The 57,671-nt window shown below is 50.0% G+C and carries 44 protein-coding genes and 1 pseudogene (1 of these 45 only partly in view); 22 read left to right on the top strand and 23 right to left on the bottom strand.

Going from position 1 to position 57,671, the window contains the following annotated elements:
* The 8 genes from gldF to ACFSUS_RS13460 form a co-directional block, all read right to left on the bottom strand.
* A protein-coding gene (gene gldF, locus ACFSUS_RS13495) for a gliding motility-associated ABC transporter permease subunit GldF (protein ID WP_381523368.1) crosses the window boundary here: on the bottom strand, positions 1–661 show its 5' portion. It extends 65 nt beyond the left edge of the window; only the first 661 of its 726 coding nucleotides appear in the window; it begins with the start codon at positions 659–661; its stop codon lies beyond the left edge, outside the window.
* A gap of 91 nt (positions 662–752) precedes the next feature.
* Positions 753–1,271: a DUF4199 domain-containing protein gene (locus tag ACFSUS_RS13490; RefSeq protein WP_381523366.1), complete on the bottom strand. Its 519-nt coding sequence runs from the start codon at positions 1,269–1,271 to the stop codon at positions 753–755.
* Positions 1,272–1,288: 17 nt separating this feature from the next.
* The gene (locus tag ACFSUS_RS13485; RefSeq protein ID WP_381523364.1) at positions 1,289–1,843 is read right to left on the bottom strand and encodes a DUF4199 domain-containing protein; all 555 of its coding nucleotides are present in this window, start codon (positions 1,841–1,843) and stop codon (positions 1,289–1,291) included.
* Positions 1,840–3,189, bottom strand: a complete 1,350-nt coding sequence (locus ACFSUS_RS13480; protein WP_381523362.1) for a dihydroorotase — start codon at positions 3,187–3,189, stop codon at positions 1,840–1,842. Before ACFSUS_RS13480 ends, ACFSUS_RS13485 begins: the two co-directional genes overlap by 4 nt.
* 108 nt (positions 3,190–3,297) lie before the next feature.
* The gene (gcvH, locus tag ACFSUS_RS13475; protein WP_381523361.1) at positions 3,298–3,681 is read right to left on the bottom strand and encodes a glycine cleavage system protein GcvH; all 384 of its coding nucleotides are present in this window, start codon (positions 3,679–3,681) and stop codon (positions 3,298–3,300) included.
* 118 nt (positions 3,682–3,799) lie between these two features.
* A complete protein-coding gene (locus tag ACFSUS_RS13470; RefSeq protein ID WP_381523360.1) occupies positions 3,800–4,861 on the bottom strand; it encodes an aldo/keto reductase in 1,062 nt (353 codons plus the stop codon).
* 222 nt (positions 4,862–5,083) lie between these two features.
* Positions 5,084–5,830, bottom strand: a complete 747-nt coding sequence (locus ACFSUS_RS13465) for an SDR family NAD(P)-dependent oxidoreductase (protein WP_381523357.1) — start codon at positions 5,828–5,830, stop codon at positions 5,084–5,086.
* A 170-nt stretch (positions 5,831–6,000) separates the two neighbouring features.
* Positions 6,001–6,585 (bottom strand): Crp/Fnr family transcriptional regulator, encoded by a 585-nt coding sequence (locus ACFSUS_RS13460; protein WP_381523355.1) that lies wholly within the window; start codon positions 6,583–6,585, stop codon positions 6,001–6,003.
* A 299-nt stretch (positions 6,586–6,884) separates the two neighbouring features.
* On the opposite strand from ACFSUS_RS13460, the gene ACFSUS_RS13455 reads away from it, so the two are divergent.
* The gene (locus ACFSUS_RS13455) at positions 6,885–7,481 is read left to right on the top strand and encodes an NADPH-dependent F420 reductase (protein WP_381523353.1); all 597 of its coding nucleotides are present in this window, start codon (positions 6,885–6,887) and stop codon (positions 7,479–7,481) included.
* A gap of 236 nt (positions 7,482–7,717) precedes the next feature.
* Complete coding sequence (locus tag ACFSUS_RS13450) at positions 7,718–8,497, top strand: alpha/beta hydrolase (protein ID WP_381523351.1); 780 nt, start codon at positions 7,718–7,720, stop codon at positions 8,495–8,497.
* Between the two features lie 55 nt (positions 8,498–8,552).
* On the opposite strand, the gene ACFSUS_RS13445 is transcribed toward ACFSUS_RS13450, so the two are convergent.
* The 3 genes from ACFSUS_RS13445 to sov form a co-directional block, all read right to left on the bottom strand.
* Positions 8,553–10,829, bottom strand: coding sequence for a tetratricopeptide repeat protein (locus ACFSUS_RS13445; RefSeq protein ID WP_381523349.1), 2,277 nt, complete (start codon positions 10,827–10,829; stop codon positions 8,553–8,555).
* A gap of 31 nt (positions 10,830–10,860) precedes the next feature.
* On the bottom strand, positions 10,861–12,894 hold the full coding sequence (locus ACFSUS_RS13440) for a sigma 54-interacting transcriptional regulator (protein ID WP_381523347.1): 2,034 nt from the start codon (positions 12,892–12,894) through the stop codon (positions 10,861–10,863).
* A 386-nt stretch (positions 12,895–13,280) separates the two neighbouring features.
* Positions 13,281–20,951 (bottom strand): T9SS outer membrane translocon Sov/SprA, encoded by a 7,671-nt coding sequence (gene sov, locus ACFSUS_RS13435; RefSeq protein WP_381523345.1) that lies wholly within the window; start codon positions 20,949–20,951, stop codon positions 13,281–13,283.
* A gap of 369 nt (positions 20,952–21,320) precedes the next feature.
* Between sov and ACFSUS_RS13430 the strand changes: the two genes are divergently transcribed.
* A complete protein-coding gene (locus ACFSUS_RS13430) occupies positions 21,321–23,915 on the top strand; it encodes a glycoside hydrolase family 9 protein (RefSeq protein ID WP_381523343.1) in 2,595 nt (864 codons plus the stop codon).
* A gap of 13 nt (positions 23,916–23,928) precedes the next feature.
* On the opposite strand, the gene ACFSUS_RS13425 is transcribed toward ACFSUS_RS13430, so the two are convergent.
* The 3 genes from ACFSUS_RS13425 to ACFSUS_RS13415 all read right to left on the bottom strand — a co-directional run bounded on the left by ACFSUS_RS13425 (position 23,929) and on the right by ACFSUS_RS13415 (position 28,550).
* Complete coding sequence (locus tag ACFSUS_RS13425; RefSeq protein WP_381523341.1) at positions 23,929–25,236, bottom strand: MFS transporter; 1,308 nt, start codon at positions 25,234–25,236, stop codon at positions 23,929–23,931.
* A gap of 112 nt (positions 25,237–25,348) precedes the next feature.
* On the bottom strand, positions 25,349–26,782 hold the full coding sequence (uxaC, locus tag ACFSUS_RS13420; RefSeq protein WP_381523339.1) for a glucuronate isomerase: 1,434 nt from the start codon (positions 26,780–26,782) through the stop codon (positions 25,349–25,351).
* A gap of 286 nt (positions 26,783–27,068) precedes the next feature.
* On the bottom strand, positions 27,069–28,550 hold the full coding sequence (locus ACFSUS_RS13415; RefSeq protein ID WP_381523338.1) for a tagaturonate reductase: 1,482 nt from the start codon (positions 28,548–28,550) through the stop codon (positions 27,069–27,071).
* A 292-nt stretch (positions 28,551–28,842) separates the two neighbouring features.
* Between ACFSUS_RS13415 and ACFSUS_RS13410 the strand changes: the two genes are divergently transcribed.
* Positions 28,843–29,871: a LacI family DNA-binding transcriptional regulator gene (locus tag ACFSUS_RS13410; RefSeq protein ID WP_381523336.1), complete on the top strand. Its 1,029-nt coding sequence runs from the start codon at positions 28,843–28,845 to the stop codon at positions 29,869–29,871.
* Positions 29,872–29,881: 10 nt separating this feature from the next.
* On the opposite strand, the pseudogene pelA reads toward ACFSUS_RS13410, so the two are convergent.
* From pelA to ACFSUS_RS13395, 3 genes and pseudogenes are all read right to left on the bottom strand, one after another.
* Positions 29,882–30,442: pseudogene (gene pelA, locus ACFSUS_RS13405) on the bottom strand (pectate lyase).
* 65 nt (positions 30,443–30,507) lie between these two features.
* Positions 30,508–32,439 carry a glycoside hydrolase family 88 protein gene (locus ACFSUS_RS13400; RefSeq protein ID WP_381523335.1) on the bottom strand — a complete coding sequence of 644 codons (1,932 nt, stop codon included), beginning with the start codon at positions 32,437–32,439 and terminating at the stop codon, positions 30,508–30,510.
* Between the two features lie 40 nt (positions 32,440–32,479).
* Complete coding sequence (locus tag ACFSUS_RS13395; RefSeq protein WP_381523334.1) at positions 32,480–32,935, bottom strand: SGNH/GDSL hydrolase family protein; 456 nt, start codon at positions 32,933–32,935, stop codon at positions 32,480–32,482.
* Between the two features lie 376 nt (positions 32,936–33,311).
* On the opposite strand from ACFSUS_RS13395, the gene ACFSUS_RS13390 reads away from it, so the two are divergent.
* From ACFSUS_RS13390 to ACFSUS_RS13380, 3 genes are all read left to right on the top strand, one after another.
* A complete protein-coding gene (locus ACFSUS_RS13390) occupies positions 33,312–34,298 on the top strand; it encodes a hypothetical protein (protein WP_381523333.1) in 987 nt (328 codons plus the stop codon).
* 127 nt (positions 34,299–34,425) lie between these two features.
* On the top strand, positions 34,426–35,043 hold the full coding sequence (locus ACFSUS_RS13385) for a Crp/Fnr family transcriptional regulator (RefSeq protein ID WP_381523332.1): 618 nt from the start codon (positions 34,426–34,428) through the stop codon (positions 35,041–35,043).
* Positions 35,044–35,240: 197 nt separating this feature from the next.
* Positions 35,241–38,468, top strand: coding sequence for a TonB-dependent receptor (locus ACFSUS_RS13380; RefSeq protein ID WP_381523330.1), 3,228 nt, complete (start codon positions 35,241–35,243; stop codon positions 38,466–38,468).
* Between the two features lie 2 nt (positions 38,469–38,470).
* On the opposite strand, the gene ACFSUS_RS13375 is transcribed toward ACFSUS_RS13380, so the two are convergent.
* The 3 genes from ACFSUS_RS13375 to ACFSUS_RS13365 form a co-directional block, all read right to left on the bottom strand.
* A complete protein-coding gene (locus ACFSUS_RS13375; protein WP_381523328.1) occupies positions 38,471–39,892 on the bottom strand; it encodes a putative hexosyltransferase in 1,422 nt (473 codons plus the stop codon).
* Complete coding sequence (locus tag ACFSUS_RS13370) at positions 39,889–41,394, bottom strand: cellulose synthase family protein (protein WP_381523326.1); 1,506 nt, start codon at positions 41,392–41,394, stop codon at positions 39,889–39,891. The genes ACFSUS_RS13375 and ACFSUS_RS13370 overlap by 4 nt, the downstream gene beginning before the upstream one ends.
* 161 nt (positions 41,395–41,555) lie before the next feature.
* Entirely contained in the window at positions 41,556–42,242 is a 687-nt protein-coding gene (locus tag ACFSUS_RS13365; protein WP_381523324.1) for a glycosyltransferase family 2 protein, read from the bottom strand.
* A gap of 112 nt (positions 42,243–42,354) precedes the next feature.
* On the opposite strand from ACFSUS_RS13365, the gene ACFSUS_RS13360 reads away from it, so the two are divergent.
* From ACFSUS_RS13360 to ACFSUS_RS13340, 5 genes are all read left to right on the top strand, one after another.
* Entirely contained in the window at positions 42,355–43,155 is an 801-nt protein-coding gene (locus ACFSUS_RS13360; RefSeq protein ID WP_381523322.1) for a Rossmann-like and DUF2520 domain-containing protein, read from the top strand.
* A gap of 251 nt (positions 43,156–43,406) precedes the next feature.
* Positions 43,407–43,856, top strand: coding sequence for a sigma-70 family RNA polymerase sigma factor (locus tag ACFSUS_RS13355; protein ID WP_381523320.1), 450 nt, complete (start codon positions 43,407–43,409; stop codon positions 43,854–43,856).
* Positions 43,853–44,368, top strand: coding sequence for a hypothetical protein (locus ACFSUS_RS13350; protein WP_381523318.1), 516 nt, complete (start codon positions 43,853–43,855; stop codon positions 44,366–44,368). The genes ACFSUS_RS13355 and ACFSUS_RS13350 overlap by 4 nt, the downstream gene beginning before the upstream one ends.
* A 67-nt stretch (positions 44,369–44,435) precedes the next feature.
* A complete protein-coding gene (locus tag ACFSUS_RS13345) occupies positions 44,436–45,461 on the top strand; it encodes a WD40/YVTN/BNR-like repeat-containing protein (protein ID WP_381523317.1) in 1,026 nt (341 codons plus the stop codon).
* 127 nt (positions 45,462–45,588) lie between these two features.
* A complete protein-coding gene (locus tag ACFSUS_RS13340) occupies positions 45,589–46,671 on the top strand; it encodes a M48 family metalloprotease (protein ID WP_381523316.1) in 1,083 nt (360 codons plus the stop codon).
* 52 nt (positions 46,672–46,723) lie between these two features.
* Here the strand turns inward: ACFSUS_RS13340 and rocD are convergent, their stop codons facing one another.
* The gene (rocD, locus tag ACFSUS_RS13335; protein WP_381523315.1) at positions 46,724–47,971 is read right to left on the bottom strand and encodes an ornithine--oxo-acid transaminase; all 1,248 of its coding nucleotides are present in this window, start codon (positions 47,969–47,971) and stop codon (positions 46,724–46,726) included.
* Between the two features lie 124 nt (positions 47,972–48,095).
* On the opposite strand from rocD, the gene ACFSUS_RS13330 reads away from it, so the two are divergent.
* The 4 genes from ACFSUS_RS13330 (at position 48,096) to ACFSUS_RS13315 (ending at position 49,846) form a co-directional block, all read left to right on the top strand.
* Entirely contained in the window at positions 48,096–48,260 is a 165-nt protein-coding gene (locus ACFSUS_RS13330) for a DUF5522 domain-containing protein (protein ID WP_381523314.1), read from the top strand.
* Between the two features lie 66 nt (positions 48,261–48,326).
* Entirely contained in the window at positions 48,327–48,566 is a 240-nt protein-coding gene (rpmB, locus tag ACFSUS_RS13325; RefSeq protein ID WP_381523313.1) for a 50S ribosomal protein L28, read from the top strand.
* A gap of 150 nt (positions 48,567–48,716) precedes the next feature.
* Positions 48,717–49,439: an RluA family pseudouridine synthase gene (locus ACFSUS_RS13320; protein ID WP_381523312.1), complete on the top strand. Its 723-nt coding sequence runs from the start codon at positions 48,717–48,719 to the stop codon at positions 49,437–49,439.
* A 107-nt stretch (positions 49,440–49,546) separates the two neighbouring features.
* A complete protein-coding gene (locus ACFSUS_RS13315) occupies positions 49,547–49,846 on the top strand; it encodes a Dabb family protein (protein ID WP_381523311.1) in 300 nt (99 codons plus the stop codon).
* 76 nt (positions 49,847–49,922) lie between these two features.
* On the opposite strand, the gene ACFSUS_RS13310 is transcribed toward ACFSUS_RS13315, so the two are convergent.
* Entirely contained in the window at positions 49,923–50,336 is a 414-nt protein-coding gene (locus ACFSUS_RS13310) for an Ohr family peroxiredoxin (RefSeq protein ID WP_381523309.1), read from the bottom strand.
* Between the two features lie 379 nt (positions 50,337–50,715).
* On the opposite strand from ACFSUS_RS13310, the gene ACFSUS_RS13305 reads away from it, so the two are divergent.
* The 5 genes from ACFSUS_RS13305 (at position 50,716) to ACFSUS_RS13285 (ending at position 56,637) form a co-directional block, all read left to right on the top strand.
* The gene (locus ACFSUS_RS13305; protein WP_381523308.1) at positions 50,716–52,494 is read left to right on the top strand and encodes a tetratricopeptide repeat protein; all 1,779 of its coding nucleotides are present in this window, start codon (positions 50,716–50,718) and stop codon (positions 52,492–52,494) included.
* A gap of 99 nt (positions 52,495–52,593) precedes the next feature.
* Positions 52,594–53,475 (top strand): DUF4292 domain-containing protein, encoded by an 882-nt coding sequence (locus ACFSUS_RS13300; RefSeq protein ID WP_381523306.1) that lies wholly within the window; start codon positions 52,594–52,596, stop codon positions 53,473–53,475.
* 24 nt (positions 53,476–53,499) lie between these two features.
* Positions 53,500–54,927 carry a murein hydrolase activator EnvC family protein gene (locus ACFSUS_RS13295; RefSeq protein ID WP_381523305.1) on the top strand — a complete coding sequence of 476 codons (1,428 nt, stop codon included), beginning with the start codon at positions 53,500–53,502 and terminating at the stop codon, positions 54,925–54,927.
* Positions 54,928–55,025: 98 nt separating this feature from the next.
* The gene (panB, locus tag ACFSUS_RS13290) at positions 55,026–55,844 is read left to right on the top strand and encodes a 3-methyl-2-oxobutanoate hydroxymethyltransferase (RefSeq protein WP_381523303.1); all 819 of its coding nucleotides are present in this window, start codon (positions 55,026–55,028) and stop codon (positions 55,842–55,844) included.
* Between the two features lie 61 nt (positions 55,845–55,905).
* On the top strand, positions 55,906–56,637 hold the full coding sequence (locus ACFSUS_RS13285; RefSeq protein WP_381523302.1) for an RluA family pseudouridine synthase: 732 nt from the start codon (positions 55,906–55,908) through the stop codon (positions 56,635–56,637).
* 76 nt (positions 56,638–56,713) lie between these two features.
* Here the strand turns inward: ACFSUS_RS13285 and ACFSUS_RS13280 are convergent, their stop codons facing one another.
* A complete protein-coding gene (locus ACFSUS_RS13280; protein ID WP_381523300.1) occupies positions 56,714–56,896 on the bottom strand; it encodes a hypothetical protein in 183 nt (60 codons plus the stop codon).
* Positions 56,897–57,231: 335 nt separating this feature from the next.
* Between ACFSUS_RS13280 and ACFSUS_RS13275 the strand changes: the two genes are divergently transcribed.
* Positions 57,232–57,603: a hypothetical protein gene (locus ACFSUS_RS13275; protein WP_381523298.1), complete on the top strand. Its 372-nt coding sequence runs from the start codon at positions 57,232–57,234 to the stop codon at positions 57,601–57,603.
* Positions 57,604–57,671: the final 68 nt, after the last annotated feature.

The following is a 57,671-nucleotide window of genomic DNA, read 5'->3' as shown; positions in this document are numbered from 1 at the left end:
ACACAACATTGCGGGAATCAATTAATCCTCTCCCCAGTGCGCGGTATTGCTCATCTAAAGCAAAGTAAGATAAATAGTACGTAAGTCCACCCAATGCACTCAATCCGGCTATTGCACTTAACCCGACATATAACAAAAAACAAAAAAACACACCCAACACGAAGGCTACCACTTGGTTGTCGTTCAATGACGATGCCCATAAGCCAATGGCCACAAAAACGCCCCCTAGCAGCAGCAACCCAATGTATGACCCGAACACACCCGCGGAGTCAATGTTGCCAACGGGTGAGCCCAGCTGATACAGGGTTACGTAATACAGTATCGTTGGTAAAAGAGTTAAAACAACCAGAAGCCAGCTTGCGAGGAATTTGCCACCTACAACCCCCCACCGGCTTACGGGTTTAGTTAGTAACCATTCGAGCGTGCCAGATCGGACCTCGTCGGCAATGGACCGCATGGTAACAGCTGGCACCAGAAAGAGCATCACATACGGCGTCAGGTTGAAGAACGTGCCCATGTCGGCGTAACCGTTTTCGAGTAAGCTGGTATCCGGAAATACCCAAAGTAGCAGCCCTACAGCCGTTAAAAACACGCCCATGATGATGTAGGCGATGGGCGACGAGAAGAATTGATTAATTTCTTTGCGAAAAATAGCCAGCACTGTATTGGTGATTAGTGAAATAGGTAGAGCGAGTAGAGCAAGTTATTCACCTGTAGTAACCGCCCTTGCTTTACTCGCTCCACCAGATACATCAATCAAACGGATTTGGGTTGTTCCGTCGCATAAAAGCGGCTATAACTAATGATAGAAGTAGCCCAATAAACGCCGAACCAATGACGCCAAACACAAACAACAGTCCAGGGCTCTGGAACATCTGCATCATCTCCATCTGTTGGTCAATCTGTTCATCGGGTACCCCGCGATCTTCTAACTGCTCACGGATCTTATCGGAAGCTCGTTCCATGATTCCTGTATCGATAACAGTCGTATAGAATACGGAGAATAAGCTGGAGAGCAATCCTGATATGGTAGCGGTTAACGCCCCCAGGCCAAGCCCTTCGCCGTAGGTCATATAGCCGCTGTTGAGTGTTCGATATTCGCGCATGGCTAAAACGATGCCAACGGCCATAAAGAGATAGGTGACCGCACCTAGAGCTGCGTTACTGGTGTTGTCGGTAAGGTAAAGTATGAGCGAAAATAGAATTAGGGCAATACCCAGTACACCTCCCCATTTAAGGGCAACCCGAGCTGTAGATGTTCTTTCGTTCATAATGATATCAGTTTAGTTTAAGGATTGATAACACTGTAATCTTGTTTACGGAAAATAAGCGAAATGATAAGCACCGGTAATACCGCAAGCGCTGTTTTCTTGGTGAGTTCATCGGGCAACAAGACACCAGGTTGCATCGTACTGACTTTGGTCCATTGATCATTGAACGTCTCGGGGCCAAACTGATCAGTAATCTGCTTTTTACCTTCCAGCAACAGCTTCTTTGAATTGGCAACGTATTCGGTAAATACCCCAGGATCAATCTGCGTAACAAACAAATAAATGAGCCAGCCCGTAACCAAAGCAGCCACTGTGTTCAACACATAACCAATGGTTAGGCCTTCCCATAAATGCAATCGTCCCTGACCAATTGTCTTCCGGTAATACCATACCGTAGCAATCATAACGATGATGTGGATGCCGTAGTCAAGCACTCGAATGTTTCCCAGCGCGGGTACACCCACGGCGTATAATCCCAGAAAGTAAAGAAAACACAATACGCCCGTAGCCATCCCGGCCAGGAGGGGGAATTTCAGCAACGGATGGTTAAAATAGGCGATAATATCTTTCATAAGTTATGAGTGTACACTTTCTGATGAACAGTTCCAATGACACGACCGGTAAGTGTCTGACCCAAAAAAGGTGAGTTTTTTGACTTCGAATGGGTTCTTTCGTAGGTCCAGGTACTGGTTGGGTCAAACAACGTCAAGTTGGCAACCTGCCCTTCGGCAATAGAAACGGCAGGAAGCCGCAATATCTGCCGGGGCCGAGTCGCTAGCTTATCCACTATTTGAGAAAGCGATACTTTCTGGTTGTAGGTCATGACAGAGGCAAAGACCGTTTCTAAGCCGATGATACCGAATTCTGCCTGATCAAATTCGAGATTCTTGCTTTCCGCATCCTGAGGAGAATGATCAGACACAATTGCATCGATGGTTCCGTCGGCAATACCTTCCCACAAAGCCGTCACGTCTTCCGGTGACCGGAACGGCGGATTTACTTTCAGGTTGGTATCAAATCCAGCCAGGGCCGAGTCGTCAAAAACAAGCTGATGGGCCGCCACATCGCAACTAACCAGCATACCCTGCTTTTTCGCCTGACGAATCAGCTCGACTGATTTAGCCGAAGAGATTGTGGAGAAATGTAGGGCAGGGAGCAAAGAGTCGGGAGAAAAGGGCGAAGGTGGTAGAGACGGAACTGTTCCTTCCTGCTCCCGGCCCTTTGCCCTCGGCTCTTGGCCCAAAACATAATCAAGCAGCCGAAGATCGCGCTCAATCATGAGTTCTTCCGCCAGGGCTGGCATGCCTTTTAACCCCAGCAATGTACTTTGAACACCCTCGTGCATCTGGCCATAACGGGTCAGCAATGTTTCTTCGGGGCGATTCATCAGCAACCCATTGATAGGCCGTAGATACTGCAAGGTTTTGAGCAACAGATCAGGATTCTGCAACGGGTGTGTTCCATCGGAGAAGGCAACGGCGCCGGCATGATGAAGATCCAGCATTTCCGTAAAATCTTCGCCGGCCGCTTTTTTAGTGACGGCTGCAATCACATGAACGTTTACGGGTTGCCCTTCGGCCATGCGCCGGACGTAGCCGAGGGTCCCTTTGGCGTCAACAACGGGCTGGGTGTTAGGTAGTACAGCTATATCAGTGAAACCTCCTGCTGCTGCTGCCCGGCAAAGACTGGTGAAATCTTCTTTATGCTCATAACCAGGGTCCTGCGCCAGCACACGCAGGTCGACCCAACCCGGCGATACGTGTAAATTATCGGCTTCAATGATCCGAACTCCTTCGTCGGCGGTCAGGCGCTCGCCAATTTGACGGATCAGTCCGTTGTCTAATAAGATATCACACGTTTGCCCGTCGAACGACGAAGCGGCATCAATAACACGAGCGGAACGGATCAGAAGTTGCATGGAAGATGATATCGCCCGATGTTATATCTAGGCTTTTTGTCATGCTGACAGTATTGATTCAAAAAAAAGGCCCCTGTCGGAGCCTTGGTAACCTCTTATCAGTATGCATCAGGCGCCAACCAATTCCTGGTAAGCCTCAGCCGTGAGCAGGTCTTCGTTCTGGTCAGCAGCAGCTGGTTTCAGGCGGATAATCCAACCTTCGCCGTAGGGATCGCTGTTGAGCAGCTCGGGCGACTTTTCGATGGCGGAGTTTAATTCAAGGATTTCACCTTCAATCGGCAGGAACAGGTCAGAAACAGTTTTAACGGCTTCTACCGACCCAAATACGTCACCTTTCGACAGCGACTGACCAATGGTGTTGATATCCACATAAACGATATCACCTAATTCATGCTGGGCAAAATCGGTGATGCCAACTACGGCTGTACCATCGTCTTCTATCCGAATCCACTCGTGATCCTGCGTATACTTCAGCTCTGCGGGAAAATTCATTATGGGGTGATTGATTTATACGCACAAAATACGGCAGTAGTGACCGGATTTGCAAGCAGTAGTGCGGCCAGGGAGCCGCGACAAAGTAGTTGAAATCTGTCGCGGCTCCCCAGCCACGTTACTTGGCGGTAACCGCCGATTGATTCGGCGAAAAGTTAGACGTTCCCAGTCGGTCGTTACTCTGGCGCTCAATCATCCATTGCGGATAGGGTTTGGGTATAGCGCTGACTGCATCGAGATCGGCGAGTTGCTCGGTGGTTAGGCTAACCTCGGTAGCTTTAATGTTATCCATTAGCTGATCGGTGTTTTTAGCTCCAATAATTACACTTGTCACGCCAGATTTGGCCAGCACCCAGGCTAGTGCGATCCGGGCTACCGACACTCCATGGGCTTCGGCAATGGACTGCATAGCGTCGATGATGTCGTATGCTTTTTCCTGGTTCACCGGCGGAAAATCGAAAGCCAATCGACGCGAATCGTCGGCAGGTTTGTTGTCTCGGGTGTATTTGCCTGACAAAAATCCGCCCGCCAACGGGCTCCAGGGTAAAATGCCCATTTGCTGATCCTGCACCATGGGCACAATTTCGTTTTCGAGATCACGACCAGCAATGGAGTAGTAGTTCTGGGTCGACACGAATTTTGTCCAGCCATTTTTTTCGGCGATACCGTTTGCTTTCATGACCTGCCAGGCGGCCAGGTTTGAGCAGCCAATGTAGCGCACTTTACCGCTGCGTACTACGTCTTCCAACCCGCGCATGGTTTCTTCCAGGGGTGTCAATGGGTCAAAACCATGAATCTGATAGAGGTCAACGTGATCGACCTGTAAGCGCTTCAGGCTTCCTTCCAGTTGCTGCATGATCTGCCAACGCCCCAGACCAACCTGGTTTTTGCCCTCGCCCATTCGCCCCCGCACTTTAGTGGCAATAATAAGCTCATTACGGGGTAAACCCAGCGTTTTCAGGGACTGACCGAGCAACGTTTCCGACTGTCCGAATGAGTAAACGTTAGCCGTGTCGATGAAGTTAATGCCATTGTCGAGGGCGGTTTTCACAATGTCATTCACCGCATCCTGTTGCAGCTGGCCCATTGCTTTCCAATAGCCTTCTCCGCCGAACGTCATAGTGCCCAAGCACAGCTCTGATACTAATACGCCGGTGTTTCCGAGTGGATTGTAGTTCATGGTTGTTTTAGTTGAAGTATGCATTAAGTCAACTGCTTCTGTTCGCAGATTGTTGACCTGGTAGAATTATTGGTAAGCAAAAAACAACTCGTCTAGTCCTTCTCCAAACGGCTCATCAACTACTTGCAGCCATTTTGCATACATAATAATGCATCTTCTCCTCACCCTAACCTTACGACGTTGGAGTGGGGAGAAAGACGCAAAAGCAAACAAGACTTAGTATCAGGCGTTTTGCCCACCATCTACAGTTAGGGTCGAGCCCGTGACAAAAGATGCTTCGGGGCTAGCCAGAAACGCTACCGCGGCCGCGATCTCTTCGCCCCTACCGTAACGTCCCAGGGCTAAACCAGCTTTTACGCTGGTCGCAAACTCGGTATTATCAGGATTCATATCCGTAGCTATTGGCCCCGGTTGAACGGTATTGACGGTGATGCCTTTTTTACCCAAGTCCCAAGCCCATCCACGAGAATAAGCCGCTACGGCTGCTTTGGATGCGGCATAGTCAGCAAAACCAGCAAACGCTACCCGGTCAGCGAAAGTTGACCCTATTGAGATAACCCGGCCGCCCTCCCTTAAATATTTAGCAGCGGCTCGCACTGTAGCAGCTACACCGTTTAAATTGACGTTGATCAGTTGACTAACGCCGGTTAGGTCAGCCTCATGATGATCGACGGGTTTGTAAGTCGTAATGCCCGCGCTATTGACCACTATATCCAGACGACCGAAGTTTTGAACCACAGCCTCAACGGCACCTTCGGCCGCCTTAGAGTCACCACTATCCGCTCTGATCGCTATCGCTTTGCCCCCAGCCTGTTCAATTTCGGCGACTAAAGCATTCGCCTTGGCTTCCGCGTTTAAGTACGTAAAGGCTACACTGGCTCCATCAGCGGCCAGGCGTTTGACGATAGCGGCTCCAATGCCGCGGCTTCCTCCGGTAACGAAAGCTACCTTGTTTTCTAACTTTGACATGATCTTACTTCTTGTTGATTAGGTATTCCAACAGCCGTTTTCGGCCGGGTGTCATTAATTAGTGACGACACAAAGGTGGAGCCTAACCAGCACCCTTTCCCTTGACTTTTGCGGGAAAAACACCTTGATAAAAGTCAAGGCTTATACAGTAATCAACTCATTATCAACAATCACGTTGACCTGGCGGCCGCCTGGTGACGAATACGACTCAGGGTTTCGGGCGAAACGCCGAGATAGGAAGCGATCATGTGCAGAGGAACTCGGTTGAAAATAGCGGGGTATGTTTTAATAAAATCGACGTACTTTTCTTCAGCGCTGTAGCTGATATTCGTCTGGATACGGTGCTGACTGGCGATGTATGTGCGGTCGATGAGGGTATTGATCAGTTGCCCAAAAGCAGGTATCGTTTGGCAGAGCTGGTCGAAATCCTCTTTGTTAAACAACAGTACTACCGAATCTTCCAGGGCGTCGATATTCGTACGGGCGGGGTTACCCGTCAGGAGGCTTTCGCGGTCACCGGCCCACCAATTCTCGATGCAAAACTTCATGATGTGTTCGACACCTTTATCATCTAAATAATAAATGCGCAGACAACCCTGACAGACGAACGCGTACCGCTGCCATATATCCCCTTCCTGAAGCAGAAACTGCCGTTTACGCAGCCGTTTTAGTGAACTTGCCGACTGAACCAGATCAAATTGATGGTCAGTAAGAGTGATTTTATCGTTGAGATACGCTTTAAAAACGTCGAACATAACTCTGGCCGTAGTTTACCCTGAACTTACTAAAATTGTTCCACTCTCCGTGCTGGCCGCTCCCAAAGTGCAGTATCCCATCTTTAAGAACCAGCCTCATGGCTAATTCAGCTTTATTGGAGTTACCCAAACCTTCTGGATTTATTGAAACGGCTCAACTCACGTTCGTGCTGTATTTTATCAGGAAGGCTCTGATTAGCCGCTCTTCTGTCCTTTTCACCGCCTTGGCATGGCTCTTGTAACCGGGTGCGAATCACTAGTTGCCTGATCACTTTGTATCATCTTTTATTCGCAAGCACATGAAAATCGGAATTATTGGAGCGGGTGGCATTGGCCAAGCGTTTGCCAGTCAGGTAGCCAAAGCGGGCTACGAGGTAATCATCAGTAACAGCCGGGAGCCCTCCTCTTTAACCGAGGTGGTTAACCGGCTGGGCGGTAATGTCACCGCTGGTACTGTAAAACAGGCCGCGCAAGCCGACGTAATTTTTCTGGCCATACCCTGGAACAGTCTGAATACGGTTATGACCAGCGTTCCGTCCTGGGAGGGTAAGATTATTATCGACCCAACCAACCCAATTCTGCCTGGTTTTCGGCTCGCCAACCTGAACGGCAAAACGTCCAGCGAAGTAGTAGCCGACCAGGCACCCGGCGCTCGAGTGGTCAAAGCATTCAATACATTAACTCCGCACGTGTTGGGCGCTGAGCCAAATCAGGCGGGCGGTAAGCGCGTCATCTTTTACTCCGGTAATGATACGCCGGCAAACGAGATCGTGGGGGCCATAATTGAACGAATTGGCTTTGCGGGCGTACATCTGGGGCGGTTGGCCGAAGGTGGCAAATTGCAACAGTTTCCCGGCGGACCGCTGCCGACGCTGAATCTCATCAGAATAGGTTGACTCACTTGCCTGGTTTTCCAATGTCGCTTACGCCCGAAAATTCTGGAGTTTTTGACCGCGAACTCCAATAAATCTGGAGTTGGCGTTATCGCTCTTCCAGCTCAAAGCCGTTGTCTACGCCCTCAGTACAATCCTTTCGGCCTTTTTCACTTCGTTTTAGTCGCTCGCCTGGACTGGCACAGAAATAGCCCTCTGTTTTCTGCCTTCCTTGTGCATTCCATATAAACCAATACACTATGATTCAGTCAAAAACTATTGTGTTCATCACCGGTGCCTTCGTCACTCACGCTGGCTGGGCCAAATGGCAAACGTATTTCGAGAGCAAGGGTTATACAACTATGGCTCCGCCCTGGCCATTTAAGGACGCTCCCGCGGCCGAGCTACGAGCCCGCCAGCCAAACGATACTGACTTAGCCGCGCTGACGTTGGATGAACTGATCAGCCATTACGTCGGTATCGTAAAGAATTGCCCCGAGAAGCCTATCGTGATCGGACATTCACTCGGTGGCCTCATTACTCAAATCATTGTCAACCGCGACCTGGCTGCTGCGGGTGTGGCGATCCACCCGGTGCCTCCCCAAGGGGTCTTTCCCTACGAGTTTTCGTTCCTGAGAGCGGGTTGGAAAGCGCTGGGACTGTTTACGGATCTGGAAGAAACCTACTTGATGTCGTTTGAAGACTGGCAATATGCTTTTGTTAACGGGATGCCGTTAGAAGAACAGAAAGCAGCTTACGAAGCGAACACCATTCCAGAATCAAAAAACGTAACTCGGGGTGGGTTAACGAGCGCTGCTCATGTAGACTTTGAAAAACCGCACGTACCGTTGCTGATTACGTCCGGCAGTCAGGACCACATCATGCCGGCGCATCTGAACGAGCGTAATTTCAAGGCGTATAAAACCAATGGCTCGGTGCTGGAATACAAGGAATTTGAAGGCCGCAACCACTTCGTGCTGGGGCTGCCAACCTGGCAAGAAGATGCCGAATACATTTTGAACTGGCTTCATACGCATTGAGGAGCTTTACCTGGCCAGTCGTGACCGTACGTACGGCCATCTATCTTTGGCGTGGTCATGACTGGCTCCTACCATCGCTGCTATGGGTGAAGACGAGGGCGAGCGTCACCCCGGCCTGACCAGTAATCTGCAGGCGTCCGCCGATTTGCTTACTCAAGCCACGGATGAGGCTCAAGCCTAGCGTTCGGCTTCGTAGCGGGTCAAAATCAGCAGGAAACCTGATTCCGTTATCACTAACTATCAATTGATACTGTCTGTCTTCGTGGGCTTCCAGCCGCACAGTAATCATACCTTTTTGGGTAGGCAGAAAGGCATATTTCAACGCATTGGTGACCGCTTCGTTGATGATCAAACCGATTGGAACGGCCAGCGTAACGTCCAGCTCAATGGCCGAAATTCCGATCTGTTTGTCAATCGTGTCGTCGCGGTCAAACGACTCGATAAGGTACTCTACGATCGCCTTACTGTAGTCGGCCATGGGGATAGACGCTAACCGATCTGCCTGATATAATTTTTGGTGCAGTAACGCCATAGCCTGTACCCGGTTCTGGCTCTCCCGGATGGCCGCCAGAGCCGTTTCGTCTTTCAGGTAAAGACCCTGTGAGCGAAGCAGGCTGGCAATGATCTGGAGATTATTCTTTACCCGGTGGTGAATTTCCTTGAGCATCCATTCCTTCTCAGCCAATAAGTGATCTTTTTCGGCCAGTACCTGCTGGAGCGAATGATTTTTCTGATTAATGATCACCTGCTTGGCCTCCAGCTGGCGATTGCTCCGCTGTTTAAGCCGATAGCGGTTGTAGCTTACCCCCAGCAACAGCAGTAACAAACCAGCCCCAACAATAGACACATTCCGGGTCGTGAGCGCCTGCCTGACGCTAAGTTGCTGAAGCCTGGACTGTTGTTGCAGCAGGTTGATTTCCTGCTCTTTCTTTTCGGTATCAAACTGAATTTGCAGGCTGGCCAGTTGTTTATTCCGGGTTTCGTTGAACAGCAGATTATTCAGGCCGACGTACTGCTGGTAATGGGTTAGCGCCGTTCGGTACTGCCCACGAATGGAGTCGATCCGGTACAGTTGAAAAACGGCGTCTCGCTGTTCTTCCAGATGATCAAGCCCTTTTGCAATAGTCAATGCCTGACGTAGATAGGTCATGGCTTCGGAAAAGCGCTGCATCTGCACGTACAACGTTCCCAGCTGCCGGTACACAACAACTTGCCCCTGCGGAACAACCTGGCCCGGAGATTCCTGGTAACCACGTATTATTTTCAGAAGATACTGTTCAGCTTTCGGGTAATCATGCAACGCCGTGTAACAGTTGGCGAATTCGACAAGGATCGCTTGCTCAAAACGTTGAACCTGGGTCTGGTTGAGTTGCCAGGCTGCTTTTGTTTGTCCCAACGCTTCCTGGTTGCGGCCTACCAATCGCAACAGTCGGCTCATGCGTAACCGGATTTGCACAATCGATTGTAGCATATGTTGCTGCTGATCAATCGGTAGTTGAGCCCTCGAATACTGAAGCGCCTGTTCGTAGTTTCCTAATTTTTCGTGAATGTTAGCTAAGCTCGCATAGGCAGTCGCCAGGTTGTGCGAATCGGCCGATTGCTTAGCCGTTTGGTAAAGCCGTTGTGCATACCGCAAAGCGTTTGGATAATCTCCCAGGTTACCATAAGCCAGCGATAAAGAGCGCAGCGTTTTGCTAACGGTCTTATCCTGAATCGAGTCCTGTATTCTCAGAACGTCCATATAGATACGTAGCGCTTGCTGGGGTTTGCCCCGAAGGCTATTTGTCAACGCAATCTCACTCAAAACGGTGGCTGCTCGGGTCGGTTGCCCCCTTTGCCGGTACACAGTCAATGCCGCCCGAAAGTAAGCGAGACGCGTGGTGTCGGGCGTTGGGTAACTATCACCGTACAGGAACATGGCGTCAGCCCATCGCAACCAATCAGCCGTCATGCGGTAAAGTTGCATCGCTTCCGTCAGGGATACGCGGGCTTCCTCGATTTGCTGGGCCTGCCGGGCTCTGGCATCGACCAATGCCTGACTTTTGAGAACGAGACTGTTGGCCAGCCAATGACGCAACCGCAACCTGCGGCTCAACGCTTCGGCCCGCCTGGCGTACAACAGCGTCGTATCGACGTAACGGGGCGCGTGATCAGTCGGGTGATTGAGATAGTCACTGGCCAACTGAAGCCATAGCCTAATCCGCACGGTATCGGCCTGTCGGAGCGTCAACTGGTGGCGTACGCTAACAATTTTTGCGTCGAACGACTGCCCACGGGTCTTCGCAGCCAGAAAGGCCAGCAGCATGAAAAGCACCGCTCGTATCGTCTTCATAACAGCACGTCAGACAGATTGCTCAACTAGGTTATTGGGTCTGGACGGTCAGCGTCTTGCGAATACCCAACTTTTCCATGCGGTATTCCAGCGTAGTCGGCTTCAGGTTTAGTAGTTCAGCGGCTCCCCCACTACCGCGTATGCGCCCGTTTGTTTGCTTCAGGACGGACAAGATATAGTCGCGCTCGGTTTCCTGCTGTATCTGTTTTATGTCCGAGAGAGCCTTCGGTGACGAGGTTTGCGCTTGACTGGTTTGGGGGAGACCAAACGGCACTAAACTGCCCATAAACAGTGAATTAACTAACGGCCGCCCTAATTCCAGCGGTGACTGTCCATTGTTGAGGATAACGGCCTGTTCGATCACATTCTCCAGTTCGCGAATGTTACCCGGCCAGCTATAGTTAATTAACTCATTAAGAACCGAATCGGCAATGCCGCAGAACGGTTTTCCCAATTTTCGGGCCGATTTCTGGGCAAAAAACGTAGCTAGCAGGGGAATGTCGCCCTGCCGCTCGCGTAGGGATGGTAGGTGGATGGGGAAAGTCGACAGCCGGAAATACAAATCCAGTCGGAAACGGTTGGCAGCTACCTCGTTTTCCAACTGACGATTGGTGGCAGCAATCACCCGCACGTCGATGCGGATGGCCTCGTTTCCACCCACACGCTCAATCTCTTTCTCCTGCAAGACCCGGAGTAGTTTGGCCTGCAGCTCCATCGGCAACTCACCAATTTCGTCCAGGAAGATGGTACCGCCCCTGGCCAGTTCGAACTTACCAACCCGACGATCAACCGCGCCCGTAAAAGCGCCTTTTTCGTGCCCAAACAGCTCCGATTCGATCAACGCAGCGGGTAAGGCGGCACAGTTAATCTTGACGAGAATTTTGTCCCGGCGGGATGACAGGTTGTGAATGGCCCGGGCAAAAAGCTCTTTACCTGTACCGCTTTCGCCTAAAATCAGCACCGTCGTATCGGTCGGCGCCACCTGTGAAACCTGGTTGAATACCCGCAGCAGATGCTGGCTGGTGCCAATGATTTCCTCGAAGTTTGCCGCAGTTTTTACTTCTTCCTGCAGGTACGAATTCTCGCGCCGGAGTTGCTCGCTCAACCGGGCCACCTCCTCGAAGGCCAGAATACGATCTAGCGTCAACAGAATGGGCTGTTCGAGCCGTTCGAGCAAAGCCAGATGGCGGCTGAGGTAGGGGTCCGGCTGGCGACTATAAAAAGAGACGGTAAACGTATCAGTTGGCCCGTTGCGGAGCGGAAACACCAGGGCCGACTGAAGCCGGAAGGTGTCGGCCAGGAGCTGTATGCACGGGTTTCGCCGACATAGCGCGTTAAAATCATCCTGGTTGTAGCGATCCGCCTGGGTAAAGCTCGTTTGGGATCGCAGCTGCACGAGTTGATCGGGTGTGATTTTTGCCAGTTGCAGAAAGTCAGCATCGTTGATGGTCCGGTATTCATCAAAGCCGACGCGGTAATAGCTGTAGGTATGGTCAGACGCGGCTTTGCGGTACCGGATGGTCAACAGATCAAATGGAACCTGCGCCTGAAGAAGAATGGCCACTTTCAGCAGTTTTTGCTCCCAGGCTTCAGTTGCCGACAAAGCTTCGGTGAGGGCAATTTGTAGTGCCTTCTCCTCCCGCAGCTTCACCTCGACACTGTGTGCGTGCCGGTACCGGCCAATTTCCAGCGTCGTCACTATATCTTTCTCCCGGAAGGGTTTCACAATATAGCCGCTGGGCTGGGTAGCTTTCACTTCCTCGAGTATACTACGATTGTCGTTAGCGGAAACAAAAATAAACGGTATACCACTGTCCCCTAACTGCTTAGCGAGATCAAGACCGCTTTTCTTTCCTTTCAGATAGATATCGAGCAGCACCATATCCGGCCGTCGTTGCTCAATCAGTTCCTGAGCCTCGGCCACCGAATCGGCAATACCCAGCACCGAATACCCTGCTTCACTCAGAATCAGGCGGAGGTCGTTGGCAATCACAAATTCATCCTCAACGATGAGCACATAATAGTCTGCCGTGGAAGTAAGCGAGGGATTGATGGGGCGTTGCATGGGTTGAAAAGAGGTATCAGGAGCTGAATGTATTCGGAGTCAACAAGAATTACACCGGTTAAAGAGGTTTATTCAACCAATTACCAAATGCGGCAACGAGACGCACAGATAAACTGACTAACTAACCGTTCATACACCACGACAAGGTGTAATAACATACTGACTGTCAACGGATAATTCTATTACTTTTTCGGGCGGGTACGCACTGTTCACTTAAGGAAAGACGCCTTGAGTGAACCTGGCTCTTATAGCTAAACTACAAATAAACTAGATAACCCCAACTTTTTGGAGAAATCCAGTACTGAGAAGGGCTAACGTTAGTATGACGACAATGCTCCAGGTTCACAATCTTTCTAAAATCAGTAGCCTGCTGATTTGATTGAAATCTACTCGGCGAGGTTAAACTTCACCTGCACACCACCCGCTGTGGTGGCCCGGCGGAACGAGTTCGACACGAGTGGATCGTTGAACGTACGGTCGAAATAGAAGTTGAAGTTCAACCGGCGATTAACGATATAGCTGACCTGCGGCCGAAACTGGAAATTGACGTTACCTGCCGTGATGATATACTCAGCATCCAGCTTGCGTTGAATTGACCGTGTATCGCGCAAGGTTAAGTTACACGAGATCGTCAGGTCGTTTTTCAATTTCTTGTAGGCCCCGTTGATGCGGAACGGAATTCGTACATTCTGCCGGGTGAGACCCACCGATGCCGTTAAATCTTTGTTCGTCAATTCGGCAACCTGCGCGTTTGACAAGCTCAACGCCACATCGCGACTTTGGTTGTACTCCAATCGCCCGCTGATTCGGCTCTTCGTCTGAAACTGCACCCCAATCATGGGCGCAAACTTCTCCGACATAGTAATGGTGCTCATGGCGAAAACAGGCACAAACTGACCAAGTTGGTTGACAGCGTTTGCCATCGGATAGCCCTGCACCGCCAGGTTAACGTAGGCCGCCGTGTAGTCCAGGTTCGACGTAAAGTTGCCAACGCTGTAGTTCGACACGTAGCTGTGCGTAACCGTGAACGCGCTGAACTGCTTCTTGATGAAGTCAAGTCCTGCTAAACCATCGTAATCAATCCGCCAGTTGGGCAGCGGGAAATTATAGAACGGCGAGAACTGCGCTTTCTCTTTCTTCTGGCCACTGTAGGCCGCAAAGAATGAAGGAATCAGGACATCCTGGGCGTTTTTGTCGTATGTTCCTAGCCGATTCTCACCCTTTGCTTGATCATTTAGCTTTTGAGCAAAAAACGTTCGGTAACTCTCCAGGCTATCAAACAACACCGACGAATTATCGGAGCGCAATCCTTTGAATGCCGTGCGGAACGACCAGAACGACATGCTGAATTGGCCATTACGCACTGGGGTTTGTGTTTCAAACGGCCCACCCAGCGCCCCCGGTCGGTAATATTCCTGGTATGCATCGGCACGGTTCAAGCGCCATTCAACCTGCATCCGAAAGCTTTTGAACGGCTCCAGGGTGGTGCGGGCGCTAAACTCTTTGGACAGCGTTTGTTGAAAGGCCGTATTCAGTACCGTACTGGGCGTGAGCCAGCCTCTATCAGCCGCTTTATACCGAATCGCCGGGTCCTGGCTCCCCAACACAAAACCCAATCCCGGTGCGTTATTCCGGTCCAGCCCGAAGAATCTTGGCGTTGGCAGAAAGCCCGGTAAAATCGTTGACTCCTGCACCTTATACGAGAAGTTGATTCCCCGTACCGTCAGCAGCGCCCTCGTGAAGTTTTTCAGCACTTTGCTTTCGCCCCGTTCAATTTCTTCGATATCGCCGGGGTTACGGGCAAAGTTTTTACGAACCGGTGCTGGTGTGTTGGCAAAGCGCAGGTACCGTATTTTGTTATACAACCGAATCAGATCGACTCGCCCCGTGATGCCCCGTTCGCGGTTATTACGCAGTATGTTACCAAAGGGCACACCCAGCGTATCGGCCACTCCGAATGAATTGGCCTGGAACTGGTAACCGATGCCGTAAATGGCATCGGCAGCCACCCAGTCGAGCAGCGGAATTTTGTCCAGCGGCAAACGATACGTTGCCCGAATGTCCTGTACGAAGTTTTTCACCCGACCCAGCCGTTTGATACTGCTCATGATCGAATCGCGCTTCGCCTGCGTATTGATGTCGCCCGCGGGTTCGTCGATAATGGCGTTGGCCTGCGCGTGATACGTCAGCACCAGACTCCGGGTAAGATTCCAGGTGAGGTCGTAGTAGCGGTTGAACAGGAAGTATTTTTCAAACTGCGGCACAATACCGTTCGTTGTCAGATCGGAGCTGCGTAGCTGCGTTTTCACAAAACTGCGATCAACATCGGTTCGGATCGATACCAGCGATGGTAACAACGTCAGGTTAAAGTCCTTAAGCCACCGCAGATACGGAGCCTCAAACGATGCCTTACTACGGAACGGCTCAAACGCTTTTGGCTGAGCGCTGTACGTGTAGGCAATACCTCCCCGGTACTGCTGTTGCAAATACTCCTCCGTCAGGATGTTCGTGCGTTTTGTGTCGTTGAAGGCGTACGTGAACGCAAAGTTCTCAATGTCCCAGAAATGCGACTTCGCGTTGGGATTGACTTTCACCTTCCGGACGTTCGAGAAATTATAGCCACGACGCGTTGTGTTGTCCTGAACGAGCCGCCTGTAATTATTACGATCCGTTACGTTATCAATAATCGACAGCGACGTTTCCAGCGGAGTATCGGGGTCGAGCGGGTTAAAGTGCGGATCGACATTCCGGTGGTCGTAGTTAATGTAGAACGGAATGCGTAATCCCCAGTTGGCCGGTAAAAACTTGTCTACCGCTATAGCCGACGAGATACCAAACTCTGAGGTGGTTTCGCGGGCTCGTTCTCCAATTCGGGTTTGCACCCCGCCGAAGCCAAACGTAGTAATGCGGCCCGACGCCGTAAGTGTTGCCAGATCAGCAAACTTAACATTGAGCGCTCCAATACCGGCCATACCGGCATGTTCGTCGTAGCCATTTGCCCGGAACTCATCGACCCAGACGGTAAAGGTCTTGGGGCGTTCGCCATCACCGGCTTGTTTCGGATTTCGAACCCCAATCATAATGGATTGCACCGAACTTAGATCGGGGTTACCCACTACCGTAAGGACATACCGACCGTTGGCTGACGAAAGCGAGTAAGGCAGCGACGTTTGCCGAGTGTATAGCTTATTGCGGCTGGCTTTGAGATTGATCAACTCATCGAGCGCCAGGTCCAGCTCATTGTTCGCTGGCCAAACCTCTTCCGATGAACGATTACCTTCGGGCGTTGTCGTCAATCCTGGAATTTCAATTTCGTAGTAGTTGTCCGTATAATCCGTGCCTACCCGCACAAACGCCGACACGTGGCCGCTTTCGTTATCGGGATTGTGCATGTGCACGAACATCTTTAACGACTTGCGGAACTGCAGGTTGAAGTTCGTGTTCCGGAAAGCGCCACGCGAGTCGCCATCGCGCAGGTTTGTTACGCTCAGACGCATCGACTGCTCGTTCAGCTCAACGGGGCTAACCTGCGTATAATCGCGGTCGCGCTGATAGCCCGGTGGCACCTGATAAACGTACTTGCTAGCGCCCTGTACATCGGCACCGCTGTTTTCTTCAATGTTTACGGTCGACACGGTGAAGTTCGCATCGTAGGGTTCGGGGACTTCCTGCAACCCACGCTGGGTCAGGTCGCCCGTGTACTTACGATACTGGTTTGCTTCCATCTGCAACTGGGCAAACCGCAACACGACCGGCTCCGCAAAATCGGTCAGGTACATCCGCATAAACCGGATCGATTTAAACCCGTTGATGCTACCTACTTTACGTAGCGGCTCGCGAACCGGAATCCGGAATTGATACCAGGTAACCGGCACACCACCCGGTACGCTGGGTGGTACCGTCACTTTGTCAACAATGTATCTATTCTGACCTACTTCCAGTTTCCCAGGCTGTAAGTCAACTTGATACTCATAATAAGCCTCGTTATCGTTGATGGTATTGTCAATGTTGAGGTCTTCAATATCGGGCAGGGTCGACGATGCGGGCGTTAGAAACTGGCTCGTCGACGTATTCTCCGGCGAGTTGTTCTCCATCCCCATGTAGCGTTTGTACCGCGCTACAATGTACCGCTGCTGATCAGCCTCTTCGCCCAAATAAAATTTAAAGTCGTCATTGGAGGGGTCGCTTTCAATTTGAGCCAGAACCGCTGGGTCGGTTCCCTTTGTACGAAGCGTACTGATATAATTACTAAAAAACTGCTGCTCTCTGGTCACACCGGCAGGTGCGTTAGGCTGGCTGCTCAATCCATCAAGACCAATATCCTGAAGATCTCTGGCTCCGCTCTGGAAGGCATTCGTCACAAACTGCTGCCGGGGTGCACGGCCCCAGGGAGTGTTGTCGGTCCCCTGTTCGCGGGGATTACGATTGGTTGAATCGCTGGCCGGAAACCCATTCTCAAATTCATACCGGCTGTCTTTAATAACGTCCTCCGAGATATCGCCCAGGTTAAAGAATAGCCTTCCCCCCGTTGTATTGTTTTTGTTCCGATTAGGGTCATTACTACCCCGAACGACTCCGGCTTGACCGCCAACAAACGGGTCCATAAGCCAGAACGTTATGTTCTCAATGTTGGCATTATCGAAGTCAATGTCTGACGCAATAGCTCGGGTGACGGCGCCAAAGTTGTTTCTTGGATTCGGCAGTAAACCAGCGGCCGTTAAGTTTGGATTGTAGTTATACATCCCCCGCTCATCCGGAAAATAAGCGACGTCGAGAATACTCTCGGGCAACTGAACCGGCCGGACCGAGCGTCCTGGAAACAAGTCGTTCGGTAAGAAATACCGCTCATACACGTTGGCGTTGGCTTCTGTAGGGTCAACATTAGACACTACCCCCTGCGAGCCAGGGGTGTACAAACTTGGATCAACCGAATACACCGAAATAAGCGCGCGGTTGTACGCCGACTCCAGCGGGTTCTGGAACGACCCCTGCGGAAACTGCTGTGGCGTAGCACCCAGCCGCCAGCGGGTTGGTTGGCGGGTCAGGTCGAAAATGGTCCGGGCGGCTTCAAAGTCATCCAGGTAGCTATCGTTTCTGGCGCGAGGGTTCGTACCCGGTAACAGTTGCGCCACTTCGCCCGTGAACTGCACCGTCGACATTTCCTTTGTCTCAACAATCGGCAGCCGGTCTAACATACGCGTTAGCCAAGGAGCATCTTTACGAATGTTGGTGTTAACACCAAGGATCGTGTTGTTGACCGGCTCGTTGCCGATGGCCACGCGGGTTAGAAAGCCAGCGGGCGTTTCTTTCATGTGCATGGCCGTCAAGCCAACGCTGATGTCGCGGTTGATGGCGTAATCCAGTCGGGTACCTACCAGCGTCCGAATCTGGTTTTGGAACAGGTCGGGTTGTTCGTAGCTGATACGTATTTCGCGGCCCGAGTTGGTTACGCTCTCGTTGATGATACGCAGCCGCCCGGTCTGACTTTCGAGAACGTAATCCTGCCCTGGCGTAAGCGGAACTCCGCCCGCCGTTACCTGCACTGACTGCTCGTTGACACCATATGGCAATGCAACCTCAGCCCCGTTGCCGGACTGGTACGCCCCCTTCAGGAAGAACTTGTTCTTGCTGGCTACCTGCTGAGCATCGGCCAGAGTCGTCCGGTAGAGTTCGTTAAATACGTATTTGGACTTAATATTTTCATCATCCCGACCTTGCGTAAATCGACGTTCTAGAAATGACCCGAACGGCTCCAATACTGGAAAAATGATCTTTCCGTACCGGCTGTCGATGGTAATGTTCTCCACATAATCGAAATTACCGTCGGGCTGAGCATCTAGTTGCTGGTTAAGCCGGTCCATATTAAATACTTGGACTAACGGAATATTCCGTATCGAGCTTTCCTGAAGGTTTGGGTTATCAACGCCAGTAAGGTCATCTTTGTAAATGATCCGCAACTGGAATCCCTGACGGGTAATCTGCGCCGTATTGAGCGAATAGATGTTTTTCATCATCAGGTTCCACATCGGCAGTTGCAGGTTGTTCCGTATGGTGGCTGATTTCAACAGCTTCAACACTAGCACTTCATTATCCTGCCGAGCCTGATAATCCTCGGTCAATTCACCTACCTTATAGCGTCGGCCCTGATAAGTGTACTCATACGCAACGGCCAGAATTTCATCGTTTCGTAAGGGAGTCACAAGAGAGATATAACCCAGTTCCGGCTGAAGTTTATACTCGCGGTCGGTCAGGCGCTTGGCTCCTCGTAGAAGATCGTAATCCGTCCCCTTACCAAGTCCATAAGTCGTTGTCAACACTTCGTTGGCGCGGTCGACTTGCCGGAACGGATTATTCTGATCAGACGTCAGCCGCCCAAACAGACCGTTGGCGCTGTTAGCCGTTGGTGTCAGGTTATTACGCGTGAACGGCTGCACATTCGGGTTCTGCTGGCTGTAGGGATTACCCTCGCCTAAATCCTGAAAACCAGCGATATTCCGTAGCGATTCGGTGGTGTTCGTGCGGTTGGTAACGTACACTTCCACACGGGTAATATTCACGCCTGACGTTACCTGAGGCAATGATCGCAACGACGCTTCGTAGTTGGACCGGAAGAATTGAGAGAGGAAAAAGTGTCGATTTTCGTCGTATTGATCCGCGCGAATCTCGAACGGCCGGTTTGAGGTGCCCCCCTGCAATACAATTTCGCTTTTGCGCGACCGTTGCTGAGACGCCACTACGGTCGCATTGAGTTTACCAAACCGAAGTTGCGTTTTGATACCAAACAGATTCTGTACGCCTGGAATCAACTGACTATTGACTGCCCAGCTGATGTTACCCACTTCGAGGCCCTGAATGATGCTTTCGTTCTGGGGCGTGAAGCCCTGCAAACCGGGCGTTGGGGTGCCCACACCCGGTAAATTTGGGGTTGGCAGATTAGGAACGCCCGGCAAACCCTGTCCTGACCCTAAGGCGGGCAAACCACCACCGGGTCGGTAATTGACCTTCAGCGCATTCTCGAAGTTGAAACTAGCCTTGGTATCGAAGTTAGCCAGTACGCCCAGCTTTTCGCCGATCTTACCGTTGAAATTAATGCTGATCTGCTCGTTGAAGATGAAGTTGCCGTTCCGACGTTGCCGCACTGGAATAACCGGGTTGTCGATGAACTGATAGAGGTAACCAAAATCGAGGGTTACAAAGCCATTCGGCTTGAAATCGACCTGACTACCGCCAAAGAGCCGATCAATAATGGGCGGCAACTCAAGTTTCGGCACCAAACCACGACCGCTTACGGCACTCTGGCCATCGCGCCGGGCTCCGTATTCTCGCCATAGACTCTGCTCAACCCGTTGATTTTGCAGCTGATTATACGTAGAGAAAGGAATCGTTTCGGCCGGACGGTAAGGCAGGCCATATTGTGATGGCGGAAGTGCTAAGCCAGGCACTGGTAAGCCCGGCGAAATTGTTCCGGGTGGCGTTGTGTTTGGAGCAGCCGCATCAGGGAACGGTGTACCCGGTACACTGGTTGTGCTGCCTGGTGTAGCGATCCCAGACCGACCCTGTACGTTGTTAGGCGTTGGCGCGCCCGATAGCGATACGCCCGAGCGTACTCGCTCGGTCACGGCAATTCTTCCGTCGGGGCTAAGCCCAAAGTCAGTGGAGACCCCTTTAGGATCGCGTAGAATAAACGGCGATTTAGACGATCGCTCAGAGAACCGCGTAGCCCGCCGGTCGGGCCAGTTCACCGTGGGCCGACGATTGGCGCTGCGGGCTGCGCGAATGCTATCGTTCCGGTTTTGAACTGCCTGTTTAACCGAATCGGCCCGCGCGGTAGCCCGCCGACGCGCTTCGGCCCGGGCCGAGTCAGCCGCTGCCTGCTGGCGACGACCAGCCGCTCCCCGACGGGTAGGCGCTGGCTGGTCCTGGCCTAAAGCAGTACCCAGGCCTAACAGTAACCACAGCATCGGCATAAGCCATCCGCCAGAAGCGAGCTGGAGCCGACTGACAATGGAAAAAGGAGTGCTGACAATAAAATTGTGAACAAAGTAAGGGTTCACCATTGGGGAACTTTCAGGTTCAGTATTGGTAGCGTACGGTACGTCCTTCTATCAAACGGCCAAAATCGGGCCAATCGTCTAACAAGTTAGTAGATTTTTTAAAAGGTATGTTTCCAGTCACGCTTAAGCACTTGATTGCTTATGTAAACGGTAAAAATACAGATTTAACGGTCATTTTCAGAGAGAAGGCTTGTTTAAAAGCTGTTTGAGCAAGTTTATTCGCTCTTCAGCCTCAATTTCAGACTTGTTCTATCAATAAAAGTTAGTAATAACCGATTTTATACTTATTCTCAACGTACTGATAGCACCGCTTTGCGGTGGCAGGGCTTCTGTCTAGATTGCCATTAATCGAAGTAACCCCTCTTCTGCAATATGCTTTTACGCTTACTTTTTACATTGGTATTGGCAGTTGGCCTGGCTGCTTTTATTTATCGGAAGGAAGACTCACCAGTCACAGTTATACGAATTAATTTATTGGGATACCGGCCGGCCAATTCAAAAGTGGCCGTATGGGGTACCCTGACCAATCAAACTATAAGCAGTTTTCAACTTGTTGACGCTCAAAATGATCGGCTGATATCGACACATCCGGCCGGGCGAGCCTTTGGTGCTTATGGACCGTTTCAGCAAACCTACCGGCTTGATTTTTCGATGGTCAAGCGACCCGGTAACTATTATTTGCGCACGGCCAATGGCACCCGGTCGCCTACGTTTCGTATTGGTGATGATGTATATGATGGAGCTGCTGATGTTTGCCTGCGCTACATGCGTCAACAGCGTAGTGGTTATAATCCTTTTCTGAAAGACTCGTGCCACACGCATGACGGATACACCTTATATGGCCCTATGCCCGATAGTACGCACATTGATGTGTCGGGTGGCTGGCACGATGCCTCAGACTATTTACAATATGTAACAACCTCGGCCAATGCAACCTATCACTTGCTAGCCGCCATGCGGGATTTTCCCGATGCGTTTACCGATCAGCACCAGGCAAATGGTTTGTCAGGTGCCAATGGCCAACCCGATGTGCTCGATGAAGCTCGATGGGGACTCGACTGGCTCCTGAAAATGCACCCAACCGACGACTGGCTGTTTAATCAGCTCGGTGACGACCGCGACCATGCCGGTATGCGGCTCCCCAAAGAAGATAGTTTTTATGGCAAGGGGTTCGAGCGGCCCGTTTACTTTGCTACGGGCCAGCCGCAAGGCATGTTTCGGTACAAGAACCGGGCTACGGGCGTTGCTTCCACCGCAGGCAAGGTTAGCAGCGCTCTAGCCCTGGGGTACCAACTCTGGCACAAACGTCAACCGGCCTACGCCGATCAGCTGTTAAAACGCTCACAATCGGCCTACAAGTTAGGCATCCAAAAGCCGGGTAATTGCCAGACGGCTCCCGGTCGCGCTCCTTACTTCTACGAAGAAGAAAACTATACGGATGATATGGAGCTAGCCACCGTTGAGCAGTTGAACGCGACAGGTGCCACCGACAAACAAGCCACAACATGGCAAAACACTGCGCTGAAATTTGCCCAACAAGAGCCGGTCACCCCCTGGATTCTGAACGACACGGCCCGGCATTATCAGTGGTATCCCTTTGTTAACGTCGGTCATGCCGAGCTGGCCAAGAAGCTGCCGCCCCGTCAGCGTAAAATCGTTACAGATTTCTACAAGCGAGGTATTGAAATCATTTGGCAGCGGGCCCAGCAGAATGCGTTCTACCGGGGTGTTCCCTTTGTCTGGTGTAGCAACAACCTCACGACCTCCTTTGCTACCCAATGTTTCTGGTATCGACGGCTTACCAATGACCAGCACTACACAGCTTTGGAACAAGCCAGCTTCGACTGGCTGTTTGGCTGCAATCCGTGGGGCACAAGTTTTGTGTATGGCCTTCCATCCCAAGGTGATACGCCCACGGACCCTCACTCGGCGTTCACCCACTTGAAACAGTATCTAATTGATGGTGGCTTGGTAGATGGCCCCGTGCGAGGTAGCATTTACCGGAATCTGATTGGTATTACGCTCCAGGAGCCCGACGAATATGCCCCTTTTCAGAGTGATGTTGCGGTTTATCATGATGACTACGGCGACTATAGCACCAATGAACCAACTATGGATGGTACGGCTTCACTTATCTACCTGCTGGCCGCCAGGCAAGCCGAAGGACACTCTTCTCAAAGAAGAAACAAAAAAGCGAGCAAAAAGCAGCCTATTACATCACAGATCATTAAGTCAAACGCCAGCCAGGTTCAATTGGCAGCCTCTTCCAAAATATCGCTTTATTATAAGGGCGCCAAAGTTCGGGGAGATACTACGGTTCGGCGCCTTGCACTTGTGTTTACAGGGGATGAATACGCCGATGGTGGCCATAAAATTGCCCGGACCCTGCAAAAGCGAGGTGTCAGGGCATCGTTTTTTCTGACGGGACGTTTTCTGCGTAATCCGGCCTTCGCTTCGGTGATACGAAACTTGATAAGCGAGGGCCATTATATCGGTCCGCACTCAGACCAGCATCTATTGTACTGCGACTGGAAAAAGCGGGATAGCCTCCTTGTCAGCCGTACCCAGTTTATCACCGATCTGCGGGCTAATTACGCAGCCCTGGCGTCTTTCGGTATTAATACGAACACGTCCCGAATTTTTCTGCCGCCTTACGAGTGGTATAACGACAGCATTTCGGTTTGGACGCACGCCGAAAAAGCACAACTCATCAATTACACGCCCGGCACACTCAGCCATGCCGACTACACAACCCCTGACGCCCCAAACTACCGTAGCAGCGCAGCTATTTTGCAATCCATTCGATCATACCGGCAAGCTAGTCAGACAGGGCTGAACGGATTTATCTTGCTCATGCATCTGGGCACAGCCCCTGCCCGCACCGATAAACTGTACGCCCATCTGGACGCGCTTGTAACCGAACTCAAAAATAGCTCATACCAACTCGTGCGGGTCGACGAGTTATGAACGATCTTTTGTGTTACGCGACAGCTTGCGGTTCGGGTGCCGGTACCTGAACAGGCTCCATACGGGGGGCAAACAGGTGCATACATCCCCAGGCTACCAGATATGCAAAGCCACAGATAATGAAGAGCAGATTGTAGCCACCCGTCAGATTGCCGGCCACTTTATAACTGTCTAACAAAGCGCCAACCAGGATTGGGAACAGGATGCCGCCGACCGAGCCCGCCATGCCACCAATGCCCACAACTGAGCTAAGCGCCTGCTTAGGAAACATATCGGAAGCCGTCGTAAAGATATTAGCACTCCAGGCCTGGTGAGCCGCTGCCGCCAGACTGATAAGCGCTACTGCCTGCCAGATATTAGTGGCAAATTGCGCCAACGTAATGGGCACAACGCAGATGGCGAAAATCAGCATGGCCGTCTTGCGCGCCCGGAACACGGGCCAGCCTTTCTTAATGAAATAACCCGACAGATAACCGCCCCCAATGCTACCGATAGTTGTGGCTGTGTACACGACAACCAGCGGCAACGAGGGTTTTTTCAAATCCAGATTGAACGTAGTAGAAAAGTAACTGGGTAACCAGAACAGGAAGAACCACCAGATAGGATCGGTCAGGAACTTGCCCAGGATAAAGGCCCAGGTTTGGCGAATACCAAACAGCCGCCCCCAGCCAATGGGCTTGGCGTTGACTTGTTCGGGCGCGTCGTCAATATGAATGTAGGCAAACTCTTCCTGGGTCAGGCGTTTCTGCCGGGCGGGCACTTCGTACATATACCACCAAAAAGCCAGCCAGATGAAGCCAATAGCTCCCGTTATGATGAAGGCTTCCTGCCAACCGTAGCTTCCTAAAATCCAGGGAACCATAATCGGTGCTACCACCGCGCCAATGTTAGCCCCGGAGTTAAAAATGCCCGTTGCCAGCGCTCGCTCTCGCTTTGGAAACCATTCGGCCACCGACTTAATAGCGGCCGGAAAATTACCCGCTTCCCCTAGTCCCAGCAAAGACCGCATGACCCCAAAACCAAACGTACTCTTGGCTGTTGCGTGCAAAATGGCAGCTATACTCCAGACAATGATGGAGATGATGTAGCCCATTTTCGTGCCTATCCGATCAATGATACGACCAAACGCCAACAGGCCTATCGCATACGAAGCGGCAAAGGCCATGACGATGTTACTGTAATCAGTTTCCGTCCAGCTAAACTCGGTTTCCAACGTCGGTTTAAGCAAGCCAATAACTTGTCGGTCGAGGTAGTTGATGGTAGTGGCGAAAAAGAGCAGGGCCACAATGGTCCAGCGGTAACCGCCTGTTGGTTTGTTCATGATCGAGTACAAAGAGTTTAAGCGTAATTCATATACCGGGTAAGCGTACTAGTTCATAAGCCATTAGCCAACTAATCTTACCCGGCAGCGAACTCATTTTTGTTGTTGATAGCTAGACCTGGGCAACTGATTCGCTCACGGATGAGAAGCCAAAATAGGCTTTTGCATTGTTGTAGCAAATGTCCTGAACGACCTGCCCAATCCATTCGATGTCGTCGGGTAACTCACCGTTTTCAACGTCGTTGCCAAAGAGATTGCAAAGGATTCGGCGGAAGTATTCGTGACGGGGATATGACAAAAAACTGCGCGAATCGGTCAGCATCCCGACAAACCGGCTCAGTAACCCCATGTTTGATAATGCATTGATCTGCCGCTCCATCCCGTCTTTCTGATCCAGAAACCACCAGCCCGAACCGAACTGAATCTTACCGGCAACGGAGCCATCGTTGAAGTTTCCGATCATGGTGGCAATCACTTCGTTGTCCGCCGGGTTAAGATTATATAAAATGGTCTTTGCCAGTTTGTTCCCCGTATCGAGCCGGTTCAGGAATTGCGACAATGATCGTCCCTGCTCAAAATCGCCAATGGAATCCCAACCCGTGTCGGGACCGAGTTGCTGCAACATCCGGGTGTTGTTATTACGTAGTGCTCCGAGGTGAAACTGTTGGGTCCAGCCTTTTTCCCAGTCCATTTCGGCCAGATAGACGAGCATGGCCGACTTAAAGGTAAGCACCTCGGCTCCCTTGAGCGCCTGCCCAGAACGAGCTTTATCGAAAATGGCTTGCACTTCGGCTTCGGTAAAGCTGCCAGCATAAATCTGTTCCAGGCCGTGGTCAGAGAGTTGCCCCCCCATCTGAGCAAAATAATCGTGCCGCTGGCGCAAAGCTGCCATAAAATTGCGGAAGGTACTGATCGACGTATTGGCGGCTTCTTCGAGTCGGGTTATGTACCGAACAAAAGCCGGTACATCCTCAACAGCCATCGCTTTATCGGGCCGGAAAGCAGGCAGCACATTAATATCGAAGCCATCATCGGCAATTTTGCGGTGGTGCTCCAGCGAGTCAACGGGGTCGTCAGTGGTGCACACCGTTTCGACGTTCATGCGACGAAGGAGGTTACGCACTGAAAAATCAGGCGATTGTATCTTTTCGTTACACTCGTCGTAGATACGCCGGGCACTTTTAGCATTCAATACTTCAGTGATGCCAAAATAGCGTTGCAGTTCGAGGTGTGTCCAGTGATAGAGTGGATTACGTAAGGTATACGGCACCGTCTCGGCCCACTTCTGAAACTTCTCCCAATCACTCGCATCTCCGGTACAAAAACGTTCGTCGATTCCGTTGGTCCGCATAGCCCGCCATTTATAATGGTCGCCATATAGCCAGAGCTGCGTTACGTTCTCAAAACGTTTGTCTGCAGCAATTTGGTCAGGTGGCAGATGGCAATGGTAATCAATGATCGGCATCGACTTGGCAAACTCATGATAGAGCTGCTGAGCCGTATTTGTCTGTAGCAGGAAATCTTCGTTTAAGAATGGCTTCTTCATAAAAGCAAATAAGTAAAAGACCAACTGAATACAAGGGTGATAAGAACCGCTTGTTGCCCACAATCGACTCATATCCCTGCTTATGGACTAATAGCGTTGGGGTGTGATTAGTTAAAGAGGTCTTACAGGCATTTTTTACTACCGTTGTGACGGGATTATTTATTACACTACCCACGGAAATCATCCGAGCAACAACCTATATACCAACCGAACTTGGTTAAAGATGCGAATTGTGCTACTATCTGGTAGCCAGAGCAGCGCGGTTAAAATAAGCGGATACGGTCGTTTAGCCCCCCATATCAAGAAGTTGCAGCAAGGCCTCACTTACCTGATTAGCAAAACCGTCCAACTGGCTGAGGTCATGCCCCCATAACGATCTGTTTTTCAATGCAGTCTCGGTCAGTTCTTCAGGAGGCAGTCGAGCCCACAGTTCGGCGTAATATTCCGCTTTGTCGTCGCGAATCGGATAGGCCTCGCCCTTACGTTGTCCATACCAGGTGTCGTCCCGCTGATCCGCTGCCCGCATAAACAAGAGGTAGGCCGCAAAACCCAAGGCCATATACCGGGGTACTGTTCCAAACTGGCGATAATACTGAAGCAACGTTGGCACGTTACGCATCTGCATTTTGGCAGTGTACTGCATGGTGATTGATAACCAGCGGTGTTCGATGTACGGGTTACAGAACCGGTCCAGAACGTCCATGGCAAACCGTTGCGCCGTTTTTTCATCGACGGCATACGGAATACCCGGTAGCAGTTCGGACAACATCAGGCTACTGATATAAGCGTTCATGTTTTTGTCTTCCATGGCTTCGCGCACCGTATCGAAGCCACTCAACCAGGCAAGGCCACAACTCAGCGTATGCGTACCGTTTAGCAAACGAAGTTTCAACTCCCGGAACAAGTCGATACTCGGGCGAATGAAAACGCCTTTGTCAGCTTCGTGGAAAGACAGTACCGATTGCACGTATTCGTCGCCCTCAATGGCCCACAGTCGATACGTTTCCGCAATAGTTAACAGCTCGTCTTCGTAGCCGAGCTGATTAGTTAGGGCATTATGCGTAGCGGGGTCGGGCCGACCGGGAACAATGCGATCAACCAACGAATTGCAGCACGAATTGGCGGATTCCAGCCAATCGATAAACTCACTTTCTAACCCATTACGATGAGCCAACTCCAGCAAAATAGCTTCCAGCTTAGTGCCGTTGTCCGGAATCAACTCGGTTGGCACAATGACTAACCCCTTCGTCGGGTCGCCGTTGAAAGCCTGATAACGAGCGTATAAAACAGCCAGCAACTTACCGGGGAATGACTGCGGAGGAGCTTGTCGAATATCGTCCTGCACGAGTTGAATGCCAACTTCGGTTGTGTTTGAGATGACCACCGCAAGCTGGGGACTGGCCGCGAATTGCAGCACCTCGTTCCACTGACTTTTAGCTGACAACACCCGGCTGATGGCCGAACAAACAACGTTTTGCTCAACGGTCTGCCCGTTCTCCACCCCCCGAATGCACAAGGTGTACAGATTGTCCTGGTTCGTAAAGGCGTTTACATCCCCACCGTCGGTCGACTTAACAACGACAATACGCCCGTTGAACAGCCCTTGTCGATTAGCCTTATCAATTAAGTAGTCAGGCAAGCCACGCAGCAGCACACCGGTGCCGAACTGTAACACTTTTTCGGGTAGTTGAACAATGGATTTATCCGGAAAAATCACCCCGTCATTTGACGGACCGTTGAGGAGCAAGGAGATAGATAAGTCAGTCATAACGAACCTGGGGCTCAGCTAAAGGTTAATTTGTCTTTTTTCAATCGTTCCGCGTACAACCAGTCGTACTACAAATCAGCATAGCTCAATAAGAATAAGTTGGGGGTTTAATTAGTAAAAACTTTTCTCTCTTTTTATTCACGCAAACGTTATCGGGAACGTTGCCAATTTCAAACTAGTCGTGGTTTTATGGTTAGCGTATAAGTAGAATTCTGATAAAATACTCTCCTATTAGTAAGTCGAATAGACTTGCCATTTTCTCTGTTCTTTTGCATTTTAACAAGACACTTCATTGGAGGCAGTCACCATAAAAGATATAGCCCGAGCCTTAAATCTTTCTACGTCAACGGTATCACGAGCGTTGCGGGGAAGTTATGAGATCAATGCCGAGACCAAGCGGCTCGTGATGGAATATGCCGAGCGAATGAACTACCGGCCAAATCCCATTGCGCTTAGCCTGAAAGAAAACCGTAGCCGGGTAATCGGCGTCATTGTGCCTCAGATCGCTAACGATTTCTTTTCCCAGACCATCAACGGCATTGAAGCCATTGCCTATAACCGTGGGTATCACGTCATTATTTCCCAGAGCCACGAATCATTTGAACGAGAAGTATTAACGGTACAGCAATCGGTTGCCCGAAAAGTAGACGGCCTGTTGATTTCGCTATCCAGCCAAACGAATGACGTTACGCACCTTCAGGAGTTACAGCAGAAAAACTTTCCCATTGTGATGTTCGACCGGGTTTCGGCTGAACTGGAAGCTTCTCAAATTATTGCCGATAACTACGCGGGTGCCTTTGCCGCCACCGAACATTTAATTCAAACGGGCCGTCGCCGAATTGCACACGTAACGATTCCGGCCTATATGTCGATTACCCAACAACGATTGGCGGGCTACCGGGCCGCTCTCGAACAATACGGCATTCCGTTCGACGAAACCCTCGTCCGACATGTAGGCTTCGGCCAACACGAGGTAGACCCGATCGTTGATGATCTGCTTAATCAGTCGCCCGCTCCCGATGCCTTTTTCACGGCCAGCGATCGGTTAGCGTTAGGCTGCCTGGCTGCGCTACGCAAGCGCAACGTGATTATTCCCGAGCAGGTTTCATTCATTGGATTTACGAACTTGCTCGTGGCCGATCTGCTCGACCCACCCATGAGTACGGTGGTGCAGCCCGCCCAGGAGATTGGTCAGGTAGCCGCTGAACAACTGATTGAACTGATTGAGCGAAAGCAGAAGGCTCCAGCTATTGGCACAACTAAAATACCGACTCAATTAATCATACGGGCGTCGAGTATGCGAGAAAAGCACCTTGTGTAAGGTCGCCTGTTCATTGCCCCCATTTGCGCGCCCAGGCCGGATAATCAATTGTTAACAACTTGTCGGGCCAGGTACCGTACCAGGCGTAGCCTACCCGGCGCTCATTCTCAATTTCGGCCAGTGAATCCTTCCGTATGCTGTTCCGGCCGCTGAAGAACGGCTTGTTTGTATTGAGGTCATAAAAACGAGCCCAAAGCGTGCTGTTGGGATCTTTCACCACAACTCTATCGCGGCCAGACGGCTGGCCTGGGTCGCTGATATCCTTTACAGCAATACCGGTTAATTTAGCCGATTGCAGCCAGGCAACAGCCGCCTGAACAGCTTGCTTCACCGGCGCAGACGGGTTTGGCAGGCTCATTAAAAATTAAACAATACCAACGGTCTCATGATCGCTCAACGAGGGTAATTCAAATTTTCGGGCCTGGGCTGGTTTAAGCGTATGGCTGTCGTGTTGTGCACACCAGGCGGTTAGCCGACCGTTTTGCATAACCTGCGTCCTAAGAATGCAATCACCCCCTTTTTCTACCGCTTTTTGCCCCATACTTGCTAACGACGGGTCGATAACGTCCAAGCCATCCGGGTGGTACTATAAATCTAGCGTTTTAAATCACCCGGAGATGGCCGATTCGGCTACGATTAACGGCGGCTCGTTCGTAGGGCCGATGCGCCGGTTGGTACTTGTTCCAGCAACCAGGTAGCTAGTTCCTTACCGGCCTGATAATTCTCAAACTTGGCCGCGATCCGCCGACCATCTACGTATTCGTTATATAACCAGGGGTCACCTACCGCAAAGACAGTTCCTTTGCCGACTTTAGCAACGGCCATGATAACATCACCCGAATCGGTTACGACGGCTTTGGCCGGTGCTTTCACGTCGAGCGGAGCCAGCTCTTTAATGTACACTGTTCTCGTTTTCGGAAAGATCGGAGTGCCCTCAGAAATCTTGATAGTGCCCTGATCAAACTGATCTTTCTGCACCATGTTGCGGTTTTTGGGTAGAAACTGCATCCCAAACTGAGCCGCCAATCGGTTAAAGTTTTTATGCTCGCAGTTAGACGTATCGTTGGCCATCAAGACGAGCGTACCACCGGCTCTCACCCAATCTGCCACAGCCTTACTATCAGCCTCATTTACGTAATTGGGTTTAGCCGTTTCTTTAGGTGTATCGGGATCAACGACGATATATACGTCAACGTCTTTTAAAGAAGCTGCCGTTGGCGCGTCGGGAACCTGAACCGTTCTGGCGCCCAGGTTGCGGAACGTGTTGCCCCACCACCAGAAACCAGAATGCAGTTTATCGGCCCAGGTGTAATGAAACGGCTCCTGTTCTCCATTATACCCTTTGCGGAACTCATGGTTGAAATAGTTATCGACAGCAACCGTCTTGCCTTTACCAAGCGTATTTTCTGCGGCAATTTCCATTTCTACGCTGGCCATGATGAACGGCCCAACACCTTTCAAATCGTCCTGTCGTAGGGGTTCGCTCAGATAATATTCATAACTACCATCGCGATAGGGGTTGCCGCCAAGGCCACTAACGCTGACCGTCTTTTCTAAGTGAATACGCCCATCAGCATCCGTCGAAATAAAGTTCTTTAGCATGCCTTCGTAGCCTTTGCGAGCAGTAGGCATCATCGACGCGGGTAAATACCCCAGCCGAATACCCTTAGCCATCGCGTAAACGAACATACCCGTACCCGAGGCTTCCATATAATTGCCCTTCTGGCCGATCTTGTCCGTTACCTGATACCAGCAGCCTTCTTTCGGGTCCTGGTATTTCGCCACGGCAGGCATTAGCCGTTGCAGAATAGCAACCACTTCGCCCCGACGCGGATGGGTCTGCGGAATATAATCCAGTACGTCGACCAGGGCCATCGCGTACCAGCCCATGGCACGGCTCCAGAAGTTAGGCGATTTGCCTGTTTGCGGATTCGCCCATTTTTGCTCGCGGCTTTCGTCCCAACCGTGATACAGCAACCCGGTTTTTTCGTCGCGGGCGTGCTTCTCCATCCAGACAAACTGATTGATGATGTCATCGAAATTTTTGGGCTCGTTGAAAATCAGGCTGTACTCAGCGTAAAACGGCTCAGCCATGTATAGTCCGTCCAGCCACATCTGATAGGGGTACCGCTTCTTATGCCAGAAACCGCCCTCTTTGGTACGCGGCTGCTGAGCAATCTGCTTGCGGATCAAGTCGGCCGCTTTCCGGTACTTTTCTTTGCCGGGCAACGACTGTTGGGCTAACATCAGCAACGACCGGCCGGGTGTAACGTAATCAATGTTATAATCGTCCAGCTTATAAGTTCGGATGTCGCCGTCAGCCGTTACGTACCGATCTATATTTTTCTGGATGTAATTAAAGTAGCGATCGTCACTGGTGCGGTACCATACTTGTTCAATAGCCTGCAGAATAACGCCCATCTCATATTCCCAGTGGGCGTCTTTTTTCTCTTTGGTGTAGGCAATCGAATCAGGATGGGTGGCCATGACGGTAGCGACCATCCGCTGTGACCAGGGAGTACCGCGTTCGGAAACAGTACGTGACTGAGCTACGGCGACGTAACTCATCAACAATAGGCAACAAAACAGGAAAAGGCGCATAAGGTGTTTATTTCTTGCTTACTACTGAGGATAGCACATTTGCTCCAAATTCTACTTCTTTCTTAGCCTGAGACGCATCCGTGTTCTCTTCAACGTAGCGGATCAAATTTTTGCGATAATCAGTTTGCGGGGCTGCGTATCGGGCGGTATCTTCTATTTTTTGGTCATTGTGCCCAAACTGCATAAGTACCCAATCGCCGGGGCGGAGCTCATTTTGTACCTTCTGCCAGTGACCCAGCGTCCGAAAACTACGCGTGCTACGGCCATTGACGGCATGGTTCTGTACCTCAACCGTTGGATTAAAAAAGTTGGGTAGCACCATTCCCAAGCCTGTTTCGGGGGCGTCGGCAGGTCGCTTATCAGCCATGGTAGAGTCGCCGATCAGGAAAATACGTCCTTTGTTTTCACCGGGTCGGAAAGCCATCAAGGCCATAAGGAATGTAACACGGAAAAGGAGTTTCATATGGGCAGGATTTACGGAGTAGATAGCCGCTAATGAATTGAATTTTACTCAGATCAAGCGCTTGATGCTGTCGTTGTAGTAACGGACGTGGAGAGTAAGATGGCGGACAAAACGAAATTTATTCAAGGTCAGGTTACACTTTTTTTATGCAAACGTTACCGGGAACGTTGCCACTATCGCCTTCCAACCGTCAATTAAAAGAGAGAATTCTGCACCGTATCGTTTATTGCTCTGTGATAACGGCTCACTAAAAAATCACTATTTGTATATTCTTGGGAGAAAGTAGGCAATACAGCTGTTATACTGCGGAATGAGGGCTCGGAGCTATCAGTAAGGTCTATCATGTAAATCTGAATAATGTCAATAGCTTCCTTTTATGTCGTTAGTACGCACTTCCATTGTCAGTATTCAGCCGTCCGACAAAACTCCGCTTACTAAAGAGCAAAAAGAGTTTAATCGGCTTACGGAGCAAGTCAGTGAGTTAGAGCAGCAAGTGGCTAGCTTCCGGGCAGCAACTGCAAGCTTACATCAACGCATCTACTCTGAATATGAGCCGCTACTGCGTAGTTATCAGCAGCTTCGTGCTCAGTTGGTGCGTCTGTTTGACCGCGCTTATGAACGAACGGAAACAACCCGGGCGGAAAAGAAAAAACTAGCCGGTTTTATTTCCGATCTGGCTCATGAGCTTATAGACCAACCTGGCTTTGAGGACCTCAGGCCAATCTTCGATAAATATACTTCCGATCTTGGTGTTGACGAAAAATCTACCTTCCAGCCACCTACTCCAGCGCAACCCAAACCTCATACACAACAAGATCACGCAACCCAACAAGATACAGGACAAGCCAAATCGACTAAACAGCAGAAACGAGAAGCACGTAAACAGCTTGAGCAGCGCAACATTACCAAAGCCGTTCGAACGCTTTACGTTGACTTAGTCAAGGCGTTTCACCCCGACCGGGAATTAGACGAGGCCGAAAAAATACGGAAGACTGCCATCATGCAGCGGGTAACGGAAGCTTATGAGAAAAGCGATTTATTTGCCTTGCTAGGACTTCAGTTTGAGTTTGACCACATTGATCAGCGGCATCTGAGCAAACTGGCCAAAGAGCAGCTTCACTATTACAATAAAATTCTGCAACAGCAGGTAGACGACCTTAGCAACGAATTAGACGGCCTGCGCCGTCAACTAGCGGCTGTTTTAGGTAGGTCAGTCGCTATTAAATCCATATTCGAGATCGAGTTCAGCTTTAACAACGACGTACGAGCCTTGAAAAAGAGTGTTAAAGCCTTAAAAAATGAAGTACGAAGTTTATCAGACCCAGCTGTTCTTACAGCCTGGTTGAAAGCGTGTAAGCTATAAGACGCAGTCCCAGCTGGCTCTGTCGACTGTTATCATATCGTTAACTACACCGGTTTCAATACATTTGGCTGTAGCTTAGCTATCGATAGGATAACGATTGATAGGTAATAGCTATTTGTCACTTTCGATGCAGGAACATTTATTCCACGAATACCTGGTCAATCAGGCAATTAGTCCAACTTCTGACGAAGTACGTATCCAACGATTTGACCGGGGAACGTACATCTATCAACCCGGAGACGCCCAAACGCACATTCACCTGATCCAGAAGGGTGTTGTTAAAATCGGCAGCTATTCATCCGACGGCGAACGAGTAATTTATGATGTACTACAACCCGGCGAGTTTTTCGGTGATCTGGACTATCTTAACAATGGCATTGAATTCTTTGAATTCGCCAAAGCCGCTACCAGCATCACAGTGTTTTCTATTGAACTAGCCCATTTCAAATACGTCATTGTTCACGACCCGGTAGCGTCCGAATGGTTCAACCGAAATGTGGTCCGGCGGTGGTGGAAAGCCGAAACCCGACTGCTCCACATGACCAGAGGAAACATTGACACGCGACTGGATAACCTCCGGAGAGAGTACCACCACCCCGTTCGTGACAACGCCAATCGGCTGCACACCATTTTCGATTTATTGTCGCAACAAGACATCGCTGACCTCACCGGCACCACCCGCCAGACAGCCTCGAAAAAGCTAAAACAGGGTCTGGAGGCCGTTGATATTTCTTTACCTGTTTAAGTACAGCATGATCGTTAGTTGAGGAGAATTTGGTTCGCCTAAAAACTCTTACAACAATGTCAACTAACGCTTACATTAAGTTTTCTGCTCGCAGATGAAGCTTATGTGAACAATTAAAAAGGCGTTAAATATTAACATGCTCCTGTTGGCGCGTAACTGGACTTTTGTCGATCAATACTAATCCAGCTACGTCTATTATGCGTCAACGTTTAACTGTTTTCTTTTGCTTCAGCCTCTGGCTATTGGTCGTCACTACGCCCATTACGTTTGGGCAAACTACCGACGCCAGTATCGTAGGGGTCATAAAAGCAGCGGATGGCCAGGTGCTTCCGGGGGCTACTATTACAGCCCGCAACGAGTCAACGGGGTTCAAGACCAGTACAATCTCTAACATCGATGGCCGGTTCGTGATCCGCCAGGCTCCACTGGGCGGTCCTTACACAATAACCGTATCCTTTGTTGGGTTTGCGAATCAGGCCCGAACTGGGTACCGGCTCAACCAGGGCGATCAGCTAACGGTAAACTTCGACTTGGCCGAAAACGCTAATGAACTTCAAGAGGTAAAGGTGACCGAAAATGCGCTTAAAAGCCGCATTGATCGGTTGGGCGCTTCTACGGCCATCACCGCTAATAACATTGCGAAATTGCCCGTCAATAACCGAAGCTTTACAAACCTATTAGCCCTGTCGCCATTGAGTAACGGGGGTAGTATCGGTGGGCAGTTACCATCATCAACCAACTATTTGATCGACGGAGCCAGCGCTCGTAACAACTTAACGAGTGGCGCGTTGGGCAGCGGCCCCTTTTCGCTCTCGCTTGAGGCTATTCGTGAGTTTGAAATCGTCGCTAACGAGTATGATGTCACTAAAGGTCGTCAGGGTGGGGGCTCGGTCAGTGTCGTTACCAAATCGGGCACAAACACGACCACCGGAACTGCTTTTACGTATTACAATGCCGATGGTTTATCGAGTGCGCGTGATATGCGTGGCAACGTCCGGGCGGTCGATTTCACCCGCTTTCAATACGGCTTTAGCCTGGGTGGCCCCATCGTTAAAGACAAGCTCCATTATTTTGTCGCGCTAGACCGCCAAACCGAATCAGCCCCGTTTTACATCGCCGACATCCGAGATGATGGTGATGCCAACGCCCTGGGAATCAGCAAAGCCGTTCTCGACAGTGTTATCACGATCGGTCGTCAGAAATACGGGTTGAGCAACTCCCAGCAAGTAGGCGAGTTTGATCGGGAAACCGTTGCCAATACGCTGTTCACTCGGCTAGACTGGCAAATCAACAGCAAGAACATACTTACCCTCCGCAACAATTTTAGTAACTGGAACAGCCCAAACAGTGTAGAAGATAACTCGCAGATCAACTTATTCGAGACATATAGCAGTTTTAGTTCGCGGGAGAACAGTACCCTACTTTCGTTACGCTCCACACTCCGTCCTACGCTCATCAACGAGTTGAAAGTGCAGTATCAATCGGCCACCCGGAACTACGAAGCCAACAGCCAGTTACCCTCGGCCAATATTCCTCGCGCCATCGTAACCGTTCGGTCGGTACTACCCAATGGACTCAGCAGCAACCGGTCTGTGCAGTTAGGTGGGCAACGGTTCACGCCCGAACGCAATCTGGAAAACCAGATTCAATTGGCTAACACGGTTTATTGGAACAAAGGGCGTTATAACTTCACCTTCGGCACAGACAACACGCTTACTTATCTGGATACCTATATTTCTAATGAGCAAAACGGCCGATTCATTTTTAACAACCTGAACGAATTTAACAACCTGAATCCATCGCGCTACGCCCGCGAAGTACCCATTAACGGTATTCCGTCGGTGCAGCAATACGTGCTCAACGCATCGCTGTTCGGCCAGATGCAGTTCAACCCACATCCGGATGTAGCCGTACAGGCAGGTCTGCGATGGGACTTAACGAGTTACCTAACTAAAGGAGATTACAACCCAATTGTGGACCGCGAATTAGGATTACGCACTGATGCTAATCCAACGGACTGGAACAACATTCAGCCCCGTTTCCAACTGACGTGGAACCCCGGCGGCAGAAATCGAGATGTGCTCCGGTTGGGCGGAGGTGTATTCTCGGCGTATGTGATCAACTACGCCCAGGTAAACAACATCCAGAACAGCGGCACCAAAGTAGCGGCTATCGACGTAACTCGACCTGCTAACTCCAGCCTGCCTAACCCGGTTCCGGTACCTGACTTTGTGGCTTATCGCAACAACCCCAGCACAGCTCCGGGCGTACCAGCAGGTGTAACTCCCGTGTCGACGATCAATTTAAACGATCCGAATTTTCAGGTGCCCACCATTTACAAAGCCAACGTAGCGTATAGCCATTTCTTTGGCGACAACGTTCGGTTGGGCGCTAATCTGTTGTACACTAAAACGGTTAATAACTACGTCTATATCGACAAAAACCTGGTTGATCAACCCGCGTTCACGTTGAGTAATGAAGCTAACCGCGCCGTGTTTGTTCCGGCCAATACGATTGCCACCAACAGTGGGCAGACCAACAACGTACTAGGTCGAAAAACGCAGGCTGTTGGGCGTACATTGATGCTGACGAACGGTGCTAAACTGCAGACGCTTACCTTTGTACTAGACGGCGAGATTCGTCTTCCCCGCGACGGTTCGCTGGCATTCAGCTACACCTGGAACGATGCCAGAGATAACACGTCGTACAACGGTAACGTAGCGAATACGTCTACGTTCCGCCCCGTCAAGAGCGATCCACGTAACCTGGACGAGATTAATTATTCAGACAATCAGTTCCGGCATAAGCTCGTAGCCTACGGGTCGACACCTGCCGTTGCGGGCATTGTGCTCAGCGTCCGGTTTACAGGCCTGGGAGGTACACGGTATTCATTGCTGGTAGATGGCGATATCAACGGTGATTTTGTGGGTGGCCCCGGCAACGACAATGACCTGGCTTTTGTCTTCGATCCGAATAGCCCGGAAGTAGCTCAGGCCGTACGGACATCCATGCAAAAAGTGTTAGACAACCCCTTAAACCGGGCTGCTAATTATATACGCAGTAGTATCGGCAAAATTGCCGACCGGAATGGTGGCGAAAACCCTTTTTCTGGTACGTTTGACGTACGGCTGTCCAAAACCTTCAAAACTTACAAAACGCAGAAGCTTGAATTATCCGTCGACGTATTCAACTTTGCCAACTTACTGGGCCAAACCCTGGATGGGGTGGTCACGAAAGGAGCCGAAGCCAGCTCAGGCCGTAACTGGGGAGGTAACTACAACTTAGGCAACCAAACGTTGCTGACGCCATCCGGTTTTAATCCAACAACCCGCCAGTATGTTTACCGGGTCAATGAAACCGTAGGGACTACGCAAAAGAACGGTACGCCCTACTCGGTACAGCTAGGGGCACGCTACTCGTTTTAACACTAGCCTACTTTAGAGAAGCCATCGGTTGACTGACCGGTGGCTTTTTTTGTTTGGTTTTGCCAGATCTCCCAAACGGCAACCACACCGACAATACTATACTCAATGGCCGTCAGCCAAAGGTTTTCAGAGTAGGGAGAGCTACGATACGTAAAGTAAGAAAGCGGGATGAGTGCTGACCAAACCAGCGGATACCGAAAGCGGGTGAAAACCGAAGCGGCTACGAGCGTCGTGATGTACCACGGGTGGACAGTAGTGGCCAACGTAAAATAAATGGTTAGCATGGCTAGCGCCTGGGTTTGGGTAGACACGTTTTGCCATCGAAAGGCAATCCACAAAACACAGCCGATTATCCCTATGGAAAGGCTAAAACCCGCATACCCAATGATGTTGTATCCGCTGCCCCAATAACCAATGGCTCGTGCTATATAGTACACACTGGCGTTAAACTCGAACTTCTGAAAATAAAGATTAATACTCGAAAATACATTCTGAACTAGCTCCAGGCTAGCGAAGGGTAAAAACAAAGCCATTGTCAATCCGCCCGTCAGGGCAGCATACGCTATTCCCCGCCCCCACCCTAGCCGCCTGACGACTAAGGGTAGTAATAACAAAGGCAATAATTTTGTGGCAATGGCCAGCGCAAGCGCACTCGCCGATGCTATAAACTGCTTCTGCATGAGCCACCAGCTTGCTAACAATCCCAGAAAAATCATGACAGCTTCAAAATGCAGATTACCTGTCAATTCCAGAATTACCAGCGGATTCAAGCCATAGAGCAACGTCAGGTTGGAGTTTAAATCAAGGTTACGCAGCAGCTTGGGCAAAAGCCATAACGTACCCATCTCACTCAAAAGAATCGGAATCCGCAGCCAGACTATATTCCATAGCAGATTGCCGTTTGCCAGCAAAGCCGCCAAGCCAAAAAAAGCCTGGTTGAATGGAGGGTAAACGGTGAAGTAATTGGGTGAGTTGAGTTGCTGGAATAAGACTTGATCTAACCCTGATGCAGTGGCAACCGGAGTTCCTATAATGGTACTGGGTAAATACAGATACGGGTTAAAGCCGTGGGCTAACAGCCGCCCATCCCAGATGAAGCGATACACATCATCAGAAAGCTTAGGAGTAGCAAACAATAACAAAAGTCGGAAAATAATAGCTGCTGTAAATAGGAACGAGTCTAAGTCCACCTCCCCCCCAGCCCCTTTCCTGGAGAAGAAGGGTGAACACGAAGCTCGTCTGGCGCCCCTCTCCTGGTGAACAGGAGTCGGGGGTGAGGTGACCACCCAGCCATAGCCCAAAAACAAGCCCGTCGACAAACCGATTACTAAACCGAATTGCTGACGGGGCACTGTATAAGCCAATATCGAATAAAAAACGGCCGATGTTATCAGCCAGATAATACGGGGAAACGTTGTGGTCATGCGCTAACCGATGGCAAGGGCGCCCCAACGGAGCGACGCCCTGCATGGACCAGCGAATATATGCATACCATGCCGAATCCAACCATCAGCATGATGTGTAGAAAAAACATACGGAAATCATCGATATAGATTGCCAACGCCAGGCCGCCCAGAAAATACAAAGCCAGCAGGCCTTCTACAACCGTTAGCCAGGTAATTCGGCGGCTGACGTACTTGTTGGCGTTCCAGCTATCCTTGGCCGTTTTGACGTTAAATTTTGGTGTCCGAATAAAAGGCGTTTTACGACCAACATATCCTTCGATTACGGCAATCGTGTTGTGTAGCGACAGACCCATCATGAGTGACGAGTACATCGGGAAGTACCATGCCAACTTCGCCTTGTTTTCTTTTTCTAACAACCAGAACGGGACACCGTAGAAAGCTATTAGTATCAACAGGTTAAACTGAAACAAATTGATGACAACGAATACCCACTCCCATTCAGGGTGCCTACTGCGGATGTAAATAAGCGGTACACTCATTATTCCTAAAATAAGTACCAGGATGAACGTAGCGCTGCTGAACAGGTGAAAGAACGCATGCAGCTTCATTGTAAAGGACACTCCTGGTGTTTTAAGCACTTTCACGAACAGCTTACGAGCGCATTCGGCGGCCCCTTTCATCCAGCGATACTGCTGCGATTTTAGCGCGTTCATCGCCACGGGTAACTCGGCAGGAGAACCCACATCTTCGCGGTACACAAACTTCCATCCTCGTAACTGAGCCCGGTAGCTTAAGTCCAAATCTTCCGTTAACGTATCGCTTTGCCAGCCGCCCGCATCCGCAATGGCTACTTTGCGCCAAACGCCACCCGTTCCGTTGAAGTTAGCCAGAAAATCGGCCGCATATCGACCACTTTGCTCAATGGTAAAGTGGGCATTCAGACCAAATGCCTGGAGCTGCGTCAGCAACGAAAAGTCCTCGTTGAGGTGCTCCCAGCGGGTTTGAACGATGGCCACTTTAGGGTCGCTGAAATGTGGGATGGTCTTGAGCAGGAAATCGGGATCAGGCACAAAGTCCGCGTCGAAGATGGCAATGAACTCGCCCTTCGCAAACTCAAGACCATAAGCCAGCGCCCCAGCTTTAAACCCTTTACGCTCGGGCCGTCGGACATGCTCAATATCGAAGCCCTGCCGTTTGTAGGTATTTACCCGTGCGGCAATAATATCGACTGTCTCGTCCGTAGAGTCGTCCAGCACTTGAATGTCAAGTTTGTCTTTTGGGTAATTTAGTTGCACAACCGTATCAATCAGCCGCTCAACAACGTATAATTCATTGTAGACGGGCAACTGTATTGTCACACGGGGTAACGACGCTGGCGAAAGTGTATCGGCTGCTAACATGGCGGCCCGGCGCTTCCGCTCTGTTCGCAAGTAAATAATAATGAGACTTAGCTGGCCGCAGTTATAGAAAAACAGCAGCATCAGAGCTAATCCATATAATATAAGAACTATTACTTCCATGTTTGTAGTACGAAACGAATCATACCGTTGAGTTTGCGTTTGAAGAGCAAGTGTAGTAAGCCGCAGTAGGTGAAGTGGGTCGGCATAAATGAAAGAGATGAATGTCTACGTTCACTCATTATACATCCATGACTAATTCCACCTACTTAACTCGCACCTCATCACCAATACTTAAAAATTGTTGTAATGATCTTGTATCCTGCCAACACCGTTCCTTTCACCGTTCCTGATATTTTTGAGAACCCAATTCGCTTTCGATAATTGACCGGTACTTCCGTAATTCGTAACCCTTGCTTAGCCGCTTTCAACTGCATCTCAACCGTCCAGCCGTAGGTTGTATCCTGCATGTTCAAGGCCAGCAGGCTCTCAAATCGAATCGCTCGAAACGGACCCAGATCCGTGTATCTGACCCCATACAACCAACGTAACAAACTTGTCGCTAACCAGTTGCCAAACAACTGCTGAGGAGTCATTGACCCGCGCTGCCGGTTACCTAACGCGCGTGACCCAATCACCATATCGACCTTGTCCGCTAAAATGGGAGCCAACAGAGTTGTCATCTCGCCAGGATAGTCTGAATAGTCGGCATCCAGGAAAACAACAACATCTGGTTTTTGTTGCCGATTCTGAGCGTAGGCAATGCCCCGTAAACAAGCCCGCCCATATCCCTGGATGGGTTCATTCAATACGGTGGCGCCGGCCCGAGCGGCTTCAACGGCGGTTTGGTCGTTGGAATTGTTGTTGACGACGACGACTTCATCGACAAGACCGGCCGGAATATCGCGCACTACGTTACCGACGGAGTTCTCTTCGTTGAAAGCAGGAATGATGACGAGAATAGAATTCAATGTATAATGCAGTAAGGAAGTATAGTACGGAAAGAAGCCGGGTAAATTGATTTAGAAACCCCTCGCTACTTCTCATAACTCTACTTCCCAAAAAAATGTCCTATACTTGACCATGGAAATTTCGTTTATCGGCGCGGGCAACCTCGCCTGGCACCTAGCTCCTGCTCTCGAAAACGCTGGTCATCATATCAATGAGATTTACAGTCGACAGTTGCAGCATGCCCGTCAGCTGGTTAGCAATCTCTACGACGCTCGAACTCATTCAGAATTAAACTTTGCCGATAGCCCATCCCAGTTGTTTGTGCTGGCTGTTCCTGATGATGCTCTTCCCGACGTTTGTTCCCGTCTTGTTTTGCCCGAAAACGCCATACTAGTGCATACCTCGGGCAATCAGTCGCTCGAAGCATTAGAACAATGGATGGCCGTTTACAGCGACGTTCCAGTTAATACGGGCGTTTTCTACGCGCTGCAGACGTTTAGCAAAGGCCAGCCATTTCTGGAGTTTGACGAGATCCCGTTATGCATTGAAGCGACGGAAAAAACGACGGAAGATATCCTGGTTCAACTGGGTCAGGAGCTCAGCCATATTGTATACCTGATCACATCGGAAGAGCGCCGATTGTTGCACGTAGCAGCTGTGTTAGCCTGCAACTTCACCAACCACTTGCTGGCTCTTGCCTATGATTTAACAACTGCAAACGATCTGGAATTTGACCTTCTTCGCCCAATCATTACCGAAACATTTCGCAAAAGCTTAGCGGTTGCGAACCCGGCCGATGTACAGACGGGACCCGCTCGCCGGGGCGATTTGACAACTATTGATAGCCATTTGAGTTTATTAGCCGACCAACCTCATTTATCCGAAATTTATCAGATCATGACCCAAAGCATTTTACGACGCTATCAACAGTAAGCCGACAGTGCTTTATGTTTTTGTTACTCTTTAAAATCTTGTAAGAATTTAACGGGTATTTATTTTTATCATATAACTTTACTATACTAAATTTGGTGCTGTATTTGCTGCCAGATAAACTATATACCATCTAGACGTATATAATCAATAGTTACTTTTTTACAGTTAGCAGTAGGCCCCAGAAGCTGATGTTCTTTAGTATTGGCTTGTGTAGTTTTAACGGCAGTGCTGTTATCTAACCAACCAAAAGTATGAACAAATTGGAACGGTTCGGTGCAAAATCGGCCTCGCAGGGTGTTATGCCTGGCGTTGATCGTATCGCTTTATACGACCAATACGGTTCAATGGCCTATGGCATTATTCTGAGGATTCTACGGCAACCAGAAATAGCTCAGCAAGTGTTGGTTGACTTATTCGCATCGCCAGAATTAGCCTCTTCTGGTGATTTTATTAAGAACCCGGCCGTTACCATCATTCGATTAGCTCGTCAAAAAGCCCTGGATGTTCAATCCCCAACTGTAAAGGAAACACCTCCATCATTTCAAGAAAAAGAGAAACTATCTGATCTCATTTTTGACTTATCATTTCGTCAAGGTTATACCCCTGAAGCTGTTGCTCAACAGTTACAAATAAGTTATACCGACGTGATGCAAGCAATTCGCGATCATTTTGCCTATCTTCGTAACGCTAAACGCTCATGACATTGAAAACTCATCATTATCTGACGAGTGGTATCCTCGAATCCTACTTGCTGGGCATCGTCTCAGACAAGGAAAAGGAAGAGGTTGAGCGTGTCCTAGCCACTGATCCAGACGTATTATCTCAACTTAATGAGCTGGAAATAGATATCGAAAATTACTTTCTTGAAAACGCAGTTCCTCCACCACCTGCCGTTAGAAACGCCGTTTTAAGCCGTATTGGCGACAGTGAAATCAAGAAATGGGAGCCAACAGAGCAAACGAGAGCAAAGCAAGACTCGGCTGAATCAAAGACGGCTGGTCCTCAGTATCTGGACGTCGAGGTTAGCGACACGCATATTCGAGTTCATAAATACTGGCGTCCGGCATTCATTGCTGTATTTGTCCTGTCAAAGGTATTCCTGGTTCTTGGGCTTTATTATTACTTCAAATCAAACAGCCAGGATCAGGAAATCGAACGGCTTAAAGCCCAGATTCAGCAATCCACTTCGTTACCCCGCGGTCGAACACAGTAAAGCCGGTTTGAGTTGATTGAGTAGCCTTTGCTCTTAAATTGCCAAACTTGCTACCAATCAACATTCCATGAAACCAGCTTTTTATTGCCTGATAGGGTACTTATGCACCATGCTGCCCACATTTGCCCAATGGCAGCCGCAATCCGTTAATACTGAGGCTAGTTTTAGAGCCGTGAGCGTCGTCAGTGCTGAGGTCGTTTGGATTGGCGGCACGCAGGGTACGTTTGTCCGCACGGCTGACGGCGGTAAAACCTGGCAAACAGGCACCGTACCAGACGCTCAAACTTGCGATTTTCGGGACGTTCACGCCATCGATGCCCAAACGGCTTACCTGATGAGTGCTGGCCCTGCCGAGAAAGGTCAAGCCCGGATTTACAAAACAACCAATGGCGGGCAAACCTGGTCGCTACTTTATCAGACTCAACAGCCAGGCGTCTTCTTTGACGGCATGGATTTTTGGGATAAGCAGCACGGCATCGTGTTCAGCGACCCGGTCAACAACAAATGGTTTATTCTCACTACTGAAGATGGTGGCCAGACCTGGCAGCCCGTTCCTGAAGCTTCTCTACCAGTGATGAACCCTAACGAAGCAGCTTTTGCCGCCAGCGGCACCAGTCTGGTCGTGGAGGGAAAGCGAAACGTGTGGATTGCATCGGGTGGTGCTACTGCCAGTCGTGTGTTCCGTTCTACCGATCGGGGCAAAAGCTGGAGTGTGGCCACAACGCCTTTACCAGCTGGAGAAGCCACGGGCTTATTTGGTATGCAATTTTTTCGCGAAAAAGTGGGCGTCGTTGTGGGCGGTAACTATAAGCAGGAACAACAGCCCGGTCCTAATGCCGCCATCACCCGCGACGGTGGCCAAACGTGGCAGTTGTTAGCACCAACCGATCCACCCGGCCTAAAAGAAGCCGTTGCCTTGCTTCCCGGCGACCGTTTGCTAACCGTAGGGCCATCGGGGACAAGTATTTCCGCCGATCAGGGACAAACCTGGCAGAAGCTGGACACAGATGGCTTTCACTCCGTCGCCTGCGCTAAAGGCACCTGTTACGCCGTAGGAGCCAAGGGCAAAGTGAGCAAACAGGTGTTTAAGTGAGCATGAATTCCGGTTGTCAATCAATTTATAAAAAGAATGAGTGTGATCAGATTCACACTCACAATCCACGATGACTTTCCATCGTTATTCAGCCGTGTCGAACGATTAACCCCACCTGGTTATACCTGTGAAAACGGCTTTATCCCTATCACTCATTTTAGTGAGTACGGCCCTGGCTGGCCTGGTATCGGCTCAAACCCGGCCCGAAACATTCATCTGCAGTTATACTGGCCACACGGCTGGTCCTGAAGTAGTTTGCTCCCCGACCGCTGCGTCTAATGGCCATGCAGAGAAAGTTGTTGACCGCATTCTGAAGCCTATCGGCCTCATGCGTAATTTTAAGGTCATCGAATGCTCCAACACCGATAACTGCTTTGCGACGGTGCTGAAAGGGCAGCGGTTTATCGTATACGATGCTGCGTTCATGCAAACCATCGAGGAAGAAACCGAAACGGACTGGTCGGCCATCAGCATCATGGCGCACGAAATCGGGCACCACCTACAAGGGCACACCATTGATGGTCGGGGTGGCCAACCGCAAAAAGAGATAGAAGCTGATAAGTTTTCGGGCTTTGTGCTACACCAGTTAGGCGCATCGCTTGAAGAATCGCTGGTCGCAGTAAAAGCGTTGGGTGATGAACGAGCTACTCCAACGCACCCTGCCAAGCCCGCCCGTATTGATGCCATTCGGAAAGGATGGCTGGAAGCGGAAGCTATGTACCCTAAAACGCGAACCGCTAGTAAGCCTGCCGTGGCCATTGCGCCCAAACCTATCACTACAACCAATACACCCATTGCGGCCTCAAGACCCGTTGTCGCCCCTGCAACAAAAACGCCCGTTCGGGCAACGGTAGGCTGCATTTCGGGCGACTGCGAAGATGGTAAAGGTGTATTTGTTTACCCCACCCGCGAACGCTACGTCGGCGAGTTTGAAGAGGGCGATAAACACGGCGAGGGCGTAGAATATTATGCAGATGGTACATTGAAGTACAAAGGCAATTTCCGCGATAACCTTCGTTCTGATTACGGTGTATACTACTACCGGAATGGCGACAAGTATGTTGGCTGGTTTCAGAAGAACGTACCGAACGGAAAAGGTACGTACTACTTTGCCGACGGCGACCGCATTGTGGGTACATTTAGCAACGGGCAACCCACCCGAAACGCGGCACTTTACAATGCCGACGGCACAAAACAGTCTGAAGATTAATAAAAGCAAAAGGGAGAAAAACTTGGTTGTCTTTTCTCCCTTTTGCTTTTACCTAAAACGCTACCATTGTCTTTTCGATAATATCGCAGGCTTCGTGCATCTGCTCTTCATTGATAACCAGCGGGGGCGCAAAGCGAATCTTATCACCATGCGTTGGTTTGGTCAATAAACCGTTGTCTTTTAGCTTCAGGCAGATTTCCCAGGCCGTTTCATGACCCAAATCAGGCCGTTCGGTTATTACAATCGCATTCAGTAAGCCTTTACCACGTACCGATTTAACCAGGTCCGTTTTTTGGCTAATAGCTGTCATACGAGCCCGAAAGATTTCACCCATTGCAGCCGCGTTTTCAGCGAGCTTTTCATCTTCAACCACCTGTAGCGCTTCCATCGTTACTACACAGGCCAGTGGATTTCCTCCATAGGTGCTTCCGTGTTCACCCGGCTTGATGGTTAGCATCACCTCATCCGACGTCATAACGGCCGAAACCGGCATAGTACCACCTGAGAGTGCCTTACCGAGCACCAGCAGATCAGGTTTTACCCCTTCATGGTCGCAGGCAACGCGCTTGCCCGTTCGTCCGATACCCGTTTGTACTTCATCGGCAATAAACAGTACGTTGTATTTCGTACACAGCTCCCGGACACCACGTAAATAGCCTTCGTCGGGTACAACTACCCCGGCTTCGCCCTGAATGGGTTCAACCATGAACCCGGCAATGTTCGGATCATTCCTGAACGTTTCTTCCAAAGCCGTCAAGTCGTTATACGGAATAATAACGTAACCGGGTAGTAGCGGACCAAAGTCATTGGTGCTACTAGCGTCCGTCGACGATGAAATAGCCGCCAGCGTTCGACCCCAGAAGTTACCCGCTGCATACACGGTTTTCGCCTGATTCTGCGGAATTCCTTTCACCTTGTACGCCCATTTGCGCGTTAGTTTGAGCGCGGTTTCTCCACCTTCGGCACCTGAATTCATCAGCAGTGCTTTATCGTAGCCAAAGTATTCGCAAAGAAACTTTTCGCAAAGACCGGTCTTATCATTATAGAACGCCCGTGAGGTCAGCGTTAGGCGCTGCGCCTGCTGGATCATGGCGTTGATGATGCGGGGGTGACAATGGCCCTGGCTAACGGCACTATAGGCCGATAGGAAGTCAAAATAGCGTTTACCTTCTACGTCCCACACATGAACGCCTTCGCCCCGTGCCAGTACAGCCGGAATGGGATGGTAGTTATGCGCCCCGTAATTCCATTCTAACTGCATGGCCCGATCGGTGGCCGAGATCTGCATTGCTGTTTCCATAGCTGTAGTGAAATTAGTTAACAATGAGTGTGTTAATGAAGTAAGTTATACTTTTTGCAACCAACCGCCTAAATAGTCCGTTTGCAATCAAAAGTACAGCTTCTTGTACAGACGCCCAAAAGCGATGCAGCCCCATCCCGAGAAGAAAAAGATCCCTGGCCTGGCCGACGAGGATTATTACTACACTGACGAAGGATTCGTTGTCTTCACGGCCGCTTATCACCTCAAACGTGGCTACTGCTGTAAGAACGGTTGCCGTCACTGCCCTTATGGATTCAAAAAAAAGTAGCGAAGAGTTGCAGATTATGAATAAATTAGCCAAATTTGCGCCCTCATAAGGAAAACGAGTACGGTAATGGCCAGAGTTTGTCAAATCACAGGAAAGCGCACGCGGACGGGAAATAACGTTTCTCACGCCAACAATAAAACCAAGCGTAAATTTTACCCGAACCTGCAAAAGAAGCGGTTCTTCGTTGAATCAACCGGCGAGTGGGTTACGCTACGAGTGGCTACATCGGCCATCAAGACGATTAATAAGAACGGCTTAGAGGCAACGCTTCGCAAGGCTCACGAGCGCGGTACGTTGTCGCTATAGTTGTTAGTACGATATTTATCTTGAGCCTCTTCCGCTTGGAGGAGGCTTTTTGTGTTTTCTATGTTGTCAAGGTTAGTCAGAAGTGGTCAAGTATTGTCAAGCAATCGTCTGACCATGTCTGACTCTACCTGGCCCTACCTGACATATACAATGAAGCTGAATTTTGAAGACCTCATCGTTTTTGAAAACGATGATTATATACTCATCAACAAACCGCCCCATGTAGCGTCGCTTGATGAGCGTACCACTGACCGAGGTGGACAAAGTATTCTGCGAATGGCTAAAGCGTATCATGCCGATGCACAGCTTGGCCATCGCTTAGACAAGGAAACATCGGGCATTTTGGCCATCGCTAAAAATCCGGAGGCTTACCGGCATTTAGCCATGCAGTTTGAGCATCGTGAGGTCACCAAACGGTATCATGCTGTAACTAATGGCGTACATAACTTTGAAGGCATTTCCGTTTACCTTCCCATCTCGCCTATTAAAGACGGAACCGCCGTTCGGATTGACCGTGAGAAGGGCAAAATTGCGGAAACGATCTTTAATACCCTTCAGGCCTACCGCACAACGACTTTAGTAGAATGCATGCCTATCACGGGCCGGATGCACCAGATTCGGGTTCATTTGATGTGCCTGAAAGCGCCCATCGTTAATGACCCGACGTACGGCGGTGAACCCGTTTTCTTGTCGGATGTAAAACGGAAATTTAACCTAAAGGAGGGCACCGAAGAGCTGCCTTTGATTCAGCGAGTTGCGCTTCATGCTCATTCCTTAACCTTTACCCTGTTAGACGGCGAAGAACAAACGTTTGTGGCTCCTTACCCGAAAGATTTTGGCGTCCTGGTCAAGCAGCTCGAGAAATTCTCGTGATCGTTGGAGAGTCACTGAACCGGTAGGTTAGTAAATGTTTTTGGCTGGTTCTGTCAGTATGCCCAGCCCTTACTAACTTACCGCCGTATTCACTTACCAACTGCAATATGTTTGTTCATACCGTTTTTTTCTGGCTTAAACATCCTGAAAGCCAGGACGACCATAACGCCCTTCGCGCTGGTCTGGAATCGTTGAAAGGCGTAAAAGAAATTTCAGCGGCTTACATCGGTACTCCGGCCGATACCCGCCGTCCCGTCATTGATCATTCGTACGACTTTTCATTGACGTTCGTTTTTGAGGATAAAGCTGCCCACGACGCTTATCAGGTACACCCTGTGCACCTGGAGTTCGTGGCCGAGTGCAGTCATCTCTGGGAGCGGGTGCAGGTATACGACGCAATTTCGTAAGGCGGGTGAAAACCCGCGTTTGAGTGTCACCAGGTTCTTTCACCGACACTCAAATGCGGGTTTTCACCCCCTTTACTTACACCATCACGTCAATTTTCATATCCATATTACCTTTCACCGCTTTTGAGTACGGACAAACAGCATGGGCCGTTTCGGCTAATTGCTGAAGCTGGTCTTTATCCATGTGTGGGGCCTTAACGGTAATCTTACCCGACAGAAACATATTATTACCGTCTTTATTGAGCGAGATACTTACTTCAACAGCATGCTCGGGCAAAATTACTTTCCGGCGCTCGGCAACAGCCATCAACGCTCCATTATAACACGCGCTATAGGCAGCGGCAAACAACATCTCGGGATTGGCCGCTCCGCCCAGGCCGTGCATTTCTATTGGCCGCTTCACATCTAATTCTAAAATACCATCAAGCGATTTAACATCGCCTTCGCGCCCGCCGACATTGCTGACGGTGGCAGTATACAAGGTCTCCATGAGAATGATTTTGTGGTTTATCAGTTAATTTCTGCGGCTTACCACTCGGCAGGCTTACTTACTAACCATTATCGATAGACTTGTTCACTCTTTTTGTGGACCCTCAATCGGACAGGCAAAGCAGGCCTAACGTTTCTAAGCTGATTTACAGGCGCCTAACCGTCAAAAATTATGTCTGCTTAATAAGGGCAAGAAATTTGCCCTATTAAATACGGAACAAAAAAGGCCCTAATTGCCCCATTGCTAACCACTACGTCGGATGTTACTGACATTCGGTCAATTTGAATTACCTTTGTCTAAGGGGCTCCGTCGGGTTAAAGCTGCAATAGAACGAGACAGGCCGCGTTTTGGTAAATAGCACCTTGATACGCTGACCAGCATGAATACGCTACATAAACTCTATAACCACCAACGCCTTCAGCATTGCGTTGGCGCCCTTGGGCTGGTGCTACTACTCGGTGTTGTACCTGCTTGGGCGCAGCGCAAACGTGCTGCCGATAACGATACAACCTTGGCCAAAGCAGGTGCAACCACTACGGTACGTATCGAGCAGGAAACCATGTTTACCGATGGTGTCCGCTTCTTAATGACCGACGAGCCCGCCAAAGCCATCGCTCAGTTTAATAAGCTTCTGCAGAAAGATCCCAATAATGCAGCGGCACAGTATGCCACAGCCAATGCGCTACTAAAGACAGGCAAAACCGCCGAAGCAATTCCTTATGCCGTTAAAGCGCACAGCCTCGACGGGAGCAACAAGTTCTATACCTTGCTTTTAGCCGAGCTATACGTTAAGCAGAAGCGGTATAGCGAAGCCGAAAGCCTCTATGAAGCGCTGCTCAAGAAAGGAGCCGAAAACGCGGAATATGGCGTTGAGCTAGCCGCTATCTATCTATTCGATGACAAACCAGACAAAGCACTTGATACGTATAACTTTGTCGAGCGTGAGCTAGGTTTAAACGAAGAAATCACTCGTCAGAAGCAACGGATCTACCTTAAGCAGAACAAAATAGATAAGGCTATTGAAGAGGCCGAGAAACTGGTAGCCTCGGAGCCGAGCGATCCCGATTATCTGCTCGAAGGCGCCGAATTACTGATTGCCAATGACCGTACCGATCAGGCAATCAGCTGGATCGACCGAGCCCTTAAACTGAATGCCGACCTTCCACAAGCGCATGTTTTGCTGGCCGACATTTACCGCAAAAAAGGCGACATGGCCCGCGTCACGAAGGAGTTGAATCAGGTGTTTGCCAACCCAAATCTCGAAGCAGGTCTCAAAGCGCGCATTTTATCGAGCTACGTGGGCATGACGGGCGAAAATCCGAATGCTCAGCAGGATGCGCTCAAGATGGCGCAGGATTTAGCGAAGTCCCAGCCCAATGACCCAAAATCACAGGTGATGGTCGCCGATTTGCTGGCTCAGCAAGGTAAAAAAGCGGAAGCTCGGGATGCGTATGCTAAAGCCACCCGAATCGATCCATCAGTCTATCAGGTTTGGGAAGCTTTGCTGCAGTTAGACGGTGAGCTTAACCAAGTTGACAGTTTATTGACCCACTCCGAAAAAGCTCTTGAAGTGTTCCCTACGCAAGGGCTGTTCTGGTACTCGAATGGTTCAGCTCACCTCATCAAACGGCACTACCAACAAGCCGTTGATGCGCTTGAAGAAAGTCAAAAGCTGTTGGCGGCTACACCAAATACCGATTTAAAGAAAGGCATAACGGCCCAACTCGGCGATGCGTATAACGGTCTGGGCGATCATGCTAAATCCGACGAAGCTTATGAAGCAGTGTTAAAAATTGACCCGTTGAACGACTACGTGCTCAATAACTACAGCTACTTCTTATCGTTGCGAAAACAGAACCTTCCGCGGGCGTTGCAACTGTCCCAAAAACTTGTTGAACGCCATCCAACCAACGCCACCTATCTGGACACCCATGCCTGGGTGTTGTATGTGTCTAAAGATTATGCAAAGGCCCGGCAGTATCTGGAGAAAGCACTCGCTGATCCAGCCGGTGCGAGCGGAACGATTATCGAGCATTATGGTGATGTTCTTTTTCAGCTTGGGCAGTCCGATAAAGCCGTTGAGCAATGGAAACAAGCGAAAGCAAAAGGCGGTGCCAGTCCTGATGTAGACAAAAAAATCGCTACTGGAAAGTTGTAAAACGATCTGTGACTACGGTTGGGGTATAGAACTGTCAGTAAAGATATCGTCTGTTCAGTCAATACCATGCTGATAAGCCACAGATTGAAAACTACCCAAATGAATAAATACGTTCTATTTACCCTTGTTTTAAGTGCCTTAGTGAGTATCGAGAGCTGTCGGCGCCGACCCATGTCTCGTTCGACCGGTTCTGGCTCAGCCCCACCTACGCCCCTTCCTTCTGCTGACTCCAGCGTTGCCGTTCGCCCAACTCCTCAGCGGCCGGCTGACTCAACGACGACTTCGCGCCCGACCCGCCCCGGCATTGAAGAAGCCCGTACGAACGTAGCCGAGATTGACTTTCGTTACCTTACGGCGAAATCGAAAATTTCATTTAAGAGCCCTGAGCAGGATATCGACAATGCAAACATCAATCTTAGGGTGCGCAAAGACAGCCTGATCTGGTTGTCTGTCTCTAAGTTAGGTATCGAAGCCGTACGTGGCCTTATCACTCGTGATTCCATTACCATCATTGACAAAATTCATAAAGAATACACGGTCTACGACTTTCCAACACTGAGCAAGCAGTTCAACTTTAATATGAACTTCGAGTTGCTGCAGGCGCTGATTGTTGGTAATTTGCCTTTACCCAAACGGCCGGCGCAGAAAATCAAAAACGAGCGCGACTATCTTCTCCTTCGGCAAAGCGAAGGGAAAGTGCTTGTTGAAAACTACATTGGTGAGCAGGATCGGAAATTGAAGAAGCTGATGGTTACCGAGCAACCCACCAAGAATACGTTACGCCTGGATTACGAAGATTTCAGCTCACTGAACAATTTTCTGTTCCCGTATACAAGTTTGGTAACGCTCGATTACAAATCGAAAACAGACGGGCAATTTTATCAAACCCTGCTTCGTATCAAGCACAGTAAAGTTGAATTAGTCGACAAAAGCCCTGGGTTTCCGTTCACAATCCCAGCTAATTATCAGCGTCGACCTTAGGCTATTCCGTTGGTTTACACCCTTATGCACACCAAATTTTTGTGTCTGTTTTCTTTTGTTCAATGGTCCGGTATTGGTCTGGTACTAGTTGGACTTCTATTGGCAACGGAGTCCGCACAAGCCCAGCAAACGCAGCGTAACCGGCAGGTTTTAGAGCGGGAAAAGAAGCAGAACCTGGAAAAAATGAATCAGATACGGACGATCCTGAAGCAAACAGCGTCCGAAAAGCAAGTGGGTTTGGGCCAGCTAAAGGCGCTTAATCAGCAGATTCAGGCCCAGTCGCAACAAATCGGTTTACTTAACAAAGACCTTAGACTAACCGAATCCGAAATTGCCGAGCTCCGTCAGGCCAGCAACCGGCTCACCCGAGACCTCGAAAAGTTAAAAGACGAATACGGCTCGATGGTCTACGCTGCCGACAAACGACGCCAACAGGTCAATCCACTAGGCTTTCTGTTTGCCTCCGACAACTTCAACCAACTCGTTGCCCGCTACCGCTATCTGCGCCAATATTCCGACGCCCGGCAGAGCCAGGTACGTCAAATGAATAATATCCAAACCATGCTGCAAAATAAGCAGCAAGCTACCCAGCGCAAACGTCAGCAACAACGCGGTACGTTAGTAGCAAAGGTGCAGGAAGGTCAGAAGCTCGAAACGCTTAAGGAAGAGAAAAATCAGGTGGTGAAAGAGCTGGGACAGAAAGAAGCGGAGCTCAAAGCCGAATTGGCGGAGAGCCGTCGGGCCGTCGACCGGCTCGAGGCCATGATTACGCGTATCATCGCCCGGGAGGCTAAAGAGCGGGCTGAGCGCGAAGCTCGGGAGCGTGCCGAACGCGAACGACTCGCCCGGCTGGAAGCAGCCCGGAAAGCAGCGGAACGCAAACGAGCCGAAGAGGCCATTGCTGCTGCCGAAAAAGCCGGCGAAAAACCAGCCCCGGCCGACGTAGCCAAGGTGGAAAAACCCGTTGAGTCAGAACCAGCCGCCCGAAAACCCGACGAACGTCGTAACAACAACCTCAACGACGAAGAAACCGCCCTGGCATCGTCGTTTACGGCTTCGCGCGCCAGATTACCCTGGCCAGTTTCAAAAGGTTTCATTTCTGACCGCTTTGGCCGTAAGCCCCACCCCGTTCTGAAAGGCATCTACGTCGAAAACCAGGGGGTCGATATCCAGACGAATGCTGGCGAAGGCGTCCGGTCGGTATACGACGGCATTGTGCAGGACGTCACCAGCATGCCTGGCATGAACAACGTAGTCGCTATTCAGCACGGCGATTATTTTACCGTCTATGCCAAACTACGTAATGTATCGGTTCATACAGGTCAGCGCGTGAAAGCCCGCGAAGTGATCGGTACGGTAGCCACCGATAAGAATGGCGTTTCGGAAATGCAGTTTCAGATCTGGAAAGAATTCACGAAGCTCAACCCTGAGTCGTGGCTCATCCCCCGATGAAGTTGTAAGGTTATACAGTTGTAAAGTCTGTTCGCTCCAATAAACAACCGACTTCCTTCAGAACTATATAACTTTACAACCTTACAACTTTAGGACTGATGTCTGTTCACAATCCCGATATTAAACGCGTTACGACGCACACCATTCAGGAATTAAAAAATAAAGGTGAGAAAATCTCGGCGCTGACGGCCTACGATTACTCAATGGCCCGGGTCGTCGATACGGCCGGTGTGGAAGTCATCTTAGTAGGCGACTCGGCATCGAACGTGATGGCTGGCCACGAAACCACCCTTCCCATTACGCTCGACCAAATGATATACCACGCCAGTTCGGTGGTTCGGGGTGTCAAGCGAGCCCTTGTTGTAGTAGACCTACCGTTTGGCTCGTACCAGGGCAACTCGTCGGAAGCGTTACGGTCAGCCATCCGGATCATGAAAGAGTCCGGGGCACATGCTGTAAAGATGGAAGGTGGCATTGAGATAAAGGAATCAATTGTTCGTATCCTAAGCGCAGGTGTGCCTGTGATGGGACATCTAGGTTTGACGCCCCAGTCTATCTATAAATTTGGTACGTATGCCGTGCGGGCTAAAGAAGAAGCCGAAGCTCAAAAGCTGATGGATGATGCGCACATGCTCCAGGATATCGGGTGCTTCAGCCTAGTACTCGAAAAAATACCAGCGGCCCTTACCCAAAAGGTATCTGAGAGTTTAACGATTCCGACCATTGGTATCGGTGCTGGCCCCGCTGCTGACGGGCAGATTCTGGTTATCCACGACATTCTGGGCATTACGAACGAATTTAAACCGCGCTTTCTCCGGCGATACGCCGATCTGCATACGGTTATGACTGAGGCCATTGGTCATTACGTTGACGACGTAAAGGCCAACAGTTTTCCGAACGAGAACGAGGCATATTAAGTTAGTAAGGCGGGTGGGAGCCCGTAGCCTTTACTTACAGCGGGTCCCGCCCGCGTCACCTATGAAAAAGAAACCGTATCAGGTGGTTTACGAAGATAACCACTTGCTGATTGTTAATAAAGAGCCGGGTATACTTGTACAGGGAGACCGTACAGGCGACGTTACCCTGTTAGACGTCTTAAAAGACTATATTAAAGAAAAGTATAACAAGCCCGGCGAAGTGTTCTTAGGCTTGGTTCACCGGCTCGACCGCCCCGTAAGTGGTCTGGTTGTGTTTGCCCGGACGTCGAAAGCACTGGAGCGGATGAACGAAATCTTCCGAAAGCGGCAAGTGCAGAAAACATACTGGGCCGTTGTTCGGCATAAACCACCGACGAACGCCGACAAGCTCATAAACTGGCTAGTGAAAGATGAGCAGAAGAATCAGGTAACGGTTTATGATTATGAAGTGCCTAACTCCCAGAGAGCGGAGCTTTCATACCGAGTAATGGGTAAAATCAATGAGCATTATCTGATTGAGGTAAACCCCATCACAGGACGTCCCCATCAAATCCGGTCGCAACTGGCGCACATGGGGTGCCCGATTCGGGGTGATGTGAAGTATGGATATGACCGTGCCGTACCCGATAAGAAGATCTACCTTCATGCCAGAAGGCTTTATTTCATCCATCCTGTAAAGAAAGAGCCGATTATTTGCCGGGCCGGTTTGCCGAACGACCGATTTTGGGAAGAGTTTCTAGAACTTGATGACGAAAGCTTCAAAGACAAAAACCTGGATATTACGTTTGAATAACGTAGTAAACGCTCAAAAAGTAAAAAGCCGTGGCTTCTTCCGAGAAGCCACGGCTTTTTGTATACATAAACAATTGTTAGTCAATAGTCGGCTGTGTCCGAGCGTCGTTCTGAGGTACAACATCCGTTAATATTTGCTCCATTACACGTTCTGCCATCTGAATAGCTCCACGTAATGCACCGTAGATTAAACACAGTGGCAAAATAATGGGTAGAAAAAAGACCCATTGAAAGATCATGTACAAACGAACATTTTTCATCGGCTCAGAGGTAAATTTAGAGTTAAGTTTACGGAAGTATCAATAATGTCAAAAGCGTGTATCAAACCCTAATACGACGTTCTAACCATATTCAAAGTTAACCTTGACTAAATACAAAAACAAGTTAAAAAGGAAAAAACTTGCCAAAAAACAGCTTGAAAATACCTGATATCTTGTAAAGTAAATGTCACTTAAACCCAACATTTAGCAATAGTCAAATATAGTGCCAAAATATAATTCAACGTAGATCCTAAGACTCTTTGAGAAGATTTACTTTGAAGATAGTACATTTTGGCCACTTTCACCATTACATTTGCTAGGTACTCATTACCAATATGTTCCGATTGCAATCTTATCGGTTTGGCGTAGCCCGCTTTCTCTTTGGTCTGTACATGGCTGTACTGATCAATGGAGTGGTGTTTCGCCATGCGCACCGATTGGCCGACGGAACGATTATTTGTCACGCTCACCCTTACAAATCGTCGCCAGGCACTCAGTTTCCTTCTCACGCCCACAGCCGCGATGAACTGATCTGGTTGGATGCGTTTGCCCACGCACTTTACGCGAACCCAACTGCGCTTGTCTGGACAGCCGTATTAGCCGTGGTGTTAGTGCTGACCGTATCTGGTGTAGCACGACTGCTTTCTCCCTTTTCTACCGAGCACATTGCGTTTCGGCATCGAGGCCCCCCGGTGCATTTGGTATAAATCTTTTTTTCGTATGCTCTCTAACTACTTGTTGGTTTAGCCGCTATTGGGCCGAACTCATGTGGTTT

This window comes from Spirosoma soli (assembly GCF_042684525.1).
GTDB classification, from domain to species: domain Bacteria; phylum Bacteroidota; class Bacteroidia; order Cytophagales; family Spirosomataceae; genus Spirosoma; species Spirosoma soli.
The sequence above is the reverse complement of the archived record's forward strand: the minus strand, read 5'-3'. Positions and strand labels throughout refer to the sequence as shown.

Excerpts from the sequence above, each read along its gene's own strand:
- ACFSUS_RS13490 (WP_381523366.1), bottom strand. The coding sequence starts at position 1,271 with ATGAACGAAAGAACATCTACAGCTCGGGTTGCCCTTAAATGGGGAGGT.
- ACFSUS_RS13485 (WP_381523364.1), bottom strand. The coding sequence starts at position 1,843 with ATGAAAGATATTATCGCCTATTTTAACCATCCGTTGCTGAAATTCCCC.
- ACFSUS_RS13480 (WP_381523362.1), bottom strand. The coding sequence starts at position 3,189 with ATGCAACTTCTGATCCGTTCCGCTCGTGTTATTGATGCCGCTTCGTCG.
- gcvH (WP_381523361.1), bottom strand. The coding sequence starts at position 3,681 with ATGAATTTTCCCGCAGAGCTGAAGTATACGCAGGATCACGAGTGGATT.
- ACFSUS_RS13470 (WP_381523360.1), bottom strand. The coding sequence starts at position 4,861 with ATGAACTACAATCCACTCGGAAACACCGGCGTATTAGTATCAGAGCTG.
- ACFSUS_RS13465 (WP_381523357.1), bottom strand. The coding sequence starts at position 5,830 with ATGTCAAAGTTAGAAAACAAGGTAGCTTTCGTTACCGGAGGAAGCCGC.
- ACFSUS_RS13460 (WP_381523355.1), bottom strand. The coding sequence starts at position 6,585 with ATGTTCGACGTTTTTAAAGCGTATCTCAACGATAAAATCACTCTTACT.
- ACFSUS_RS13455 (WP_381523353.1), top strand. The coding sequence starts at position 6,885 with ATGAAAATCGGAATTATTGGAGCGGGTGGCATTGGCCAAGCGTTTGCC.
- ACFSUS_RS13450 (WP_381523351.1), top strand. The coding sequence starts at position 7,718 with ATGATTCAGTCAAAAACTATTGTGTTCATCACCGGTGCCTTCGTCACT.
- ACFSUS_RS13445 (WP_381523349.1), bottom strand. The coding sequence starts at position 10,829 with ATGAAGACGATACGAGCGGTGCTTTTCATGCTGCTGGCCTTTCTGGCT.
- ACFSUS_RS13440 (WP_381523347.1), bottom strand. The coding sequence starts at position 12,894 with ATGCAACGCCCCATCAATCCCTCGCTTACTTCCACGGCAGACTATTAT.
- sov (WP_381523345.1), bottom strand. The coding sequence starts at position 20,951 with ATGGTGAACCCTTACTTTGTTCACAATTTTATTGTCAGCACTCCTTTT.
- ACFSUS_RS13430 (WP_381523343.1), top strand. The coding sequence starts at position 21,321 with ATGCTTTTACGCTTACTTTTTACATTGGTATTGGCAGTTGGCCTGGCT.
- ACFSUS_RS13425 (WP_381523341.1), bottom strand. The coding sequence starts at position 25,236 with ATGAACAAACCAACAGGCGGTTACCGCTGGACCATTGTGGCCCTGCTC.
- uxaC (WP_381523339.1), bottom strand. The coding sequence starts at position 26,782 with ATGAAGAAGCCATTCTTAAACGAAGATTTCCTGCTACAGACAAATACG.
- ACFSUS_RS13415 (WP_381523338.1), bottom strand. The coding sequence starts at position 28,550 with ATGACTGACTTATCTATCTCCTTGCTCCTCAACGGTCCGTCAAATGAC.
- ACFSUS_RS13400 (WP_381523335.1), bottom strand. The coding sequence starts at position 32,439 with ATGAGTTACGTCGCCGTAGCTCAGTCACGTACTGTTTCCGAACGCGGT.
- ACFSUS_RS13395 (WP_381523334.1), bottom strand. The coding sequence starts at position 32,935 with ATGAAACTCCTTTTCCGTGTTACATTCCTTATGGCCTTGATGGCTTTC.
- ACFSUS_RS13390 (WP_381523333.1), top strand. The coding sequence starts at position 33,312 with ATGTCGTTAGTACGCACTTCCATTGTCAGTATTCAGCCGTCCGACAAA.
- ACFSUS_RS13385 (WP_381523332.1), top strand. The coding sequence starts at position 34,426 with ATGCAGGAACATTTATTCCACGAATACCTGGTCAATCAGGCAATTAGT.
- ACFSUS_RS13380 (WP_381523330.1), top strand. The coding sequence starts at position 35,241 with ATGCGTCAACGTTTAACTGTTTTCTTTTGCTTCAGCCTCTGGCTATTG.
- ACFSUS_RS13375 (WP_381523328.1), bottom strand. The coding sequence starts at position 39,892 with ATGACCACAACGTTTCCCCGTATTATCTGGCTGATAACATCGGCCGTT.
- ACFSUS_RS13370 (WP_381523326.1), bottom strand. The coding sequence starts at position 41,394 with ATGGAAGTAATAGTTCTTATATTATATGGATTAGCTCTGATGCTGCTG.
- ACFSUS_RS13360 (WP_381523322.1), top strand. The coding sequence starts at position 42,355 with ATGGAAATTTCGTTTATCGGCGCGGGCAACCTCGCCTGGCACCTAGCT.
- ACFSUS_RS13355 (WP_381523320.1), top strand. The coding sequence starts at position 43,407 with ATGAACAAATTGGAACGGTTCGGTGCAAAATCGGCCTCGCAGGGTGTT.
- ACFSUS_RS13350 (WP_381523318.1), top strand. The coding sequence starts at position 43,853 with ATGACATTGAAAACTCATCATTATCTGACGAGTGGTATCCTCGAATCC.
- ACFSUS_RS13345 (WP_381523317.1), top strand. The coding sequence starts at position 44,436 with ATGAAACCAGCTTTTTATTGCCTGATAGGGTACTTATGCACCATGCTG.
- rocD (WP_381523315.1), bottom strand. The coding sequence starts at position 47,971 with ATGGAAACAGCAATGCAGATCTCGGCCACCGATCGGGCCATGCAGTTA.
- ACFSUS_RS13330 (WP_381523314.1), top strand. The coding sequence starts at position 48,096 with ATGCAGCCCCATCCCGAGAAGAAAAAGATCCCTGGCCTGGCCGACGAG.
- rpmB (WP_381523313.1), top strand. The coding sequence starts at position 48,327 with ATGGCCAGAGTTTGTCAAATCACAGGAAAGCGCACGCGGACGGGAAAT.
- ACFSUS_RS13320 (WP_381523312.1), top strand. The coding sequence starts at position 48,717 with ATGAAGCTGAATTTTGAAGACCTCATCGTTTTTGAAAACGATGATTAT.
- ACFSUS_RS13315 (WP_381523311.1), top strand. The coding sequence starts at position 49,547 with ATGTTTGTTCATACCGTTTTTTTCTGGCTTAAACATCCTGAAAGCCAG.
- ACFSUS_RS13310 (WP_381523309.1), bottom strand. The coding sequence starts at position 50,336 with ATGGAGACCTTGTATACTGCCACCGTCAGCAATGTCGGCGGGCGCGAA.
- ACFSUS_RS13305 (WP_381523308.1), top strand. The coding sequence starts at position 50,716 with ATGAATACGCTACATAAACTCTATAACCACCAACGCCTTCAGCATTGC.
- ACFSUS_RS13300 (WP_381523306.1), top strand. The coding sequence starts at position 52,594 with ATGAATAAATACGTTCTATTTACCCTTGTTTTAAGTGCCTTAGTGAGT.
- ACFSUS_RS13295 (WP_381523305.1), top strand. The coding sequence starts at position 53,500 with ATGCACACCAAATTTTTGTGTCTGTTTTCTTTTGTTCAATGGTCCGGT.
- panB (WP_381523303.1), top strand. The coding sequence starts at position 55,026 with ATGTCTGTTCACAATCCCGATATTAAACGCGTTACGACGCACACCATT.
- ACFSUS_RS13285 (WP_381523302.1), top strand. The coding sequence starts at position 55,906 with ATGAAAAAGAAACCGTATCAGGTGGTTTACGAAGATAACCACTTGCTG.
- ACFSUS_RS13280 (WP_381523300.1), bottom strand. The coding sequence starts at position 56,896 with ATGAAAAATGTTCGTTTGTACATGATCTTTCAATGGGTCTTTTTTCTA.
- ACFSUS_RS13275 (WP_381523298.1), top strand. The coding sequence starts at position 57,232 with ATGTTCCGATTGCAATCTTATCGGTTTGGCGTAGCCCGCTTTCTCTTT.